The organism is Mycobacterium sp. E2479, from assembly GCF_001667925.1.
GTDB lineage: Bacteria > Actinomycetota > Actinomycetes > Mycobacteriales > Mycobacteriaceae > Mycobacterium.
The window spans coordinates 1-57399 of sequence record NZ_LZJR01000050.1 but is presented as its reverse complement, the minus strand read 5'-3'; the positions used below and the strand labels follow the sequence as shown (position 1 = coordinate 57399).

Below are 57399 nucleotides of genomic sequence, written 5' to 3'. Positions count from 1 at the left end.
CGATAGCCCGCTGTTCGAGCTGCCGCAGGTGGTGGTCACTCCGCATCTGGGGGCATCGACCGAAGAGGCGCAAGACCGGGCCGGCACCGACGTCGCCGCAAGCGTGAAACTCGCGCTGGCCGGGGAATTCGTTCCCGACGCGGTCAATGTCGGCGGCGGGGTGGTCAACGAGGAGGTGGCGCCCTGGCTGGACCTGGTGCGCAAGCTCGGGGTGTTGGCCGCCACGCTGTCCGACGGTCCGCCGGTGTCGTTGTCGGTGCAGGTGCGCGGTGAGCTGGCCTCCGAAGATGTTGAGGTGCTTAAGCTTTCGGCGCTGCGCGGGTTGTTCTCGGCTGTCGTCGAGGGGCCGGTGACGTTCGTCAACGCCCCGGCGCTGGCCGACGAACGTGGCATCATAGCCGAAATCAGCACCGCGTCGGAAAGCCCGAACCACCGCAGCGTGGTCGACGTACGCGCGGTAGCGCCCGATGGCACCGCCGCCAACGTCGCCGGCACCCTGTCCGGACCACAGCTGGTGGAAAAGATCGTGCAGATCAACGGCCGCAACTTCGATCTGCGCGCCCAAGGTATCAACCTGGTGATCAACTATGTCGACCAGCCCGGCGCGCTGGGCAAGATCGGCACTCTGCTGGGTTCGGCCGGGGTGAACATCGAAGCGGCGCAGCTTTCCGAGGACACGGAAGGTCCGAGTGCGACGATCCTGCTGCGGCTGGATCAAGACGTACCGGGCGACGTGCGGGCCGAAATCGGCGCAGCCGTCGGCGCCAACAAGCTTGAGGTGGTTGATCTGTCGTGACCGTTGATGCGCGCCGACGCGATGTAAAGCGGCGCCGATGAAGCTGGCGGTGATAGAGGGCGACGGTATTGGCCCCGAAGTCATTTCCGAGGCCATCAAAGTCCTGGACACGGTCCTGCCCGGGGTGGACAAGACCAGCTACGACCTGGGGGCGCGGCGGTACCACGCCACCGGAGAGCTACTGCCGGACTCGGTCGTCGACGAGCTGCGCGCGCATGACGCCATACTGCTCGGTGCTATCGGGGACCCGTCGGTGCCCAGCGGGGTGCTGGAGCGAGGGTTGTTGCTGCGCCTGCGTTTCGAGCTGGACCACCACATCAACTTGCGGCCGGGCCGGCTTTATCCAGGAGTGAACAGCCCGCTGGCCGGCAACCCCGAGATCGACTTCGTGGTGGTGCGCGAGGGGACCGAAGGTCCTTACACCGGCACCGGCGGCGCCATCCGCGTCGGAACTCCCAACGAAGTGGCGACGGAGGTAAGCCAGAACACGGCTTTCGGTGTGCGTCGCGTGGTGGTCGACGCGTTCGAGCGGGCCCGGCGACGGCGCAAGCACTTGACATTGGTGCACAAAACCAACGTGTTGACCTTCGCCGGCAGGCTGTGGTCGCGCATCGTGACCGAGGTCGGCCGGGACTACCCCGACGTCGAGGTGGCGTATCAACATATCGACGCCGCGACCATCTTCATGGTCACCGACCCCGGTCGCTTCGACGTGATCGTCACCGACAACCTATTCGGCGACATCATCACCGACCTGTCCGCAGCGGTGTGCGGCGGAATTGGCTTGGCGGCCAGTGGAAATATCGATGGCACGCGGACCAACCCCTCGATGTTCGAGCCGGTACACGGCAGCGCTCCGGACATCGCCGGGCAGGGCATCGCCGATCCGACCGCAGCCGTCATGTCGGTGGCGCTGCTGCTCGCCCATCTCGGCGAGGAAGCCGCCGCTACGCGGGTGGACCGGGCCGTCGAGCAGTATTTGGCGACGCGTGGAAGCGAACGGCGCGCCACCACCGAAATCGGCGAACGGATTGCTGCCGGGCTCTAGTCTCCAGGCCGGGCGGCAGCAACCGCGCCGGCACCAGCGGCACCGCCGCCAAGGGGAACAACGCGCACAACAGCCATGCCGGTGGGTATTTCGCGGCCGAGATCAAGGCTCCGAACAGTGGGGGACCGGCCGCAGCAACCATCCGCTGGGTGGTGTTCTGGATGCCCAGGGCTCGCCCACTCCAGTACGGCCCGGCGAATTCGGTGATTGCGGTGGCTTCCAGCCCGTTGTCGAGGACCGCGATCACCGTGATGGCTACCATCAGCACCGCTTGCCAGCGACTGTTCAGGTAATCGGCCCACGCCAGCAACACAAGGATCAGCACGGCTGCGGCCGCGATGTAGCGCACCGGTCGCATGCGTGAGCCGAGCCGATCGGACCAACGGCCCACGGCCACGCGACCGAGCGCGCCGAGCAGCTGCGAGAGAGTCACCAACCCGCCGGCGGCTGCGACAGACCAGTGCAAGTTCTTGATCAGCCATACCAGCATGAACGTGATGGTCACCGTTTGCGGCATCATCAACAGACCTGCCACTGCGTGAATTCGCCACAGTGTCAACGACCCTCGGTAAGGGCTGGCGAGTTCCTGATTGCTTGCGCTGGCACGGGGTTTGCGTGGCGGGTCGACGACTCCGACGACGCTCGCTATCGCTCCGACCGCGCACGCGAACGCGGCGAATCGAAGGCCGGCCTGTGGCCCGTGTTCGGCAAGCTCGGGAATTACCAATGCGCCCAACGCGATTCCTAATGGTTGCGCAGTTTGGCGGATGCCCATCGCCAGTCCGCGCTGGTGTGGCGGAAACCAGGCGGACACCAGCCGCCCACCGGCCGTGTTGCAACTGGCGGCGGCCATACCACCGAGAAACAGGTATACGGCGATCATCACGATCGAATGCGCCGAGGCCGCGGCGTAGGCGGCTATCGCGGTGAGCGCCGAGCCGGTGGTCATGACCACCCGCTCGCCGACCCGGTCCAACACGTACCCCCAGAGCACCAGCGTGACCACCATGCCCCAGCTGGGCATCGAGGCCAGCAGACCGGCTTCGTCCAGCCGTATTCCACGCGCGGCTTGCAGCGACGGGATGAGGAACGCGACGCCATTGATGAAGAGGAAGGAACTCGCCGTTGCCAGCAGCGAAACGATCATGATTGACCAGCGCGCGCCCGCACCCAGTTCGGGCGTCGCGGCCGGGTCGGTCTGCATTCCCCATGCTTGCATACCTGCGCGAAATTCAGGGGTAGGACTGGTGCCGGTGCTCGCCAGTGCCATGCCGGCCCGAGGCCCCGCCGACTAGGCGAGATGGGCCGATGGTGACGGCCCGCCACGCCCGGCTACGCCGCGCTCGCGACCGTCACTAGCTCCGATGGTGACGGCCCGCCACGCCCGGCTACGCCGCGCTCGCGACCGTCACTAGGCTCAACCAAATGCGCCTTGGTCGAATCGCCAGCCCGGAAGGTGTCGCCTTCGTCAGTATCGAAGGTGAACTCAACGCCCCAGCCGAGATGATCGCGCGCGAGATCGCCGAACATCCATTCGGCACGCCCAACTTCACCGGGCGATCATGGCCGCTGGCCGACGTGCGGCTGCTCGCCCCGATACTGGCCAGCAAGGTGGTGTGTGTAGGCAAGAACTACACCGATCACATCGCCGAAATGAAGGATATGACCGGCCCGGCGCCGGTGGATCCGGTGATCTTCCTCAAACCCAACACCGCGATCATCGGGCCGAACGTGCCTATTCGATTGCCGGCCAACGCATCACCGGTGCACTTCGAGGGTGAGCTCGGGGTCGTCATCGGCCGGCCCTGCAAGGACGTCTCGGCCGCTCAGGCGGCGGAGAACATCCTCGGCTACACCGTCGGCAATGACGTGACGGCGCGCGATCAACAAAAATCCGATGGCCAGTGGACCAGGGCCAAGGGGCATGACACTTTCTGCCCGGTGGGGCCGTGGATCGTCACCGACCTCAAACCCCTGGACCCGGGCGATCTGGACCTGCGCACCGAGGTCAACGGCGATGTCAAGCAGCACAGCCGTACCTCGCTGCTGATTCACGACATCGGTTCGATCGTCGAGTTCATTTCGGCGGTGATGACCTTGCTGCCGGGCGACATAATCCTCACCGGAACGCCGGCAGGTGTCGGCCCCATCGAGGACGGCGACACCGTCTCCATCACCATCGAGGGCATCGGCACCCTGACCAATCCCGTGGTCCGCAAAGGAAAATCGTGACTGCACCAGCCCGAGTCCGCGTCCGATTCTGTCCCTCGCCCACCGGCACACCGCACGTCGGAATGGTCCGCACGGCGCTGTTCAATTGGGCCTACGCCCGACACACCGGGGGCACCTTCGTGTTTCGCATCGAGGACACCGATGCGCAGCGCGACAGCGAGGAGAGCTATCTGGCGCTGCTGGACGCGCTGCGCTGGCTGGGCCTGGATTGGGACGAGGGACCAGAGGTGGGCGGACCCTACGCCCCCTACCGCCAGTCGCTACGCGGTGAGATCTATCACGACGTGGTGGCCAGGCTGCTCGAAGCCGGAGAGGCGTACTACGCGTTTTCGACGCCGGAGGAAGTCGAGGCGCGCCACGTCGCCGCGGGCCGTAATCCGAAGCTGGGCTACGACAATTTCGACCGGCAGCTGACCGATTCGCAGCGCGCCGCGTTCCTGACGGAGGGCCGTAAACCCGTGGTGCGGTTGCGGATGCCCGACGAAGACCTCGTGTGGGAGGATCTGGTTCGCGGCACCACCAGCTTCGCGGCCGGGTCCGTGCCCGACTTCGCGTTGACCCGCGCTAACGGAGATCCGTTGTACACCTTGGTCAACCCGTGCGATGACGCGCTGATGAAGATCACCCATGTGCTGCGGGGAGAGGACCTGCTGCCGTCGACGCCGCGCCAGCTTGCGCTGTATCAGGCGCTGATCCGGATCGGTGTCGCCGAGCGCACTCCGCAGTTTGCGCACCTCCCAACGGTATTGGGCGAGGGAACCAAAAAGCTCTCCAAGCGCGACCCGCAGTCGAACCTGTTTGCTCACCGCGACCGGGGCTTCATCCCCGAAGGGTTGCTCAACTATCTCGCGTTGCTCGGCTGGGCCATCGCCGACGACCACGATGTGTTCACCCTTGAGGAGATGGTGGCCGCGTTCGACGTGGTCAACGTCAACTCCAATCCCGCCCGCTTCGACCAGAAGAAGGCCGACGCGCTCAACGCCGAGCACATCCGGATGCTGACGGCCGACGACTTCGCCGCAAGGTTGCGCGACTATCTCGACGTTCACGGTCATCGCCTCGAACTGGATGACGCAAGCTTCGCCACCGCGGCCGGCCTGGTCCAGACCCGCATCGTGGTCCTCGGTGACGCGTGGGACCTGCTGAAGTTCCTCAACGACGACGACTACGCGCTCGACCCCAAGGCCGTCGCCAAGGAACTGGGAGCTGACGGCGCCGCGGTTCTGGACGCGGCGCTGCCTGCACTGGACGCCGTGGCGAATTGGACCGCTCCGCAGATCGAAGCCGCGCTCAAGGCCGCGCTCATCGAGAAGCTGGGCCTCAAACCGCGCAAGGCGTTCGGTCCGATCAGGGTGGGGGCGACCGGAACGACCGTCAGCCCACCGTTGTTCGAGTCGTTGGAGCTGCTGGGCCGCGACCGCAGCATGCGGCGACTGCGGGCGGCGCGGGAGACGGCGGGGCGGGACCCCGCTTGAGCGCCCGGGACCGCGTGTGCGGAGTGTCCGTCGAGACTTTGGTAGTCTGCACTGCGGTTTACCGAAAGGCCGACAACGGCTGGCGGCGGCGGACTCCAAAGCGCTTATGAAAGCCCGCAATCGACGCTGACCAGCGGTTTTAGGCAGCCAATGGGGTATGGTGTAATTGGCAACACAGCTGATTCTGGTTCAGCCATTCTAGGTTCGAGTCCTGGTACCCCAGCAAAACTCTGGCCGTTCCCAGCGATTAGGTGGGCTTAACAGGGTGAGCTATGCTGACTGCTCGGATCGTTTCTGGCCCCGTCGTCTAGCGGCCTAGGACGCCGCCCTCTCACGGCGGTAGCGTGGGTTCGAATCCCATCGGGGCTACAAATATCGCGGCTACTGGTCGGTCCCCAGCACCGCTGGTGCTGTCGATCCGCCCACCGGCATGGCCGGCAATCCGAGTTTGCGATGATCCCACGAACGAGCCCGGCGGGTCACGATGCGAACGCAGACCCGCTTGTTCATCATCTGCTCGACGAACGGTTTCATGTCGTCGTCATAGGGACCGGTGTAGCGCTCCCAGACGCTGACGCCCACGCGGTGCGAGACGTCGGGATCGTCGACGATTTCGGCGACGCCCTCGAAGGACACCCCGCGCAATGTGTCGTAAGTGTGGCCGTCCTCGATCAGAAAGCTGACTCGCGGATCACGCTTGAGGTTGATGGCTTTCTGCGATTTGGCCTTGGTCTCCAGCCAGATCTCGCCGTCGACGACGGCGTACCACATTGCGGTCAAGTGAGGCTGCCCGTCGGCGCCGATGGTGGCCAGCGTGCCGGTGCGGCTTTTCACGACGAATTCAGCGATCTCGTCTTCGGACATGACGATGCTCGCGCGCTGATTGGTTCCCATGCCGGTCAGTCTGTCAGGCGGACCGCGGTCACTGTGCATTGGTGGCGTTGAGCGTGCATCCACGGCGACAAATTCCCCTTGAGCCCAAGCCGATCACGCCGCCCTGGACGCACACTCGCGGCCGGAACGGGTCAGAGGCGGCGGGTGATTGCTTCGGCGGCGGACAGCAGATCGGCCGCCCAGCGCGCCCCAGGGCGCCGGCCGATCCGGTCGATGGGACCCGAGACAGAGATGGCCGCGACGACGGTCCCGCGGCCATCGCGCACCGGCGCCGACACACTCGCCACCCCCGGCTCGCGCTCGGCCACGCTTTGAGCCCAGCCGCGGCGCCGCACTTCGGCCAATGTTCGTTCGGTGAATTTCGCGGTCGCGAGCACCGATTTCTGGATGGCCGCGTCGCTATGGGCCAGTAGCACTTTGGCGCCCGATCCGGCCGTCATCGGCAATCGCGCCCCGACCGGAACCGTATCGCGAAGGCCCGCAGCGGGTTCCAGTGCGGCCACGCAAACGCGGTCGGTGCCCTCGCGACGGTAGAGCTGCACGCTCTCCCCGGTCGTTTCGCGCAGCTGCGGCAGCACCGCGGTGCTGGCGGTCAAAAGCGGATCGTTGACGTGGGCGGCGAGTTCGGTGACGGCGGGACCGAGCAGCCAGCGTCCTTCGTCGTCACGTGCCAGCAGACGGTGGACTTCGAGGGCGGCGGCCAGCCGGTATGCCGTGGCGCGGGGTAAAGAGGTCCGCTCACACAGTTCGGCTAATCCACAGGGTGATTGGGAGATCGTGTGCAGGATACCCACAGCTTTGTCCAGGACGCCGATGCCGCTATGCTGTCTCACAAGGAGATACTAGCGTCTCGTATGATGAGATCACAGCCGAATGATCGGCGAGCCGCTAACGAGGCGAAGTGAGGCGAGTTCGAGATGGGAATCGACCAAGGGGCGGCGGAGGTCGCCACCAAACCGCGCACCCTGGCCGAAAAAGTTTGGGATGACCACGTCGTGGTATCCGGTGGTGCCAGCGAGCCCGACTTGATCTACATCGACCTGCATCTGGTGCACGAGGTAACCAGCCCGCAGGCCTTCGACGGCCTGCGCCTGGCCGGCCGGCAGGTGCGTCGGCCCGACTTGACGCTGGCTACCGAGGACCACAACGTTCCGACTACCGATATCGACAAGCCGATCGCCGACCCGGTGTCGCGGACCCAGGTCGAGACTTTGCGGCGAAATTGTGCCGAATTCGGTGTGCGGCTATATCCGATGGGCGACCTCGAGCAGGGCATCGTGCATGTGGTCGGGCCGCAGCTGGGCCTCACTCAGCCCGGAATGACGGTCGTCTGTGGTGACAGCCACACCTCGACGCACGGCGCATTCGGCGCGCTGGCCATGGGAATTGGCACCTCGGAGGTCGAGCACGTGCTCGCCACCCAGACCTTGCCGCTGCGGCCGTTCAAGACGATGGCGGTCAATGTAGATGGGGAGCTGCCAGCCGGTGTGACGGCCAAGGACATCATTCTCGCCCTGATCGCCAAGATCGGTACCGGCGGTGGGCAGGGCCACGTCATCGAATATCGAGGCAGCGCCATCGAATCGCTGTCGATGGAAGGCCGGATGACCGTCTGCAATATGAGCATCGAAGCCGGGGCTCGGGCGGGAATGGTGGCTCCAGACGAAACCACGTTCGAGTTCCTGCGTGACCGCCCGCACGCCCCGCGAGGTGCGCAATGGGATGCGGCGATGAGTTATTGGCAGCAGCTGCACACCGACCCCGGTGCCGAATTCGACACCGAGGTCTACCTCGACGCCGCGTCCCTGAGCCCGTTCGTGACGTGGGGCACCAACCCCGGGCAGGGTGTGCCGTTGGGCGACGCCGTGCCGGATCCCGAGCTGATGGCCGACGACGCCCAGCGCCAGGCGGCTGAGAAAGCCTTGGCATATATGGACCTTCGGCCGGGCACGCCGATGCGTGATGTCGCCGTTGACACGGTGTTCGTGGGCTCTTGCACCAACGGTCGTATCGAAGATCTGCGGGCCGTCGCCGACGTGCTGCGGGGCCGCACGGTCGCGCCGGGAGTGCGGATGCTCGTCGTGCCGGGTTCGATGCGGGTGCGCGCGCAGGCCGAAGCCGAAGGGCTGGGCGAGGTTTTCACCGCCGCGGGGGCCGAATGGCGCCAAGCCGGGTGCTCAATGTGCCTGGGGATGAATCCCGACCAGCTTGCGCCGGGCGAGCGATGCGCCGCGACGTCCAACCGCAACTTCGAAGGACGCCAGGGTAAAGGCGGCCGCACGCATTTGGTGTCTCCGGCGGTTGCCGCAGCGACGGCGGTTCGCGGCAGATTGTCAGCTCCAGCCGATTTGAGCTGACGTATTCGACTTTGAAGGGATGACCATGGAAGCATTTCACACCCACACCGGTATCGGTGTGCCGCTGCGACGATCCAATGTCGACACCGATCAGATCATTCCGGCGGAGTATTTGAAGCGCGTCACCCGAACCGGTTTCGAGGACGGATTGTTCGCGAGTTGGCGCTCGGATCCGTCATTCGTGCTAAATCTCAGCCCCTTTGACCGTGGGTCAGTGCTAGTGGCAGGACCCGATTTCGGGACGGGATCGTCGCGTGAGCATGCGGTGTGGGCACTGATGGACTACGGGTTCCGGGTGGTCATCTCGTCTCGATTCGGTGACATTTTCCGGGGCAACGCCGGCAAGGCGGGGCTGCTGGCGGCCGAAGTTTCTCAGGACGGCGTGGAACTGCTCTGGAAGCTCATCGAGCAGAGTCCGGGCTTGGAAATCACTGTCAATCTTCAAGATCGAAATATCACCGCGGGAACGACGGTGCTGCCGTTCAAGATTGACGACCATACCGCTTGGCGACTGCTCGAAGGTCTTGACGATATAGCCCTTACGCTGCGGAAACTCGACGCAATCGAGGCATTCGAGGCGGCGTATCCGGACTGGAAACCGCGCACTCTATCGGCCTCTTGAACGGCTGCGTGAAGCCGACTTTCTGCTTGATCGGCTAACTAAACCGAGCCGATTTTTAATGCCCTCCACCGGTCAAGCGCGGCAACCGGATTGCGAAAACGTCGCACTCCTTGCCCTGAAATTGCGCGTGGCTCTTGGAAATTTGCTGGGTGAGGGTTTACCGTGTCCACTAGTCGGTTCAAATCGAGGACCACTAGTGTCGGAGGGATTGATGAACAAGGCAGAGCTCATTGATGTGCTCACAACTAAATTGAACACGGACCGTCGACAGGCGACCGCAGCGGTCGAGAACGTTGTCGACACCATTGTGCGTGCGGTACACAAGGGCGACAGCGTCACCATCACCGGGTTCGGTGTGTTCGAACAGCGGCGCCGCGCAGCGCGGGTGGCCCGCAACCCGCGGACCGGTGAGACGGTGAAGGTGAAGCCGACGTCCGTCCCGGCGTTCCGCCCCGGTGCACAGTTCAAAGCGGTTGTGTCTGGCGCACAGCGTCTCCCGTCGGAGGGCCCCGCCGTGAAGCGCGGTGTCGTAGCAGGTGGCGCGGCCAAGAAGACCGCCGCGAAGAAGGCTCCGGCCAAGAAGGCCGCGGCCAAGAAGGCGCCGGCCAAGAAGGCCGCGGCTAAGAAGGCTCCGGCCCGCAAGGCCGCGGCTAAGAAGGCTCCCGCCAAGAAGACTGCGGCCAAGAAGGCTCCAGTTCGCAAGGCAGCGACCAAGGCTCCGGCCAAGAAGACTGCCGCCAAGAAGGCTCCGGCCAAGAAGGCTGCGAGCAAGGCTCCGGCCCGCAAGGCCGCGAGCAAGGCTCCGGCCCGCAAGGCCGCGGCAAAGAAGACGACCGCTCGTCGCGGTCGCAAGTAGCGCAGTCAAGTTCTAGACACGAGTACCCTTCGGGCGGCATTGAAGCCCCCGAAGGGTATTCGTGCGCTTGCGGCGGGCCGCCGCCATACGCTTGCGGCGGTCACACGCTTGGCGGAGCCGGGCCCAGTGGGCCGGCGCCATCACGTTAAGCCCGAACATTGGCGGCCAGCGCGCCGCCGATGTGGTCGGCAGCCACCAACCGTCCGTCCGACAGTGACAGCACCCAGGTGCTGCCCTTGTGGTTGCGCGCTTTGTCCGGCCGCACGCCATCGCGCTCGCACCACCACGCGATCAAGTCTGGAATCACCTTGCCTTGGGTGCAGACAACCGGTGTGCCTTTCTCCTCGGCGATATCCAGCATTCGGTGGCGTCCCCGTTTCGGGTTCTTGGCGTAGGCCTCTTCGGTGAGCGTGGGCTCGTTGTGAACGGGCACGGCCAATTCTTCGGCAAGCGGTTCCACGGTCTGGTGGCAACGGACGCGATCGGCCGCATGCACCTGCGACGCACCGAAGGCGAGTAGCTGCGGCACAAGCGCCTCAGCCTGCGCGCGTCCACGTTTGTCCAGCGGCCGCTTTGCGTCGTCGCCGGAGAAACGCGATTTCCGGCCGGCCGTGCCGTGCCGGACCACCAACAGGGTGTGCGTGTCCACGGGCTTTTTGTTGAAGTGGCGCAACACTTTTCGGTCTTGCGTGTAGTCCAGCTTCTCTATCGCCTCGCGGAGGGGCAGCCACACCAACCCGTCCACTTCGTTGCCCGGCACGAATTCTCCCCCCGTGCAGCGCGCCGCCCAGTAGCACACCTTTTTGACGCCCTGGTCGATCGGATAGCTCACCAAGTTGAGCCGCCTGCCGAGGATGGCGTGCTGACCCGTCTCCTCGTGCACCTCGCGCACGGCTGCCACCGGAGCCGTCTCGCCGGGGTCCACCTTGCCCTTGGGCAGTGACCAGTCGTCATACCGGGGACGGTGGATGACAGCAATCTCGACGTCGTGGTCGCCCGCATCACCCGTGCCGGGTCGCCACAGCACCGCGCCGGCAGCAAAAACGACTCGGCTTCCGGAGCGCCGTGCGGCGGACGAATTCTGGGTCGGCACCTCAACTCCTGCAGATCAATTTTCCTCAGAACCGCACGCTTAATCGGGATGCGGCCCGGAGAAATAACCGGAATATCACCGCACAGAGCTAGGGACTGCGATGGCGCTCCATCAACGATACTTGGTGGTCGCGCACGGTATGGCCCTCTTGTGGCGAAGGGGTCCACTGCCCGTCGGGACCCAATTCCCAGCACCGAGTGGACGGATCCAGTGCAGATTCGAACAATTCGTCCAGCTGCGCCGTGAGCTTGGGGTCCTTGACCTGAGCCAGCACCTCCACGCGCCGATCGAGGTTGCGGTGCATCATGTCGGCGCTGCCGATCCAGAACTCGTTGATGTTGCGGAAGTGGATGATCCGCGAGTGCTCCAGGAAACGACCGAGAATCGAGCGGACGAAGATGTTTTCGGAAAATCCCTCGGCGCCGGGGCGCAGCGCGCAGATGCCGCGTACCACGACCTCAACCCGCACCCCGGCCTGCGACGCCCGGTAGAGCGAATCGATCACCTGCTCGTCGACAAGCGCATTCATCTTCAACCGAATGCGTCCGTTTCCGCGTTCGCGGTGCGCTTCGATTTCGCGTTCGACACGCTCGATGATGCCGGCCCGAATTCCATGCGGTGCCACCAGCAGATTGCGATAGGAGACCTTTCGCGAATAGCCGGTAAGCGAATTGAACAAGTCGGTGAGGTCCGCGCCGATATCGGGGTTCGCCGTAAGCAGGCCGACATCCTCGTACAGTCGGGCGGTTTTGCTGTTGTAGTTGCCGGTTCCGATGTGGCAGTACCGCCGGATGGTAGAACCTTCGCGGCGCACCACCAAACATGTCTTGCAATGCGTCTTGAGGCCGACGAGCCCGTAGACCACATGCACGCCCGCCTGCTCGAGTGCGCGTGCCCAACGAATGTTGGCCTGTTCGTCGAAACGCGCCTTGATCTCCACGAGCGCCACGGCCTGCTTTCCGGCCTCGGCCGCTTCGATCAGCGCCCGCACGATCGGCGAATCCCCGGAGGTGCGGTACAGCGTTTGTTTGATCGCCAACACGTTCGGGTCCGCGGCGGCCTGCTGGATGAAGCGCTGCACGCTGGTAGAGAAGGAGTCGTAGGGGTGGTGCACCAGGACGTCGCCTTCGCGCAGCGTCGCGAAAATGCTCTTGGGAGATTCGCGGTCGGCGAAGGCGGGGTGGGTGTCCGGGACGAACGCCGGGTCCTTGAGTGCCGGCCGGTCCAGATCGTAGATCTGCCACAGCGACGAAAGGTCGAGCAGTCCGGGGACTTCGATGACGTCACCGGGATGCACGTCGAGTTCGCGCAACAGCAATTCGAGCATGCCTTCGGTCATGTCGTCGGCGATTTCGAGTCGCACCGGCGGGCCGAACCGGCGGCGCGCCAATTCCCGTTCCAGCGCCTGCAGCAGATCCTCGTCGCGGTCTTCTTCGACTTCCATGTCGGCGTTGCGGGTGATGCGGAAAGCGTGGTGCTCCACGATTTCCATGCCCGGGAAGAGAAGAGGAAGGAAGGCCGCGATCAGCTCTTCCGTCGGTAGGTAGCGGACGATGGTCCGCCCGCCGTCGTCCGAGCTGTTGATGGGGGCGAGCTCGACGAAGCGATCGACGTTGTTGGGCACCTTGACTCGGGCGAAGTGCTGACCGCCGTCCTCGGGCTGACGCACCATGACCGCCAGGTTCAGGCTGAGGCCGCTGACGAATGGGAAGGGGTGCGCGGGGTCGACGGCCAGCGGCGTCAAGACGGGGAAGACCTGTTGGGTGAAATAATTCGACAATTCGTCACGCTCATGCTGCTCGAGATCGGCCCACGTGACGATGTGAATGCCTTCCTCGGCGAGCGCGGGCCGCACCGAATCGAGGAACACCCGCGCGTGCCGGGTCGCGATCCGCTGAGTTTGTTCCCCGATGAGGGCAAGTTGCTTGCGCGGCGTCAAACCGTCGGCGGAGCGAACCGACAGCCCCATCTCGTCACGGCGTTTGAGGCCCGCGACGCGCACCATGTAGAACTCGTCGAGGTTCGAGGCGAAGATCGCCAGGAATTTGGCACGTTCCAGCAGCGGCAGCGAGTTGTCGTCGGCGAGCGCCAGCACGCGGGCGTTGAAGTCGAGCCAGCTCAGTTCGCGGTTGAGGTAGCGGTCCTCGGGGAGATCGGTCAGCGTGGCCTGGGTCGCCGCCGGTGGTGCCGCCACGGCCGAGTCGCCCGAATGCCACAAATTTTCGTCGGGTCGCGCCTCAGCTTCGATTTCAGTCACCCTGCGATCATTGCTCATCATGCGCGGGTGCTGCTAGCGCTCGAGGGACATCCATTCGCCGTTGGGATGCCGTTTACCCCACCGACAGATTGACCGATCGAAATCAGTGCGTCGCGATGGCCCGGGCGGTCGCCACCCCAACGCCGAGGCGACGGGCGGCGGCGAGGTCGGTGGGAGTATCGACGTCACACCGCAGGCCCGGCCACGCGCCGGTCAGCTCGATCGCACCCGAACTGCGGTGCCGTGCCGAGGAATCGGAGCCGAATTGTGGGTCGAGCGGGCTGCCGAAAGCAAACAGCGCGGCGGTGCCCGTCGCCAGCCGGTCGGCGACGAAGCTGCGCCGGTGCTGGCGTGCCGCAGCTATGGCCTCGTTCAGCTCCTGGCTCTGTAGCGCAGGTAAATCCCCTTGCAGCACAACGATATTGGCGAAAGAACTCGCCACCGCGCGTTCCGCGGTGGTGATGGCGTTGTTCAGTGGATCGGGATGACCTTCGGGTGTCGGGTCGACCAGCACTTCGGCTCCCAGATTGCTGGCAGCCGCGGCCGCGGCGTCGTCGGGTGTGACTACGGTGATCGAACCGAGCGATCGGACCCGATTGACGGCGGTCAGGGTGTCCACCAACATGGCGAGTACCACGCTTTCCCGGGTGCGTGCCGAGAAGACGGGGGCCAACCTGGTCTTGGCCGCGGCCAACCTCTTGACGGCAATGATCAACGCCACATCGCCTGTGCCGTTGACCGCACCGTCGGCTCGTATGCCGCTCATGAGAAATCATCCTGCCAGCGATGCGCCGCGGATCGCTCGCCGATCGGGGGCGATCCGCCGGGCGCACGGAACACGCTTGCCTCCGTGACGCCCGGTCCGTCGCTGATCTAGGGTGTAGCGGCTGCACGTGCCGCGCGAGCGACACCGACCACGGACAGGGAGTGACACATGACCAGCGCATCATCGGGCGCCGTCGCGGTGATGGGCGCCGGGGCGTGGGGCACGGCGCTGGCCAAAGTGCTGGTCGACGCTGGCGGGCCCGAGACGCGGGTCACGCTGTGGGCCCGCAGGCCCGAGCTCGCCGAGCAGATCAATTCCACCCGATACAACCCCGATTACCTGCCCGGGACGTTGTTGCCGCCGGGCATCCGTGCCACCGCCGACGCCGCCGAAGCCCTGCACGACGCGTCGACGGTACTGCTGGGCGTGCCGGCGCAGACGATGCGCGGCAACCTCGAGCGCTGGGCGCCGCTGATCCGCGAGGGCGCGACCCTGGCCAGCCTGGCCAAGGGCATCGAGCTGGGCACACTGATGCGGATGAGCCAGGTCATCGTCGCAGTCACCGGTGTCGACCCGTCCCAGGTGGCGGTGATCTCGGGCCCCAACCTGGCCAGCGAAATCGCCGCAGGCCAGCCCGCCGCCACCGTCATCGCATGCAGCGACTCGGGCCGGGCGGTCGCCCTGCAGCGCATGCTGAACAGCGGCTACTTTCGCCCATACACCAATAGCGACGTGGTCGGCACCGAGATCGGCGGGGCCTGCAAGAACGTCATCGCCCTGGCGTGCGGCATGGCGGTCGGTGTCGGGCTCGGCGAGAACACCACGGCGGCGATCATCACCCGCGGCCTGGCCGAGATCATGCGGCTGGGGATAGCACTCGGCGCCAAGGGCGCGACGCTGGCCGGGCTGGCCGGAGTCGGTGACCTGGTGGCGACCTGCAGCTCACCGCGTTCGCGCAATCGTTCGCTGGGCGAACGCCTCGGCCGGGGGGAGACCATCCAGACGGTGCTGGCCGGCACGCCCGATGGCGGCGACGGGCACGTCGTCGAGGGTGTGACGTCCTGCGAGGCGGTGTTGGCGCTGGCCGCCAGTTACGACGTCGAAATGCCCCTCACGGACGCCGTTCACCGCGTCTGTCACAAAGGGTTGTCGGTGGACGAGGCGATGGCCCTGCTCCTAGGCCGCCGAACCAAGCCCGAATAAGCGACGCCGAACATGGGAGAAAGGGCCACGCCAAGGCCCGCCACCCGACCGGGCCGGGAACCACCCGGTAGCCTCTTGAGATTGTGAATGCCAGCCAGCGGTCGCCGCGCCCCAGCTCAAGCGAGCGGGTGCGCGTCGCCGTCGTTTTCGGCGGGCGCAGCAATGAGCACGCCATCTCGTGCGTCTCAGCGGGCAGCATTTTGCGCAATCTGGACCCGGAGCGGTTCGAGGTGCTCGCGATCGGCATTACTCCGGAAGGGTCATGGGTGCTCACCGACGGCGACCCGGCCGCGCTGGCGATCACCGACCGGCAACTGCCCGAGGTAACCGCCGGGTCGGGCACAGAATTGGCGCTGCCCGCCGATCCTCAGCGCAGCGGCCAGCTGGTGTCCCTTGCACCCGGCGCCAGTGAGGTGTTGGCGTCGGTGGACGTGGTGTTTCCGGTGCTGCACGGCCCCTACGGCGAGGACGGCACCATCCAGGGTCTGCTGGAACTCGCCGGTGTGCCCTACGTGGGGGCCGGCGTGCTCGCCAGCGCGGCCGGCATGGACAAGGAGTTCACCAAAAAGCTGTTCGCCGCCGAAGGATTGCCGATCGGTGACTACGCAGTGCTGCGCCCGACGCGCTCGAGGCCACGCCCTGACGAGTGCGAGCGGCTGGGCCTGCCGGTGTTCGTCAAACCTGCCCGGGGCGGGTCCTCGATCGGCGTGAGCCGGGTGTCGAGCTGGGATCAGCTGGACGGCGCCATCGCGATGGCGCGTCGGCATGACCCCAAAGTCATCATCGAGGCCGCCGTCGTCGGTCGTGAGCTGGAATGCGGCGTACTCGAAATGCCCGACGGCACAGTGGAAGCCAGCACGCTGGGCGAGATACGGGTCGCGGGGGTGCGCGGGCGCGAGGATTCCTTCTACGATTTCTCGACCAAATACCTCGACGACGCGGCCGAATTGGACGTGCCCGCCAAGGTGGATGACGAAATCGCCGACGCGGTGCGCCAATTGGCGGTCCGGGCGTTCAAGGCGATCGACTGCCAGGGCCTGGCCAGGGTGGACTTCTTCCTCACCGAAGACGGGCCGGTGCTCAACGAGATCAACACGATGCCGGGATTCACCACGATCTCGATGTACCCGAGGATGTGGGCGGCCAGCGGCGTGGATTACGCGACCTTGCTTGCGACGATGGTTCAGACCGCCCTGGCCCGCGGCGTGGGCCTGCGTTAGTGGCGATCCCTGTGGCGATCGCAAGCGCGGCGTGGCCGGGCGCGGCGGGTCGCCACCATTTGATCATGTGGCGATCGCAAGCGCGGCGTGGCCGGGCGCGGCGGGTCGCCACCATTTGATCCTGTGGCGATCGCCAGCGCGGCGTGGCCGGGCGCGTCGGGTCGCCACCATTCGATCTAGCGGGGCTGGCCGGGGTCGATGGGCACCGCCGGGATGCTGCGGTCGAGCACCTCGGATAGCTGCTGAATCGGCGCCGGTCCCGATTCGTTCGGCAGCGTGAGCGCAACGTAGACTCCGCGATCCACCGCGTACCAGGTGGACCGGCCCGCATCACCGGCGGATTGCTGCTCGGAACGCACCTGGAACCATTGCACCCGATCGACAACCTGGATCGGGGATCCCAAAACGAACTCGGCCGGGCGGTCCAGCCCGCAACGCAGCACCACCGGGTCACCGGCCGGCCCGCTCCGCCAGGCGGCGACGCCGTGCGGGGCCGGCTGCTCAAGGGGCGCGCGCTGATAATCGCCGAGCCGCTGCGGCAGCGCACCCATCAACGCCCCGCATGCGGTGCCGCTGGCCTGCGGCGCCGGAACCGCGGGAACCGCAACTGAACGCGGAGGCGCCTCGCGGGTTGCCGCGATGGCCAGGATCACGCCGATTGTCGCGACCGCTAGCGCGATCGCGACAATGATCAGCGCGCGCGGCGGCCCGACATCGGCGTCCGACTGGGTTGGCACCGCCCACGCACCTCCTTCTCTCTTGACCACTATCGCCCGCCTTGACCCGGGTGCCAATTTATTCTCGTGCCGAAAAAAGGCCCGCACACGCGCGAAGTTCTACACTGGCGCGGTCCGTTCCGCGGGCGGGGCCTATGGTGCGCCCGGCCCGCACCGGACCGACGCGCCGAAGGAGGTGGCGTGCAAGACGAATCGGGCGAAAACCCGTCATTGCAGCAACTCGGCGAGTTCGCCGTGATCGATCGACTGGTGCGGGGCCGCGAGCAGCCCGCCGCGGTCGTGCTCGGGCCGGGGGACGATGCGGCGCTGGTGACCTCGGGTGATGGCCGCGCCCTGGTGTCGACCGACATGCTCGTCCAGGATCGGCATTTCCGGCTGGACTGGTCAACGCCGCACGACATCGGCCGCAAGGCGATTGCCCAGAACGCCGCGGATATCGAGGCGATGGGCGGTCGGCCGACGGCATTTGTGGTGGCCTTCGGCGCACCCGGTGATACGCCGGCGGCGAAGCTGGACGAGCTGGTCGACGGGATGTGGGACGAAGCGCGACGGATCGGTGCGGGCATTGCCGGCGGTGACCTGGTCCACTGCCCGCAGTGGGTCATCGGGGTGACGGTGCTGGGCGACCCGAACGGACACCCACCGGTGCTCCGATCGGGCGCGAAGCCCGGTGCGCTGATCGCGGTCGCCGGGGAGCTGGGCCGCTCGGCGGCAGGATTTGACTTGTGGCGCAACGATATTGATGGCCACGATGAGCTGCGGCGCCGGCATGTGGTGCCGCGGCCGCCCTACGGTCAGGGAGCGGTGGCAGCCGCCGCGGGTGCGCAGGCGATGATCGACATCTCCGACGGCCTGGTCGCCGACCTCCGTCATGTCGCCGAGGCCTCAGGGGTGGGCATGGATGTGTCCACGGCGGCGCTGGCCGCGGACCGCGATGCGCTGGGCGCCGCCGCGGCCGCGGTGGGCGCCGATCCCTGGCACTGGGTGCTGGGCGGCGGTGAGGACCACGCGCTGGCGGCGTGTTTCGCTGGTCCCGCGCCGGCCGGATGGCGCATCATCGGGCGGGTTCTCGACGGGCCGGCGCGGGTGCTCGTCGACGATCAGGAGTGGATGGGCTACGCCGGCTGGCAGTCGTATTAGGGTGACGCGGTGACCGTTTACGCGATCGCGAAGAGCCGATGATGACCGCGCGCCCGCTGAGTGAACTGGTGGAGCCCGGCTGGGCGAGTGCGCTGCGACCGGTGACCGATCAGGTGGCCGAGATGGGGCAATTCCTGCGGGCCGAGATCGCGGCCGGGCGCAGGTATCTACCCGCAGGACCGAATGTGTTGCGAGCCTTCACCTATCCCTTCGATGACGTCCGGGTGCTGATCGTCGGGCAAGATCCGTACCCGACGCCCGGACACGCTGTGGGCCTGAGCTTTTCGGTGTCGCCCGACGTGCGACCGTTGCCACGCAGTCTGGCCAACATTTTTCAGGAGTACGCCACGGATCTGGGCCATCCGCTACCCTCGTGCGGTGACCTGACGCCCTGGGCCCAGCGCGGCGTGCTGCTGCTGAACAGGGTGCTCACGGTGCGCCCCAGCAATCCCGCCTCACACCGCGGCAAAGGCTGGGAGGCGGTGACCGAGTGTGCCATCCGGGCGCTGACGGAGCGGTCGCGGCCTCTGGTGGCGATCCTGTGGGGGCGTGATGCTTCGACACTGAAACCGATTCTTGCCCAGGGAAATTGCGTTGCGATCGAGTCGCCGCATCCGTCGCCGCTGTCGGCCTCGCGAGGGTTCTTCGGTTCGCGCCCGTTCAGCCGCGCCAACGAGCTGCTGACCGGGATGGGCGCAGAGGCGATCGATTGGCGCCTGCCATGACCGAGATGACCGCGCTGCGGGCGCACCGGCGGGGCGGCCCGGAAGAGCTGGTGTTTGAACGTGCGCCGCGGCCGGTGCCGGCCGCCGGCGAAGTGTTGGTGGCCGTACACGCGGCAGGGATCACCTTCGACGAGCTCACGTGGGAGGAGACCTGGACCCGCGACGGGGCCAGCCGACTCCCGGTGATCCCATCACACGAGGTATCGGGCGTCGTCGAAGCGGTCGCCGCCGACGTCACGGATTTCGCACCCGGCGCCGAGGTGTACGGGTTGATCGGGTTCGACCGCGACGGTGCGGCGGCCGAATTCGTGGCCGTGCCCGCGGCCGACCTGGCCACCAAGCCGTCAACGGTGTCGCACGTCGTCGCCGCCGCGCTGCCGCTGGCCGGCCTGACCGCTCTGCAGGCTTTGGTGGACCACGCCGCCGTGCAACCGGGCGAGGCCGTGCTGGTGCACGGGGGCGCCGGGGGAGTGGGCCTGCTGGCAGTGCAGCTGGCCGCGCTGCTGGGTGCTCACGTGACCGCGACAGTGCGCAGCGGCACCGCCAACCTCCTGCGCGGCTGCGGGGCCCATCGAGTGATCGACGTGCGCACGGAGGCATTCGACGAAGCCGGCGCCGGCTACGACGTCGTCATCGACACGGTCGGCGGACAGACCCTGGAGCGATCGTTCGGCGTCCTGCGCCGAGGGGGCCGCCTGGTCACCTTGTCGGCACCGCCTCCGGACGGCAGGGCCGACGAGTTCGGCGTCACCGCAACCTTCTTCATCGTCACGCCGAATCGCAGCCAGCTTGACGAACTCGCCGCGCTGGTGGACGGCGACCGGTTGCATGTCGCGATCGCCCGGACGTTCAGCCTTGACGAGGGCCGGGAGGCGTATGAAAGCCGCGACGCCGACAGGCGCGCCGGCAAGACGGTCCTCATCGTGCGGTATTGACGGGCTGGCGCACCGCTTTTCGAGACATAAACCAGGCACATTCCACCCGGCGTGTCGTGTGCGTGGTAATTTGTCGCGGCCAGTAGCTGTCACGAGTCCGCGAAATTGACGTCCTTTGTGACGGCCTTCCACTGCTCGATCGACGCCGACATCGCAGTGATCTTGTCCCGCATGGCCTTCAGCACGTCACGGCCCAGCAACAGCCGTAGTGGCGGCTCGTCGAGCGTGGTCACCATCAGCACCGCCGCGGCGACCTTTTTGGGATCACCGGGTAGGTGATCGGCGAACTGCTTGATCAGGTTCTTGCGCGCGGCCACGTCGGCGTAGTCGGCGATGGGGTTGCCCGATTCCGTCATCGACCGCGTCGCCCAATCGGTGCGGAACGCGCCCGGCTCGATGGCGGTCACCTTGATGCCCAGCGGGCGCACCTCTGCGGCCAGCGCCTCGGTCACCGCCTCCAGCGCGAACTTCGTCGAGGAGTAATAGGCGTTGGGCGGGTTGGCCACCAGACCCGTCATCGAGGACATGTTGATGATGTGACCGGACCCGCGGGCGCGCATGCCCGGCAGCACCGCCTTGATCAAGTCGACGGCACCGAAGTAGTTCACGTCGAATAGCTTTCGCACCACCGCGTCCTCACCCTCTTCCACCGCGGACAGATACCCGTGACCCGCATTGTTGACCAGGACGTCGATTCCGCCGAACGCCGCTTCGGCCGCCGACACCGCCGCCGCGATCTGGGCGGCATCGGTCACGTCGAGGGCGACGGGAAGGGCTCGGTCGCCGAATTCGTCGGCGATATCGGCGACGGCCTCGGCCCGCCGTGCGGTTACCGCCACGCTGTGGCCGGCTTGCAGTGCGGCGCATGCGATCTCGCGGCCAAAGCCGGTGGAGCACCCCGTGATCAGCCAGCGCGACATCGTCAGATCGTCCCTTCCGGCAGGCGACGCAGATAGGCCTTGCGCCGCACCGCCAGCTCGATCGCCCGCTGGCCCTCGTTCACCCGCGGCAAGTGGGGCGCCTCGGCGTCGAGCCGGTCCAGCTTGACCACCCGCCCCCGCGCGCCGAGGTCCTGCCGCGGACCGCCCTCGCCGAACTCCGCCATGCGCAGGGTCAAGATGGCTTCCCGCAAGCCGTCGGAGTCGATCCAGTTCGCGACGCCGGGGTCGACGGGCGAGACCACGTAGGTGTACGAACCATCCTCGTTTGCCACCGACTGCGCCTTATTGAGGCTGCCGGTGCGGTCGACGAGATCCAAAGTGGTGCCCCAGATGTTGCTCAGCGGGACGGTAAAGTATTCGGCGCCACCGTCATTCAGGTCGACGACGAACGCCTCGTCGGGGGCGAGGTCGAACCGGCCCATGACGTAGACCTGCTTGCGCATCGCGCCGACCTTGTCGGCTGACCAGGCCAGGTTGAAATGGTTGGCCGGCATCTTGTAGATACCGTGGCTGAGCTTGCCGGTGAAGTTGGCGAAACGATCCATCATCGCCGCCGTGGCCTCGGCCTGTTCGTCGAGCGTGCGCGCCGGCGTGGTCGGTGGGCCGCCAAGTCGTTGCACCGCAATGTGATTGGGATCGTCGCGGCCCCAGTCCAGTAACACGTCGCGGATGTAGAACTCGTGGGCTTCCGGCGACGTCTGCACGTGGTTTGGCCGCCCGCTGGCGGGTTCGGCGTCGACGGTGATGGTGTAGCCGCCGGACTCGACCTGCATGGTGCGGCCGTTGAGCACGGCGACGGTGCCCATGTGCGCGTCCCACAGCGTGAAATAGTTCTCGGTCATGCGGTGCTCTCCGACCCGGCCGTGGATCTCGTAACGTTCCTCCCCGGAGATCGGGATTACCCGGTAGACGCTGTCGGGATTGTCGATGCCCCAACGCGATCCGGGAATGCTCCGGCCATTTACCGGGTGGGCGAGGCGGGTGATGCAGCTGACCTTAGGCCGCAGCTTGTCCTGATTGGACGACCACACCGCCGCCGAGAACATCACCTCGGCGAACGCGTCGTTGAACCGTTCGCGCATCGCGTCCGACGCCTTGGCGCGCCCGAGCCAGGTCTCGGCGATCGTGCGGTAGGCGGCCTTGACGGTAGCGTGCTCGATCAGGTCGAGGGCCGCCAGCTCCTGTTCGTGCTGGGACGCCGTCGCGATCGGGTGATCAGGCATGTGCTGCTCCTCCGATGTGCTGTCCAAAAAGCTTGTCGCAGAGCACCACGTCGGGTCGATCGGTCCGTCGCACGCGCTCACGGATGCCACGGGTCAGAACTTCAGATGCTGGCTGACGTCGCCGACCTGGTCGACGAACATGGTGCGGCTGTCGAAGCACCATGCCCCGTCCACCCGGTGAAAGGTGTCTTTGTAGTGCCCGGTCACGATCACCTGCAGCGGCAGGTCGGCGGTGGCCTGCGTGACGCAGTAGTAGGACGTGCTCCGCGCGGTCCCGGCCGCCTCGTCGATGTAGAGCTGCACGTTGGTCGTGTTGTGTTTCGTTTTCGGCGTGCCGTCGTCATAGATCCGCGTGGCCATCTCATACATCTCTCGAACCCGCGCGGAACCGTCGAACACCGTCTCCGGTGGGCCGTCCTCCACCCCGCAGATGCGGCCGCGCTCGAAGAGCCGGGCCACCCCGTCCAGGTCGCCGCCGTCGAGAAGCTGCGCGTAGGTGTAGATGAGGTTGGTGATCTCGGTGGCGCTGTCACTCATGTCGAACCGCCTCGGGAGTCTTCGGCTCTTATGTTGGCAGTGCCGGTTCAACTTACATAGAACCGACCATTACCCTTGATCGCCGTGACCTTACCGTGGACACCGAGCAGGCTCGGCGACCTCACCGGCAAACGTGTGATCGTCACCGGAGCGACCAACGGTGTCGGGCTCGGCACCACGCGTGCGCTCGCCAAAGCCGGCGCACACGTGATCCTCGCGGTGCGCAATACCGAACTCGGCGAGCAACGCGCCACGGAGATTTCGGCGATGGGCGGCTCGACATCTGTGGTCAAGCTAGACCTCGCCGACCAGTCGTCAGTGCGGAGTTTTGCGGGCCTGATCGACGAGCCGGTGGACATCCTGATCAACAACGCCGGCGCCCTGACCGACCGGCGCACCGAGACGGTCGACGGCTTCGAGATGACGCTCGGCACCAACCTGCTCGGGCCGTTCGCGCTGACCAATCTGCTGCTGGCAAAGGTGCGTTCGCAGATCATCAACGTCGGGTCCGACGCGCACCGGTCGGCGACGCTGCACCTCGATGACCTGCACTTGCGCCGGCACAAGTGGACGCGGTTGGGCGCGTACGCGCAGTCGAAGCTCGCGGTCATGCTGTGGGGCCTGGAGCTGGATCGCAGGCTGCGCGCCGCCGGATCGCCGATCGTCACGCAGCTCACCCATCCGGGCTGGGTGGCCTCGAACCTGTCGAACCTGGGCGACTCGCCGCTGATGTCGCTGGCCCACAAGGGCGTCAAGGCGGTGGCCGACCGGTTGGCCAACGACATCGACGAGGGTGCGGCGCCCACGCTCTACTGCATTAGCGAGCCGATTCCGCCGGGCAGCTACGTTGGGGTCACTGGCAGGTTCGGGCTGCGCGGCGGCCCGGTGCTGATCGGCCGCGCGCCGCTGGCATGCGATTACGACACGGCCGCGCGGCTGGTGGCCTTCGCCGAGCACGAAACCGGCACGACACTGGAGGTATAGCCATGGGTGAATTCGAGAACACGGTCGCCGTCATCACCGGCGCCGCGCGCGGACAGGGCCGCAGCCATGCCGTCGCGCTGGCTGAACAGGGCGCCGACATCATCGCCGTCGACATCTGCGCCGATCTCGACGCGATCCCCTATTCCTTGGGGACCGAATCCGAGCTCGCCGAGACCGTGCAGCTGGTCCAGGCGGCCGGGCGCAAAGCAGTGTCCGTCGCGGTGGACGTCCGTGACCTCAAGGCCCTGCAGGCTGGGGTCCAGGCCGGTGTCGACGAACTCGGCGACATCGACGTCGTTATCGCCAATGCCGGGGTGGTGGCCATCGGGGTCACCGACCCCGAGTCCGAACCGGTGTTCAACACGATCGTCGACACCAATCTGAAGGGCGCGTGGCACACGCTGTTGGCGACGGTTCCCTCGATCGTGCGCAAGGGCCGGGGCGGTTCGGTGGTGCTGGTCAGCTCATCGCAGGGCCTGACCGGCCGCGGCGGCGACGGTAGCGCGGCAATGTTCGCCTACGCCGCATCCAAGCACGGAGTGGTGGGGCTGATGCGTTCGGCGGCGAATGCCTATGCGGCACACAAGATTCGGGTCAATTCCATTCACCCGGGCGGTGTCGCGACGCCGATGATCCTCAACGATTTCGTGGTGAACCGGATGCTGGAGAACCCCAACCCGGCGCTGTCCCAGACGCTGCTGCCCGACGCGGCGTTGGTCGAGGTCCAAGACGTCACCGAAGCGGTGCTCTGGCTCGCCGGACCGCGCTCGCGCTACATCACCGGCGTGGCGTTACCCGTGGACGCCGGCCACGTCGTCATGTGAACGACGGCTGCGCTTGCCCGATGGTGGTGACCCGGCGCGCGCGGCTTGGACTGTGCGGCGACCCGCCGCGCCCGGCTTACAGCGCCGCGGCCCGCGCCGGCGATCGCTTACTAACCGCGGACGACCTTGCCGGCCTTGATGCAGGAGGTGCAGACGTTCAGACGCTGCTTGTTGCCGCCCGGACGGGTGACGACGTGCACGGTCTGGACGTTGGGGTTCCACCGGCGGCTGGTGCGGCGGTGGGAGTGCGACACCGACTTACCGAAGCCGGGGCCTTTCCCGCAGATGTCGCACACAGCGGCCATTGTTCAAGCTCCTCAAATCTCGGGGGTCCGGCAATCTGGCCGGGACAACCCGGGTGCACCCGGGCCCACCTGAGGATACCGACTGTCTTGGCATCCGCCAAAACGGTCACCGCCGCTGTCGCACCCTCTGGCTAGGCTCGATGGCTGATTCGGCCCGCGTGGTTACCGGCAGCCGCAGCGGGCGTTGCCGGGCTACGCTGGCGCCCACCGGGTGCTGGGCGACGACAGGTGCGGAGGAGGTGGGTCACCCTGGGCACTGCTGACACGTCGGAGGATCGTCTGCTCGACGCGATCACCCTGCGCGACTGGGCGCACACCGCCGTCAGCGACCTGATCACGCACATCGACGAGATCAACCGGCTCAACGTCTTCCCCGTCGCCGACTCCGACACCGGCGCCAACATGCTGTTCACCATGCGTTCGGCCCTGGCCGAAGCCAAAGTGGGCGCCGGCACCGAGGGTGGCTCGACCTGCGTCGCGCGGGCCGCGGCCGCGCTGTCGACCGGTGCCCTGAACGGCGCGCGCGGCAATTCCGGGGTGATCCTGTCGCAGATCCTGCGGGGCATCGCCGACGTTACCGCGACCGCCGCGGCCGACGCCGGGGGTGAGCTGTCCCACATCGACGTGGTGGTCCTGGGTGCCGCGCTGCAGCGCGGCGTGGAGCTGGTGATCAGCTCGATGGGCGGTGAGGAAGTCCCCGGGACCGTCGTCTCGGTGCTGCGGGCGGCCGCAACCGCCGTAACGCAGTGCGCCGCAGCCGGGGACGGCCTGGTGGCGGCGGTCATCGCCGCCGGTGACGCTGCGGTGGTCGCGCTGGAGAAGACGCCCGAACAACTCCACGTGCTCGCCGACGCCGGCGCCGTGGATGCCGGCGGGCGAGGCCTGCTCGTCCTGCTGGACGCGCTGCGGTCCACCATCACCGGGCAAGCACCGGCCCGCACGGTGTACGAGCTGTCGCCGCGCGCGCCACAGCCGGAGGTGCCCGCACAGCGCCCGCCGCCCCAGTTCGAGGTGATGTACCGGCTGGACGGCTGCGACCGCACGGCGGCGGACACGCTGCGCGACAGGCTGGGAGAACTGGGTGATTCGGTCGGCATCGCGTCTGCGCCGTCAGCGGCGAAAAGCACGTACTCGGTCCATGTGCACACCGACGATGCCGGCGCCGTCGTGGAGGCGGGGCTGGCGGCCGGGCGGCTCAGCCGCATCGTCATCTCGGCGTTGAGCTCCGCCAGCCCCGGGCTGCCCGTCGGCGGCTGGACGCGCGAGCGCGCGGTGCTCGCGGTGGTCGACGGCGACGGTGCCGCGGACCTGTTCGCCGGTGAGGGGGCCTGCGTGCTGCAACGCGATCCGGCCGCGCGCGATCCCGTCACCAACATCAGTGCGCACCAGCTGATGCGGGCCATCGTCGACACCGGTGCCGCACAGGTGATGGTGCTGCCCAACGGCTACGTGCCGGCCGAGGAACTGGTGGCCGGCTGCACCGCGGCCATCGGTTGGGGGATCGACGTGGTGCCGATCCCGACCGGGTCGATGGTGCAGGGGCTGGCCGCGCTGGCCGTGCACGAAACCGACCGCCAGGCGGTTGACGACGGCTACACGATGGCCCGCGCCGCCGGCGCGGCACGGCACGGGTCGGTGCGCATCGCCACCGAGAGCGCGTTGACCTGGGCGGGCCGCTGCCACACCGGCGACGGCCTGGGCATCGCGGGCGACGAGGTGCTGATCGTGGCCGCCGATGTGATCGGGGCGGCGATAGGTCTGCTCGATCTCCTGCTGGCCTCCGGCGGCGACCTGGTGACGGTGCTGCTGGGCGCCGCCGTCGAAGGCGACGCCGACGCGGGCGCGCTCAGCGACATCCTGGAAGGGCACATGCACGATCACCACCCCGGGACCGAACTGGTCACCTACCGCACCGGCCACCACGGTGACGCGCTGCTGATCGGGGTCGAGTAGCGATGGTCTCGCTAAGCGACCGGCTGGACTTCGTCGTGGGCGCCAAGGCCGCCGAATCGCTCGACGAGGTGTTCGGCATCCGCACCGTCGACGACCTGTTGCGCCACTATCCGCGCAGCTACACCGAGGGCGCGACGCGATGGGACGCCGACGGCGAGCGGCCCGAAACGGGCGAGCACATCACCATCATCGACACGATCGCCGAAGCCAAGACGTTCCCGATGAAGAAGACGCCGAAGAAACTGTGCCACCGCATCACCCTCGGCGCCGGGCGCAGCAAGGTGACCGCGACGTTCTTCAACGCGAATTACCTGAAAAAGGATTTGACGAAGGGCACCAAGGTGATGCTCTCCGGCGAGGTCGGATTCTTCAACAACGTCATGCAGCTGACGCACCCGGCGTTCCTCATCCTCGACTCCCCGGACGGACGCAACCGCGGGACCCGATCTCTGAAGAACATCGCCAACGCCTCGAAAGCGACCAGCGGTGAGGAACTGTTGGACGCTTACGAACGCCACTTCTTCCCGATCTATCCGGCCAGCACGAAAATGCAGAGCTGGGACATCTTTTCGTGCGTGCGCCAAGTGCTCGACGTGCTCGATCCGGTGCCGGATCCGGTGCCCGAGGCCCTGCGCGAGAAACTCGGCTTGGTCTCTGAAGACGAGGCGCTGCGCGACATCCACCTGGCCGAGAGCGAGTCGCGGCGCCAGCGGGCCCGTGTGCGCCTGACCTTCGACGAAGCCGTCGGCCTGCAGTGGGCGCTGGTGGCCCGTCGTCACGGCGAGTTGTCGGAGTCCGGGCCGTCGGCGCAGCCGCGTGCGGATGGTTTGGCCGCAGAGTTGTTGGGGCGCTTACCCTTCGAGTTGACCGCGGGGCAGCGGGAGGTGCTCGGGGTGTTGACCGACGAGCTCGCGGCGACCCGCCCGCTGAATCGATTGCTGCAGGGCGAGGTCGGCTCCGGCAAGACGATCGTCTCGGTGCTGGCCATGCTGCAGATGGTCGACGCCGGTTATCAGTGCGCACTGCTGGCGCCCACGGAAGTACTTGCGGCACAACATCTCCGGTCGATCCGCGACGTGCTTGGCCCGTTGGCGATGGCGGGTCAGCTGGGCGGTGCCGATAACGGCACCCGGCTGGCGCTGCTGACCGGTTCGATGACTGCCGCCCAGAAGAAACAGATCCGCGCCGAGATCGCCGGCGGCGAGGTCGGCATCGTCGTCGGCACCCATGCACTGCTGCAGGACGCGGTGGAATTCGACAACCTGGGCATGGTGGTGGTCGACGAACAGCACCGCTTCGGTGTGGAGCAGCGAGATCAGTTGCGGGCCAAGGCCCGTCCCGGGGTAACGCCACACCTGCTGGTGATGACGGCGACGCCGATTCCGCGCACCGTCGCGCTCACCGTGTATGGCGACCTGGAAACCTCGACGCTGCGCGAACTCCCGCGCGGCCGCCAGCCGATCACCAGCAACGTCATCTTCGTCAGGGAAAAGCCGGCGTGGCTGGGCCGGGCCTGGCAGCGCATCACCGAGGAGGTGGCCGCCGGCCGCCAGGCCTACGTCGTGGCGCCGCGCATCGACGAGAGCGACGACCCGGGGGATCAGGAGCAGAACGGCAAGGCGCCGGAGACCGCCGAGGGTCTGTACGCCCGGCTGCGCTCCGGCGAGCTGGCGAATCTGCGCCTGGGCCTGATGCATGGGCGGCTGCCGGCCGAGGAGAAGGACGCCGCGATGGCGGCCTTTCGGTCCGGCGAGGTCGACGTGCTGGTGTGCACCACCGTCATCGAGGTAGGCGTCGACGTCCCCAATGCCACCGTCATGTTGGTGATGGACGCCGACCGGTTCGGGATCAGTCAGTTGCATCAGCTGCGCGGCCGCATCGGTCGCGGCCGGCATCCGAGCCTATGCCTGTTCGCCAGCTGGTCGGCGCCGAATTCGGCGGCCGGCCGGCGGTTGCGTGCGGTGGCCGAGACGCTGGACGGCTTCGCCCTGGCCGATCTCGACCTCAAGGAGCGCCGTGAGGGAGATGTGTTAGGCCGCAACCAGTCCGGAAAGGCGATCACATTGCGACTGCTGTCCCTGGCCGATCATCAGGAGTTCATCGAGGCCGCCCGAGACTTCTGCGTGCAGGCCTACACCGACGACCGCTCGAACCCCGGCTTGACGGTGCTGGCCGCGCGATTCACCGACACCGACCGCATCGAATATCTGGACAAGTCGTGAACCGCAAGCTACTGCTGTGGCTTGCCGCGGCGGCGGCGCTCGCGTTGCTGGTGGCCTACCAGACGGTGGGATCCTCGACCGCACGACGCTCCGCCGAATACGCTGCGCGCGCTGACGTTCCGACCGTCCAGCCAGGCACCGATGTGCTGGGAGGCGTCGCCGTCGTGCCGCTGCGCCAGCACCGCTACGACTACCTGCGGTCGGCATTCGGCGCCGCCTGGGACGACGAAAACGACGCCCCGATGGGGCATAACGGATGCGACACCCGCGACGACATCCTCAACCGCGATCTCGTCGACAAGACTTACGTGTCGATCAAGCGGTGTCCGGACGCCGTGGCCACCGGCACGCTGCACGATCCGTACACCAACAAGACCATTGCGTTCCAGCGCGGCCCCAAGATCGGCGAGTCCGTTCAGATCGACCACATCGTCCCGCTCGCCTACGCCTGGGACATGGGCGCCTATGGCTGGCCGGCCCCCGAGCGGCTGCGCTTCGCCAACGATCCCGCCAACCTGTTGGCCGTCGACGGGCAGGCCAATCAGGACAAGGGCGATTCGCCGCCGGCGCAGTGGATGCCGCCGAATGCGGCATTCGCGTGTCAGTACGCCATGCAGTTCATCGCGGTGCTGCGCGGTTACTCGTTGCCGGTGGACCTGGCGTCGACCGGCGTCCTGCGTCAGGCCGCGACCACCTGCCCGACCGGGTAACGGGTTACGCGCCTTCGTAGGTTTCCGGGTCGGGGCGCAGCCGAGTGCCGTCGTTGAGCGCGCTGATCGCATCCATGTGCTCGTCGGCCAGCTCGAAGTCGAACACGTCCAAGTTGGACGCGATGTGTTCGGCATTGGCCGACCGGAAGACGACCGCATTGCCCAGCTGCAGGTTCCATCGCAGCAATACCTGCGAGGCGGTCTTGCCGTATTCGCCGGCGACCGAGTTCACCGTCGGGTTGTCGTTCAGCTTGCCCAGCACCAGCGGTGTGTAGGACTGCGTGAGCACGTTGTGTTCGGCGTTGGTCTTGCGCAGCGCTTCCTGGTTGAGCAGCGGGTGCAGCTCGACCTGGTTGACCGCCGGGGTGACGAAGGTGAGGTCGATGACCGTGGTCAGGTGCTCCTCGGTGAAGTTGGAGACACCGATCGAGCGGGCCTGACCCTGCGCGCGGGACTGGATCATGCCGCCGAAGGAGTTCACATAGGTCCCCAAAGCCGGGGCGGGCCAGTGGATCAGGTACAGGTCGACGTAATCGAGGCCGAGCCGCTCCAGGCTCGCGTTGCAGGCGTCCATCGCTCCCTTGAAACCCTGGTCGGCGGTGGCCAGCTTGGTGGTGACGAACAGCTCGGCGCGGGGAATCCCGGAGGCGGCGATCGCACGCCCGACGGCGGCTTCGTTCCCGTAAGCAGCGGCGGTGTCGATCAGCCGGCAGCCGAGCTCCAGCGCAGCCGACACCGCACGTTCGGTCTGGTCATCGGACAATTCCGCGACGCCCAGGCCGAGGGCCGGGATCGTGTTTTCGTCGTTGAGAGCAATTGAGGGTAAGGCGGAGCCCGACTCGCCGGCCAATTCATTCACCTGCCTGTGAAATTGAAGGTTCGAGATGTGCACCGAGCCGGGTTCCGTCATCGAGCGACGAGATCGACGCTGTCCGGCGCCGAGTTCGAGGCGCTCGATATCGAACACGTCGAAGTTGCTCGCAATTCGATGAAAGCTCACCGACCTGGGATCACGATAGTACCGAGTGTGTAAAGGCAACCTAACCAACACCTGGACGGGCGTCTATCCGCGCCGTCGGCACCCGTTAGGCGACCCCGTACAGTTAGTCGCGCGGCGGTCCGCCATCGGCGGGCTTCCGCGATGCGGCGAGCCGGTGATGTCGATGGGCCGGATGATCGACGGCGGTGTTGACCGCTCCGTTTGGTGGCCACCCGGGCCGGTAAGCCTTGAGAGGCGATGTGCGGTGAGAACTGATGGCCGTTCGTCGTCGAGCGTTAGCACGTGTTGTCGTAAGGGGGTTGTTCATGACCAGGCTCCTGTCAGGGGCGCCGGGAGTTCAGTCTGGGGCCGAACATTCGGTGCCGCTGGCCAGTCGGATCCAGGGCGCCATCACCAATCTCGGGACCAAGGTCATCCCGTGGATCCCGACCGCGCTGCGGCGAGGGCTGGTCCGCAGTCGTTCGGTCATCATCGACGGCAACACACTGGATCCGACCCTGCAGCTGATGCTGTCGGGCCTACGCGCCGTCGGGATCGACGGGCTGGTGGTCGACGACGACGTGCAGGCGTCGCGCACCCAGCTGCGCGAGCAGATCGTGGGGCTGCCCGGTCCGCAGATCCACGTTGACGTCGACGAACTGTCGCTCCCCGGCCCGGCCGGCGCGATCCGGGCCCGCCACTACCGTCCGGCCGATGGCGCGGCCGCGCCGCTGCTGGTCTTCTACCACGGTGGCGGTTGGTCGATCGGTGATCTGGACACCTATGACGCGCTGTGCCGGCTGATCTGTCGTGACGCCGGCATTCACGTTTTGTCGATCGACTACCGTCTGGCACCCGAACATCCGGCCCCGGCCGCCATCGACGACGCTTACGCGGCCTTCATCTGGGCGTTTGAGCACGCCGGCGAGCTCGGCGCGATTCCGGGACGGGTCGCGGTCGGCGGGGACAGCGCGGGCGGCAACCTGGCCGCCGTGGTCAGCCAGATAGCGCGCGACGAGGATGGTCCCGCGCCGGCGCTGCAATGGCTGATCTATCCCAAGACCGACTGCACCGCTCAGAACCGGTCGCTGACCCTCTTCTCGCGCGGCTTCGTGCTGACCAAGCGGGACATCGACTGGTTTGAATCCCAATATCTGCGGCGTTCGAATCTGGACCGGACCGACCCGCGAGTGTCGCCGGCGCTGGCCGAATCGCTGACGGGACTGGCGCCCGCACTGATCGCGGTCGCCGGCTTCGATCCGTTGCGCGACGAAGGCGAGAGCTACGCCGAGGCGCTGCGGGCCGCCGGCGTCTCGGTAGACCTGCGCTACCTGGGTTCGCTGACCCATGGCTTCGTCAATTTGTTCCCGCTGGGCGGCGACAGCATGGTGGCGACCAGCGAACTGATTTCCGCCTTGCGGGCACACCTGAGCCGGGTCTGACTCGGTGAGCCGCGGGCGCCGGTAACCTAGAGACGCTTTGTCCGATCGCTTTGTCCGCAACCTGACAGACCGATAACTCGTACCGAAAGATCAGGGAACCTGTGGCCGACAAACCCAAACGTCCCCCCCGATTTGACATGAAGTCGGCCTCGGCCGGTAAGTCGAGCAGGCTCGTCCAGATCGGCGGCACCGCGTTCGTGGTGATCTTCGCGGTCGCCCTCGTCTTCTACATCGTCACGTCGCATCACAAGAAGGCCGCACCCAGCGGCGCCGGCGATGCCGTGCGGGTGACGTCGAGCAAGCTGGTCACCCAGCCGGGCAGCAGTAATCCCAAGGCCGTGGTGACGTTTTACGAGGACTTCCTGTGCCCGGCCTGTGGCAACTTCGAGCGCACCTTCGGTCCGACGGTCTCCAGGCTCATCGACATCGGCGCGATCGCGGCGGACTACTCCATGGTGTCCATCCTTGACAGCTCACGAAACCAGAACTATTCCTCGCGGGCGGGTGCTGCGGCGCTGTGCGTCGCCGATGAGAACCAGGACGCATTCCGGCGCTTCCACTCCGCGCTGTTCAGCACCGACATTCAGCCGAGCGAAACCGGCAAGACCTTTCCCGACAATGCGCGGCTGATCGAACTCGCCCGCGAGGCGGGCGTGGTGGGCAGGGTGCCGGACTGCATCAACAGCGGCAAATACCTTTCCAAGGTCACCGGTGCGGCGGCGGCCGCGCATATCAACGCCACGCCGACCATCAAAATCAACGGCGATGACTACGATCCCTCGACACCTGAGGCGATGGTCAACAAGATCAAAGAAATCGTGGGCAACATTCCGGGCATCGACGGCGCGGTCGCCCCAGCCTCCACATGACCGGTGCGGTGTCGACAGAAGCGGCCGACCCCCCCGGGGACCTGACACCGGAACCAGCTGAGGCGGCGCGCGTTCCGGCGCTCAGTGCCTGGTGGGTGCTGATCTCGGGTCTGGTCGGCCTGGCGGCATCGATGACGCTGACGGTCGAGAAGATCGACATCCTGCTCGACCCGTCATACGTGCCGTCCTGCAACATCAACCCGATCCTGGCCTGTGGCTCGGTGATGGTCACCCCCCAGGCGTCCGTGCTGGGCTTCCCCAACCCGCTGTTGGGGTTGGTGGCCTTCACCGTGGTCGTCGTCACCGGCCTACTGGCGTTGACCAAAGTGGCTTTGCCGCAATGGTATTGGCTGGGGATGACGATCGGCGTGGCGGTCGGCGCGGTGTTCGTGCACTGGCTGATCTTCCAGAGCCTGTATCGGATCAATGCGCTGTGCCCGTACTGCATGGTGGTGTGGGTGGTCACCATTTCGCTTTTGGTAGTGGTCGCCTCGATCGCTTATCGCCCGGTATTGCAACGTCGGCAGTCCGGTCCTGGATGGGTGCTTTTCCAGTGGCGGTGGTCCATCGCCGCACTCTGGTTCACCGCAGTGTTCTCAATGATCATGGCGCGGTTCTGGGACTACTGGTCCACGCTGTTGTAGGTATGGGCAGGTGACCCGGATCATTGGCGGCGTGGCCGGCGGCCGGCGCATTGCGGTCCCGCAGCGCGGCACCAGGCCCACCACCGACCGCGTGCGCGAGTCGCTCTTCAACATCTTGACCGCCCGCCGCGAGCTGACCGGCCTCAACGTGCTGGACCTCTATTCCGGTTCCGGTGCACTGGGATTGGAGGCGTTGTCCCGCGGCGCGGCCGCCGCGCTCTTCGTGGAGTCGGACCCGCGCACGGGATCCGTCATCGCGCGCAACATCGAAACCCTGGGTCTGCGCGGCGCGACGTTGCGCCGGGGAGCGGTCGCAACCGTGCTGGCGGCCGGGACCGCGGCCGCGTTCGATCTGGTGCTGGCCGACCCGCCCTACGACGTAGACGCCGCCGAGGTCGAGGCCGTGCTTTCCGGGTTGCCCGCCCATGGTTGGGTGCACGAGGGCAGCGTCGCTGTGGTGGAGCGGGCGGCCGGGAGTGCGCCGCTGAATTGGCCGTCCGGCTGGTCGGTATGGCCACCACGGGTTTACGGCGACACCCGTTTGGAGCTGGCCGAGCGTCGTTGAGGTGGGCGTGTACCGTCATGCGTCATGGCGCCGCTTCTCAGCATCGCTTCGCTCTGCATCGTCGCGGCGCGCGTCATGGCGCCGCTTCTCAGCATCGCTTCGCTCTGCATCGTCGCGGCGCGCGTCATGGCGCCGCTTCTCAGCATCGCTTCGCTCTGCATCGTCGTGGCGCGCGTCATGGCGCCCGGTGTGCGTAGACCACCCCGTTGCGCTGGGGCGCCCGCATGAGCGGCGCAGTGTGCCCGGGATCGTTCGACCCGGTGACGTTGGGCCACATCGACGTCTTCGAGCGCGCGTCGGCTCAGTTCGACGAGGTGGTGGTGGCGATCCTGACCAACCCCGCCAAGAAGGGCATGTTCGACCTCGACGAGCGGATCGCAATGATCAACGAATCGACGACGCACCTGCCCAACCTGCGGGCGGAAGCCGGCCAAGGTCTAGTCGTCGACTTCGTCCGGTCGCGCGGCATGACGGCCATCGTGAAGGGGCTGCGCACCGGCACCGACTTCGAATACGAGCTGCAGATGGCGCAGATGAACAAACACGTCGCAGGCGTGGACACCTTCTTCGTCGCGACCGCCCCGCGCTATTCGTTCGTGTCGTCATCGCTGGCCAAAGAGGTGGCGATGCTCGGCGGTGACGTGTCGGAACTGCTGCCCGAAGCGGTCAATCGTCGCTTGCGGGAGAGGCTTTCGGACCAGTCCTGATGCGCCGGGGGCGACCGAGGGCGCCGCGCGGTGCTCGACGTGCAGTTACCGCAACCCCGCGGCCGGTCAGTGCCGATGCCCGGACTGGCCGGCCTCGGGGGAACCGCCCATCATGCGCACCATGGGCAGACCATCGGAGGCGATGAACCGGACGACCAGGATGACCGCGAGCACCAGGAACGCGATGTTGAGCCAGGTCGTGTAGTTCCATGAGATCGACGCTTCGAGCACCATCGCGTTGCGCTGTGTCGGAATGAGATGAGTTGTGCCGAAGATCAATTCGACCAAATACCCGGCGGCGACCATCGCGACATAGAAGGTGCCCAACAACGTCAGCATCATCCGGGTGCCGTAGTACTTGCGGTAGATATTCAGGATCGGAAGGATCAACAGGTCGGCATAGATGAACGCGATTACGCCGCCAAAGCTGATGCCCCCGTTCCACAACACCGCCGCCAGCGGGACGTTGCCGATCGAGCACACGAAGGACACGATCGCCACGATGGGCCCCACGATCGGTCCCCATATCGGCGAGAGGCCCGGGTGATCGACCAAAAAGAAGTTCTGCCAGAGTCTTTCGGGAACCCAGGCCGCGACGGCACCCGCGATCAGCAGGCCCAGGACGAGGTCGCGCAAGATCGCGAGCCACTCCATGACGAACACGTGCGAAACCGAGGTGAGGCCGGCCGGGGAGAACAGCCGTCGCCAAAACGAGCCGTCCCCTTGGACGGACATGTCCATGGCGGCATGGCCTTCCATCGAGCCGGCGATTCCCCGCTCGGCCTGCTCACGGGCGGCGTCGATGAGTCGCGATCGCACGAACAGCCGGAACAAAACGGCCAGCACCATGATCATCATGGGGCCGCCGACGAATTCGGCGGCGGTGAATTGCCAGCCCATCAGCAGCGCCAGGAGGATGCCCAGCTCCACCACCAGGTTGGTGGAGCCGATTTCAAACGTCATCGCCGCGGTGAAGTTGGCGCCCTTGCGAAACAGCGACCGCGCCAGCGCCACCGCGGCATACGAGCAGGAAGACGATGCCGCGCCCAGCCCGGCGGCGACCGCGAGGGTGCGCGGCCTATCGTCACCCATGAGCGCCACGATCGTCGAGCGCCGCACGACGGCCTGCACCACCGCCGAGAGGGCGAAGCCCAAGATCAGCGCCCACAGGATTTCCCACGTCATCGACCCCGCGACCGTCAAAGCATGCCCGACCGCTGATAGCACCGTCACTTGTGTCCTCCTGCGGTAACCCACTCGCTCGAAGCGGGTGCGTGTTAATTGGCAAGCATACCCCACGGGGGTATAAACCACCGCGAATGCAGCGCGCACCGAAGGGACTGTGCCGACCCGGCCGGCGTCCGACTGACGGTCCGATGGTGCGTTCGGCCGCCCGCGACCTAGAATCGCTGGCAAATAGCCGGTCCCCGGCGCGTCGACGCAAACGCCGGGCCTGCGCCCTTCCTGCATCGACGGGGATCCGGCAACGAATATGGATGAACCACCTCGCGCGGCCGTGGCGGCCGCGGAACTGCGTGAACGGGCGCTTCCTGATGACACTGACTGTCAACCGCCCAGCTCAAAACGCCTCACCGGCGCGTTTGAGGGGGCCCGAACGGGCAAATACCCGACACACCGGTGTCGCCACCGCTGTCACAGAGACAACACCAGGCACACTGGTAACAACAAGAGCTTTGCAGACGCCAGGAGGGTGTGGCCGTGTATCGAGTCTTTGAGGCGCTGGACGAACTCAGCGCCATTGTGGAAGAAGCCCGTGGCGTTCCGATGACGGCCGGCTGCGTGGTGCCCCGCGGCGACGTGCTGGAGCTGATCGACGACATCAAGGACGCAATCCCGGGCGAACTGGACGACGCCCAGGATGTCCTCGACGCGCGCGACTCCATGCTGCAGGACGCCAAGGCGCACTCCGAGTCCATGGTGTCCTCGGCGACCACCGAGTCGGAGTCGATGCTCAACCACGCCCGCTCAGAGGCCGACCGGCTGCTGTCCGACGCCAAGGCGCAAGCCGACCGCATGGTGAGCGAAGCGCGCCAGCACAGCGAGCGGATGGTCGGCGAGGCCCGCGAAGAAGCGATGCGCATCGCCACGGCGGCCAAGCGCGAGTACGAGGCCAGCGTCGGCCGCGCGCAGGCCGAAGCCGACCGGTTGCTGGAAAACGGCAACATCTCCTACGAGAAGGCCGTGCAAGAGGGCATCAAGGAGCAGCAGCGACTGGTCTCGCAGAACAGCGTGGTGGAGGCGGCTAACGCCGAGGCCACCCGGCTCATCGACTCGGCGCACGCCGAGGCCGACCGGCTGCGCGGCGAGTGCGACATCTACGTCGACAACAAGCTTGCCGAGTTCGAGGAATTCCTCAACGGCACCCTGCGGTCGGTGGGGCGCGGTCGTCACCAACTGCGGACGGCGGCCGGAACCCACGACTACGCCGTGCGGTAGTCGCTGCGCGGGCCGTTTGCCGGGCACGCGCGCCCTGGAATTATGCGGTCAGCGCCGTAGGATTTCCGATATGGCGCGGCAGCACAGCACAGGATCGGGCCGCGGCGCGGGGTCACGGCTGGCCGCGCCGATGGCGTTCGACATCACGCGGCTCGGGCGTCGCCCCGGGGCGATGGTGACGTGGCAGAAAACCGTGCCCAGTCCGTCGCGCATCGGACTGGACATGATCGCCATAGAGGCGGAAGCCCCGCTCGAGCTGGACTTACAGATTCAATCGGTGTCCGAGGGCGTGCTGGTGACCGGGACGGTCACCGCGCCCACGGTCGGCGAATGCTCCCGTTGTCTGACCAAGCTCGACGGACGGGTCCAAGTGCGGCTCACCGAGCTGTTCGCCTACCCCGACAGCACCACCGAGGCCACCACCGAGGAAGACGAGGTGGGTCACATCCTCGACAACACCATCGACCTTCAGCAGTCGATCGTCGACGCCGTGGGGCTGGAACTCCCGTTCTCCCCCGTATGCACCCCGGACTGCCCGGGCCTGTGTCCTGAGTGCGGTGTTTCGCTGGCCGCCGAGCCGGGCCATCAGCACGATCGCATCGATCCACGGTGGGCCAAGCTGGCCGGCATGTTCAGCGCGGAGTCGGACGAGTCGCGGGGTAAACGGTGAGTTCACGGCAACAGCTGCTCGATGCCCTCGGGGTTGAGCTGTCCGACGAACTGCTATCCCTGGCGTTGACGCATCGCAGCTATGCCTACGAACACGGGGGCCTGCCGACCAACGAACGGCTGGAATTCCTGGGCGACGCCGTGTTGGGCCTCTCCATCACCGATGAGTTGTATCACCGTCATCCCGACCGCACCGAGGGTGACCTGGCCAAACTGCGCGCCAGCGTGGTCAACACCCAGGCGCTGGCCGACGTCGCGCGCAAGCTGTGCGAGGGCGGCCTCGGCGTCCATCTGCTGCTGGGGCGCGGCGAAGCCAACACCGGCGGTGCCGACAAATCGAGCATCCTTGCCGACGGCATGGAGTCGCTGTTGGGCGCGATCTACCTCCATCACGGGATTGACGTTGCGCGCGAGGTGATCCTGCGGTTGTTCGGCCCGCTACTGGATGCCGCGCCGACGCTGGGGGCCGGGCTGGACTGGAAGACCAGCCTGCAGGAACTGACCGCGGCCCGCGGCATGGGCGCGCCGTCCTACGTCGTCACCTCGACCGGGCCGGATCACGATAAGGAATTCACCGCGGTGGTCGTAGTGGCGGAAACCGAATACGGCACGGGTGTCGGCCGCTCCAAGAAGGAAGCCGAGCAGAAGGCCGCTGCGGCCACCTGGAAGACGCTCGACGTGCTGGACCCCGCGGGAAAAACGTCCGTCTAGATGCCCGAACTGCCCGAAGTCGAGGTGGTGCGCCGCGGCTTGCACGCCCATGTCGTCGGCAAGACGATCACCGCCGCCCGGGTGCATCACCCGCGCGCGGTGCGTCGGCACGAAGCCGGGCCCGCGGACCTCACCGCCCGGTTGCTGAATGCGCGGATCACCGGCACCGATCGGCGCGGCAAGTACCTGTGGCTGCTGCTCGACACGGAACCCCCTGGGCAGGAATCGGATACGGCGTTGGTAATCCATCTCGGCATGAGCGGGCAGATGCTGCTGGGTGAGGTGCCGCGCGCGGACCACGTCCGGATCTCCGCGCTGCTCGACGACGGCACCGTGCTGAGTTTCGCCGACCAGCGCACCTTCGGCGGGTGGATGCTCGCCGACCTGGTGAAGGTGGACGGCAGCGTGGTACCGGAGCCGGTCGCGCATCTGGCGCGTGACCCGCTGGACCCCCGATTCGATGCCGGGGCGGTGGTAAAAGTGTTGCAGCGCAAGCATTCCGAAATCAAGCGGCAGCTTCTGGATCAGCAGGTTGTGTCCGGCATCGGCAACATCTACGCCGACGAGGCGCTGTGGCGGGCCAAGGTGAACGGGGCGCGGATCGCCGACACGCTGAGCCGCAAGCAGTTGACCGCCGTGCTGGACGCGGCCGCCGAGGTGATGCGCGATGCGTTGGCCAAAGGCGGGACCTCGTTCGATTCGCTCTACGTCAACGTGAACGGCGAATCGGGTTACTTCGACCGGTCGCTCGACGCGTACGGGCGTGAAGGTGAAGCCTGCCACCGCTGTGGAGCGGTGATGCGCCGGGAGAAGTTCATGAACCGCTCCTCGTTCTACTGCCCGAAATGTCAACCGCGGCCACGGGCTTGAGCTTTTCGAGTGCGGCTGGCTCAATCGAAGATGTCGCGGCGCAGCGTCCCGGTGGGCAACGCCGGGTCCACGAACCATTCGTGGCGAAAAAGCACACCGAACACCTGCGGCGGCAACCGGAGTAGTAGCCCGAACAGCCGCGCGCCCAGACCGGACGCGCCGATCTGAGAGCGGTGCGCGGCCAGAGCATCTCGCTTCTGGCGCGCAAAGCGAAAGACGTTGACCCGATGGGTGATTGTCGCGCGCGGAGCGTATGCGTCCCGGACGACGTCGCGCTCGTATGGGCCGGGAAGCCGCAGTAGGTGCGCGATATCGCTGACGCGGCACAGCATTTCGCGCGGTATGGTCACCTCGAGCACCCGCGGGGTGGCGGCGAGTTCGGCGGCACGCTTGCCGACGTGGTGTACCTGGACGTGGTCACGATGGCCGTAGCCACCGTTCGGTTGGTAGTTGAGCAGCAGGTCGGCGTGTTCGTCGCGCAGGATGCTCGCCAGCCGCGTAGCCGCCTCGTCGGAATCCGCACGCCCGAATCGGATGCGCCCTGCGGGATCCGGGTAGAACAGCGGACCGTAGCCACTGTCGGCATACCCGAGGCACTCCACGCGGTGTACACCGAGAATCCCTGCGCTCGTGTGCAATTCATCGATTCGGTGGTTTCCGTCTTCATTGTGGACGCGCCCGTCTGTTGCCGTGACCACGACCACCCGGTGCCCGGCCGCGGCTGCCCGTGCCAGGGTGCCGCCGGTGAGCAGGACCTCGTCGTCGGGATGGGCGTGGAATGCGACCACGGTTGCCATGTAAAGCAGTATGCCCGTGCGTCAATGTCCGGGCGCCCGGTAGAAATAAGCCATGGTCGAACTATGGGTGGAACGCACCGGAACTCGCCGCTACGCGGGGTACAGCTCACGCGGAGCGCAGGTGCTGATCGGTTCCGAGGACGTCGACGGGGTGTTCACGCCCGGCGAGCTGCTCAAGATCGCGCTCGCGGCTTGCAGCGGGATGTCCAGCGACCTACCGCTGGCCCGCCGGCTGGGCGACGACTACAAGGCGGTCATCAAGGTCTCCGGAGCTGCCGACCGCGAGCAGGAACGCTATCCGCTGCTGGAAGAGACCCTGGACCTGGACCTGTCGGGACTGGCCGACGACGAGAAGGAGCGCCTGCTGGTGGTGGTCAATCGGGCCATCGACCAGGTCTGCACCGTCGGGCGCACGCTCAAGTCGGGTACCGCCGTCGACTTCGAGGTTAACGATGTCGGAGCCTGACACCCGTCTGACCGCCTGGGTACACGGTCAGGTTCAGGGCGTCGGTTTCCGTTGGTGGACGCGCTGCCGGGCACTGGAGCTGGGCCTTACCGGTTATGCGGCCAATCAGGCCGACGGCCGCGTCCTGGTGGTCGCCCAAGGGGCGCGGCCGGCCGCCGAAAAGCTGCTACACCAGCTCGAAGGTGGCACGGCGTGGCCGTCGCGACCCGGGCATGTCGACAAGGTCGTGGCCGATTGGTCGCCGCCGCAGGAGCGGTTCGAGGGTTTCGAAGAGCGCTGAGGCACGTCGCGGGCTGCGGGGCACAGCAGTCAAGTTCCGGCTCAGGCTTTGATGGTCGTTTTCGGAACGCGCTAGCGGGTCTCGAAATGCCTTGATTGCCAGGTTTCCGTGGCTGGTGTGACCCATGTGACCAGTGCGCCGACCACGCAAAGCACCGCTATTGTTTCGGGCGAGCCGACACCCCTCGGTGCAGCTGTCCTCGGCGGTTTGAGCGGTAGTCTGGCTCGCCGTGTACCTCAAGAGTCTGACGCTGAAGGGCTTCAAGTCCTTCGCCTCGCCGACGACTCTGCGTTTCGAACCGGGCATCACCGCCGTCGTCGGGCCCAACGGGTCCGGCAAATCCAACGTCGTCGACGCGCTGGCCTGGGTCATGGGGGAGCAGGGGGCAAAGACGCTGCGCGGCGGGAAGATGGAAGACGTCATCTTCGCCGGGACCTCGTCGCGGGCTCCGCTGGGCCGCGCCGAGGTCACCGTCACCATCGACAACTCCGACAACGCGCTGCCCATCGAATACTCCGAGGTGTCCATCACACGGCGGATGTTCCGCGACGGCGCCAGTGAATACGAAATCAACGGCACCAGTTGCCGTTTGATGGATGTTCAAGAACTACTGAGCGACTCCGGGATCGGCCGGGAAATGCACGTCATCGTCGGGCAGGGCAAGCTCGACGAGATCCTGCAATCGCGACCCGAGGACCGTCGCGCGTTCATCGAAGAAGCCGCCGGGGTGCTCAAGCACCGCAAGCGCAAGGAAAAAGCCCTCCGCAAACTTGACGCGATGTCGGCGAACCTGGCCCGGCTCACCGACCTGACCACCGAGTTGCGCCGCCAGCTCAAACCGCTCGGCCGCCAGGCCGAGGTGGCCCGTCGCGCCCAGACGATCCAGGCCGACCTGCGCGACGCCCGGCTGCGGCTGGCCGCCGACGACCTGGTCAACCGCCAGGGCGAGCGCGAGGCCATCTTCGAGGCCGAGGCAGCCATACGCCGGGACCACGACCAGGCCTCCTCGCGGCTGGCCGAGGCGTCCGCGGAGCTGACCACGCATGAAACGGCGGTTAGCGAACTCTCCGGCCGGGCCGACTCGGTTCAGCACACCTGGTTCGCGCTGTCCGCGTTGGCCGAACGGGTCGCCGCGACCGTGCGGATCGCCAGCGAGCGGGCCCAGCATCTCGATCTGGAGCCGGTTGCCACCAGCGACACCGACCCCGACGCGCTGGAAGCCGAGGCCGAACAGGTCGAGGTCGCCGAGCGGCAGCTGCTCGCCGAACTGGCCGGCGCGCGCACCCGCCTCGACGCTGCGCGCGCCGAACTGGCCGAGCGGGAGCGTGAGGCCGCCGACGCCGATCGGGCGCACATGGCGGCGGTGCGCGCGGAGGCGGATCGTCGAGAAGGTTTGGCGCGCTTGGCAGGTCAGGTGGAGACGATGCGCGCGCGGGTGGAATCGATCGATGACAGCGTGGCGCGCCTGTCCGAACGCATTGAACAGGCCGCCGCCCGCGCGCAGCAGGCCAAGGTGGAATTCGAGACCGTCCAGGGCCGCGTCGGTGAACTCGACCAGGGCGAGGTGGGCCTCGACGAACACCACGAGCGCACCGTCGCCGCGTTGCGGCTCGCCGACGAACGGGTGGCCGAGCTGCAGTCGGCCGAGCGAGACGCCGAACGCCAGGTGGCCTCGTTGCGAGCCCGCATCGACGCCCTCGCGATCGGGCTCGAGCGTAAGGACGGCGCGGCGTGGCTCAGCGAAAACCACGGCGACACAGGGCTTTTAGGGCCCATTGCCAAATTGGTCAAGGTTCGGCCCGGCTACGAGGCGGCGTTGGCTGCGGTGCTGGGATCGGCGGCCGACGCATTGGCTGCCGAGAGCCTCGGCGCGGCGCGTTCGGCCGTCGCCGCGCTCAAGGAGGCGGATGGCGGTCGGGCTGCGCTGGTGCTCGGGGACTGGCCCGCCGAACCGCCGGCGCCGCAGGCCGCCCCGGCAGCCGCACTGTGGGCACTCGACCTGATCGAGGCGCCCGCCCGGCTGCGCGGCGCGATCACCGCCATGCTCTCCGGCGTCGCGGTCGTCGACGGCCTGGACCAGGCCCTGGCCCTGGTGGCGGCGCACTCGCACCTGCGCGCGGTGACGCTCGATGGTGACCTGGTGGGCGCCGGCTGGGTGAGCGGCGGGTCGGACCGCAAGCCGTCCACGCTCGAGGTGACCTCGGAAATCGACAAGGCCGGTGCCCAGCTCACCGCCGCGGAGGCCCGGGTGGCCGAGCTGAGCGCGGCGCTGTCCGGCGCGCTGACCGAGCAGATGGCGCGTCAGGACTCGGCCGAGCAGGCACTGGCCGCGCTGAACGAGTCCGACAGCGAGATCTCGGGGATGTACGAGCAGCTGGGCCGGCTCGGTCAGGACGCCAGGACGTCCGAAGACGAGTGGAGCAGGCTGCTGCGGCAACGCGAGGAGCTCGAAGCGGGCCGGACCCAGACCGTCGCCGAAGTCACCGAGCTGGAGACCCGGCTGCGCAACGCGCGGGAGACCCAGCACGCACCGGCGGAAGAACCCGTGGACCGTCAGCAGATCGCCGCGGCCACCGAGGCCGCTCGCAGCGTCGAAATCGAGGCGCGGCTGGCCGTGCGGACCGCCGAAGAGCGTGCGAATGCGGTCCGCGGGCGGGCGGATTCGTTGCGCCGTTCGGCCGCGGCCGAACGCGAAGCCCGGCTGCGGGCGCAGCAGGCGCGGGAGGCACGACTGCGCGCCGCCGCGGTGGCGGCGGCGGTAGCCGACTCAGGCCGGCATTTGGCGCAGCGGCTGAACGAAGTCGTCAACGCCGCCTCGAAGATCCGCGACGCCCTGGCCGCCGAACGCCAGCAGCGTGCGACCGCGATGGCAGCCGTGCGCGACGAGGTTAACGCGTTGAGCGCCCGGGTGGCCGCCCTGACCGACTCGCTGCATCGCGACGAAGTGGCCAACGCCCAGGCGGCGATGCGAATCGAGCAGCTCGAGCAGATGGTGCTCGAGCAGTTCGGCATGGCGCCCGCCGACCTGATCGCCGAGTATGGCCCGGAGAACCAACTGCCGCCCTCCGAGCTGGAGATGGCCGAATACGAGCAGGCCAAGGAGCGCGGCGAACAGGTTTTCGCGCCCGCCCCGATTCCCTACGACCGGCCCACCCAGGAGCGCCGGGCCAAGCGGGCCGAGCGTGAGCTGGCCGAACTGGGCAGGGTCAACCCGCTGGCGCTGGAGGAGTTCGCCGCGCTCGAAGAGCGCTACAACTTCCTGTCCACCCAACTCGAGGACGTCAAGGCCGCCCGCAAGGACCTGCTCGGTGTGGTCGACGAAGTCGACGCCCGCATCCTGCAGGTGTTCAGCGAGGCCTACACCGACGTCGAACGCGAGTTCTCCGACGTCTTCACCGTGCTGTTCCCCGGCGGTGAGGGCCGGCTGCGGCTGACCAATCCCGACGACATGCTCACCACCGGCATCGAGGTCGAGGCCCGCCCGCCGGGCAAGAAGATCACCCGCCTCTCGCTGCTGTCCGGTGGCGAGAAGGCGCTGACGGCGGTCGCGATGCTGGTGGCGATCTTCCGGGCTCGCCCGTCGCCGTTCTACATCATGGACGAGGTGGAGGCCGCCCTCGACGACACCAACCTGCGGCGGCTGATCTCGCTGTTCGAGCTGCTGCGTGCGCGCTCTCAGCTCATCATCATCACGCACCAGAAGCCGACGATGGAGGTCGCGGACGCTTTGTACGGCGTCACCATGCAGGGCGACGGCATCACCGCCGTTATCTCCCAGCGGATGCGTGGCCAGCAGGTGGAGCAGCTGGTCACCACTTGATCAGCGGGTCGGCGCCATTGACCCGCGGCGATCGCGAGCGCGGCGGTGCCGGGTGAAGCGGGTCGGCGCCATCGACCGAGGCGATCGCGAGCGCGGCGGTGCCGGGTGAAGCGGGTCGGCGCCATCGACCCGCGGCGATCGCGAGCGCGGCGGTGCCGGGTGAAGCGGGTCGGCGCCATTGGCCCGCGGCGATCGCGAGCGCGGCGGTGCCGGGTGAAGCGGGTCGGCGCCATCGACCGAGGCCCGGTGACCACCCGGCACCGTAGAGCTTGAAACAATGTCAGCGTGTCCCAAGGTCTTTGGATCGCGATCGCGGTCATCGCTGCCCTGGTCGTCATCACCGCGCTGGTCCTGGGGCTGCTGCGGTATCGGCGGCGCCGCATCAGCTTCTCAACCCGGCCCGAACCCGGGGCGATAGACCGTTCCGGTGGCTACACCGCGTCCTCGGGCATCACTTTCAGCCAGACCCAGACGGCCGACCGGCTCGACACCACCGGGCTGCCCGCAGTAGGTGACGACGCGGCCATTCCCCGCGACGCGCCGCGGCGCACCATTTCCGAGGTCGAGCTTCCCGAACCGGTGCCCGAGGCACCGGCGCCGGAGGCCCCAGTCGCGGCGCCGGCAACCTCAGCCCCGGCCGCTGCCGAAACGATCGCACCCGAGCTCGAGGAGATCGCGCCGACCGAGGGCCGACTGGAGCGGCTGCGCGGCAGGCTGGCCAGGTCGCAGAACGCGCTCGGGCGCAGCGTGCTGGGCCTGATCGGCGGCGGCGACCTGGACGAGGACGCTTGGCAGAATGTCGAGGACACACTGCTGGTCGCCGACCTGGGCCCGGTGGTCGCCGAATCGGTGATCTCCCAGTTGCGCAGCCGGCTGGCCAGCAGCGATGTGCGCACCGAGGCCGACGCCAAGGCCGTGCTGCGCGACGTGCTGATCAAGGAGTTGCAGCCCGACATGGACCGGTCGATCCGGGCCCTGCCGCATGACGACCACCCCTCGGTGCTGCTGATCGTTGGCGTGAACGGCACCGGAAAAACCACCACCGTCGGCAAACTGGCCCGGGTCCTGGTCGCCGACGGGCGCCGCGTCGTCCTGGGCGCCGCCGACACGTTTCGTGCCGCGGCGGCCGATCAGCTGCAGACGTGGGCGTCGCGGGTGGGCGCGGAGGTGGTGCGCGGAGCCGAAGGGGCCGACCCGGCGTCGGTGGCGTTCGACTCCGTCGACAAAGGCATCGCCGCGGGCGCCGACGTCGTGCTCATCGACACCGCCGGGCGGCTGCACACCAAGGTCGGGCTGATGGACGAGCTCGACAAAGTAAAGCGTGTTGTAACACGGCGCGCGGCGGTCGACGAGGTCTTGCTGGTGCTCGACGCCACCATCGGACAGAACGGGCTGGCCCAGGCCCGGGTGTTCGCCGAGGTGGTCGAGATCACGGGTGCGGTGCTGACCAAGCTGGACGGAACGGCCAAGGGCGGCATCGTTTTTCGGGTCCAGCAGGAACTCGGCGTGCCGGTCAAACTGGTCGGGCTCGGGGAAGGACCCGACGACCTCGCGCCGTTCGAACCGGCCGCTTTCGTCGACGCACTGCTCGGCTGAAACCTCTTACACGGTGAGCGGGACGTTAATCCCGCTGAAACATGGCGGCCCCATCGCCGAAACAACCATCTCGCAATGTTCTGGAACAGGTCATCAGATGCGCGTCTGACGGCCAATTGTGGGCCGACCGGAGGAGATTGCGAGTGACATACCCAATACTGGGCCAGCCCAATACCGGCGATACCGCCTGGATGTTGGCCAGTTCCGCGCTGGTGCTGTTGATGACGCCGGGTCTGGCGTTTTTCTACGGAGGTATGGTGCGCGCCCGAAGCGTGCTGAACATGCTCATGATGAGCATCAGCGCTATGGGCGTGGTCACCGTGTTGTGGGTGCTCTACGGCTATTCGCTGGCCTTCGGCGACGACGCTGGCAACGGCGTCGTGGGAAAGCCGACCTCGTTCTGGGGCCTGAAGGGCCTCATCGGCGTCAACGCGGTAGCCGCTGATCCGAGCAAAGGCGTTGCGGCAACCGATATCCCGTTGGCGGGCACCCTGCCGGCCACGGTGTTCGTGGCGTTCCAGCTGATGTTTGCGATCATCACCGTCGCCCTGATCTCGGGCGCGGTGTCCGACCGGCTGAAGTTCGGCGCCTGGCTGGTGTTCGCCGGCCTGTGGGCGACGTTCGTCTATTTCCCGGTCGCCCACTGGGTTTTCGCGTTCGACGGCTTCGCTTCCGAGAAGGGCGGCTGGATCGCAAACAAGCTGCACGCGATCGACTTCGCCGGGGGGACCGCGGTCCACATCAATTCCGGTGTGGCGGGCCTGATGTTGGCGATCGTGCTGGGTAAGCGGCGCGGTTGGCCTACCACGTTGTTCCGGCCGCACAACCTGCCGTTCGTAATGCTCGGCGCCGGGTTGCTGTGGTTCGGTTGGTACGGGTTCAACGCGGGATCGGCCACCACCTCCAACGGTGTCGCCGGGTCGACATTCATGACCACCACTGTCGCGACGGCCACCGCGATGCTGGGCTGGATGCTCACCGAGCGCATCCGCGACGGCAAGGCGACCACGCTGGGCGCGGCGTCCGGCATCGTCGCGGGCCTGGTCGCCATCACGCCGTCCTGCTCGTCGGTCAACGTGCTTGGCGCGTTGGTGGTGGGCCTGGTGGCCGGCGTGGTGTGCGCGCTGGCGGTCGGCCTGAAATTCAAGCTGGGCTTCGACGACTCGCTCGACGTGGTCGGGGTGCACCTGGTCGGCGGCTTGGCCGGCACCCTGCTGGTGGGGCTGCTCGCCGCACCGGAGACCCCGGCCATCAACGGCGTAGCGGGGGTGTCCAAGGGATTGTTCTACGGCGGCGGCTGGGCACAGCTCGAGCGGCAGGCAGTCGGCGCGTTCAGTGTCCTGATCTACTCTGGGGTGGTTACGCTGATCCTGGCGCTGATCCTGAAGTACACCATCGGGCTTCGTCTCAACCCAGAGGCGGAAGCCTCGGGTATCGACGAGGCCGAGCATGCCGAGAGTGGTTACGATTTCGCCGTGGCGACCGGTTCGGTTCTGCCGCCCCGGGTCGCTGTGGCGGATACCCGCAACGGTCTGGAGGAGGAGCGAGTGGGCGACAAAGTGGAGGCAGAGCAGTCATGAAGCTGATCACCGCGATCGTAAAGCCGTTCACGCTCGATGACGTGAAGACCAGTCTGGAGGACGCGGGTGTCCTGGGGATGACGGTCAGCGAAATCCAGGGCTACGGACGGCAGAAGGGTCACACCGAGGTCTACCGAGGCGCCGAATACTCGGTCGACTTCGTGCCCAAGGTGCGCATCGAAGTCGTGGTCGACGACTCCATCGTCGACAAGGTCGTGGACAGCATCGTCCGGGCGGCGCGCACCGGCAAGATCGGTGACGGCAAGGTGTGGGTGAGCCCCGTGGAAACCATTGTGCGGGTGCGCACCGGTGAGCGCGGAACTGATGCGCTATGACATCCGCTGTCAATTGCTGATTCGACCCGGGCGGGCCGGGAGGGGATGACCCCGAACGACCCCGACTCGTCCGGGCATCTAGCGGGGGCAGAAAGCGCCTGCGGGGCAGTCGATCTGGCTGCCTCGCGGCGCCAACTGCTGTCTGAGGGCAGCAAGCTGCACGCCGCCGAACTTCGGCACGCCTGGCTGGATCTGCACGAATCATGGTTGATGGCCAAGGCGGCCGAGATCGGGATCGCCGACGACGGTGGTTTTGCGGTCGTCGGGATCGGCGGATTGGGCCGACACGAGCTGTTGCCGTATTCCGATCTCGATCTGATGCTGTTGCACGACAACAAGTCTGACGACGTGATCGGCGAAGTGGCCGACAAGTTGTGGTATCCGCTGTGGGACGCCAACGTTCGGCTCGACCACAGCGTGCGGACCGTCTCCGGAGCCCTCGGTGTGGCCAATGCCGACATGATCGCGGCGCTGGGCATGCTCGACGCCCGCCATATCGCCGGCGATGCGCGACTGTCCGACGAATTGATCGCCGGCGCACGACAGCAGTGGCGCAGCGCAATCCGCTCCCGGATGAACGAGCTCGTCGAAATTACGCAGGCCCGCTGGGAACGTTGTGGCCGCATCGCGCAGCGGGCGGAGCCGGATTTGAAGTCGGGTCGCGGCGGACTTCGCGATGTGCAACTGCTAGACGCGCTGGGCGTGGCCCAGCTGATCGACCGCCACGGCATGGCCCGTCCCGAGTCACCCGGGGGTTCCCTCGACGATGCTCACCTGACGCTGCTCGACGTGCGCACCGAGCTGCACCGTGTGTCGGGACGCGGACGCGATCAGCTGCAGGCTCAATACGCCGACGAGATCAGTGCCGCCCTGCACATCGGAGATCGATTTGACTTGGCGCGCAAGCTTTCCGGTGCCGGGCGCACCATCGCCTACCATGCCGAGACCGGCATTCGGACCGCCGAGAACGCGCTGCCGCGGCGCGGGGTGACGGCCCTGGTGCGGCGGCCCAAGCGCCGCCCGCTGGACGAGGGTGTCGTCGAATATGCCGGAGAGATCGTGCTCGCTCGCGACGCACGCCCTGATACCGACGTCGGCTTGGTGTTGCGGGTGGCCGCCGCGTCGGCCGATACGGGGTTGCCGATCGGCGCCGCCACGCTGAGCCGGCTGGCTGCCAGCGCGCCGGAGATGCCGGTGCCGTGGCCGCGAGAGTCGTTGGACGACTTGCTCGTTGTGCTGTCCGCTGGGCCGACGACAGTGGCGACGATCGAGGCGCTCGACCGCACCGGGCTGTGGGGCCGACTGCTACCCGAATGGGACGCCATCCGCGACCTGCCGCCCCGCGACGTCGCGCACAAATGGACGGTGGACCGCCACGTGATCGAGACGACCGTCAACGCCGCGCCGCTGTCCACCCGGGTGGCGCGGCCCGACCTGCTCGCGCTCGGCGCTCTGCTGCACGACATCGGCAAAGGCCGCGGCGTCGACCACAGCGTGCTCGGTGCGGGCCTGGCGCTCGAGATCGGGCCGAGGCTGGGCATGCCGCCGGCCGAGGCCGAGTTGCTCGCCCAACTGGTCCGCCACCATCTGCTGTTGCCGATGGTGGCCACCCGCAGCGACCTCAACGATCCCAATACCATTGAGCGCGTGGTGAAATCGCTGAGCGGGGACGCGCTACTGCTGGAAGTCCTGCACGCGCTGACCGAGGCGGACTCGAAGGCCACCGGCCCCGGAGTGTGGAGCGAGTGGAAGGCGTCGTTGATCGACGACCTGGTCCGCAGATGCCGGCTGGTGATGGCCGGCGAGCCCCTGCCCGAGGCCGAACCCGCTGCGCCGCAATATCTCTCGCTCGCCACCGATCGCGGCGTGCATGTGGACATCAAGCCCGGCGGTGGCGAACGCGTGGATGTGGTGATGGCCGCACCGGATCAGCGGGGGCTGGTGTCCAAAGCCGCCGCGGTGCTGGCGCTGAACTCGCTGCGCATCCATTCGGCCTCGGCCAGCACTCACGAGGGATTCGCGATCGTCGAGTTCGTGGTGTCGCCGTTATTCGGTTCACCGCCGGAGGCCGGCCTGCTGCGCCAGCAGTTCAACGGCGCGCTCGCCGGCGACGTCGACGTGCTGGGCACCTTGGAGAAGCGCGACGGCGACGCCGTCAGCGTCCCAACCAGCCGCGCCGGCGAGGTACAGGTCGGGGTGCCCGTCACGCGGTCGAGCGCACCGCCGCGCATCCTGTGGGTCGACTCGGCCTCACCCGACCAGTTGATCGTCGAAGTCCGCGCCACGGACCGCCTGGGGCTGCTCGCGCTGCTGACCCGCGCGCTGGAGCGCGCGGGCACCGACATCGTCTGGGCGAAGGTCAACACCTTCGGGTCGACGGCGGCGGATGTCTTCTGTGTGACGGTGCCGGCCGACGCCGACGCCGGGCACCGGGCGCGCGACGGGGTCGAGCAGAGCCTGCTGGCCGTGTTGGGCGGGCCGGCGGTCGAGGTGCTCGAGGAACCGGTCGGCGACTAGGGCTCAGCGCGCCGACCCGGCGCGCCGCGCTGGCTCAAGAATGCTCGGCATTGAGCCGGCGCACGGCGTCGATGCGCGCGCGCAGCTGCTCGCGGCTCGCCGCGGCGATCGGGGGGCCGCCGCAGCGGCGGCGCAGTTCGCTGTGGATCCAGCCGTGCGGCTTTCCGGTGCGGTGATGGGCGATCGAGACGAGGGTGTTCAGCTCGCGGCGCAACTCCCGGAGCTGGCCCTGCACGGTCGCCGGAGGTGTGCCGACGCCCGACAACAAGCCGCCTGCCTTTTGCAACTGGGCCCGCTTCTGCAGCTGTTCGTCCTGGCGCTGGTGCAGCAGGGTGCGCATCTGATCGGCATCGAGCAGCCCCGGGATCTCGAGGTAGTCCGCTTCCTCGTCGCTGCCGGCCGGAGCGGCGGTGCCAAACGATGATCCGTCGAAGATGAGCTGATCGAGTTCCGCGTCGGCACCCAACGAGGTGAACCCCTTGTCGAGGTCGCTCTTCTCGTCCTGCGCCTTGGTGGCGGGATCGCTCTCGAGCGGGTCACCCTCTAAGACGCGGTGCGGCTCGCCGAGCACGTGGTTGCGCTGGGCCTCCAGCTCACTGGCCAGCTGCAGCAGGTTGGGCACCGACGGCACGAAGATGCTTGCGATTTCCCCCGGACGACGCGACCGCACGAACCGGCCGACGGCCTGCGCGAAGAACAGCGGCGTCGAGGCGCTGGTGGCGTAGATCCCGACCGACAGCCGCGGCACGTCGACGCCTTCGGAGACCATGCGCACCGCGACCAGCCAGCGGCTGGTGCTCGCGGCGAATTCGCTGATCCGCGCCGACGATCCGGGATCGTCGGAGAGCACCAGCGTCGGCGTCTCGCCGGTCAGCTTCGTCAGGAGGGCGGCATAGGCGCGCGCCGCCGTCTGATCCGAAGCGATGATCATTGCGCCGGCATCGGGTATGTGCGTGCGCAGTTGGCGCAGCCGCAGATCCGCGGCCCTGATCACCGCGGGCATCCATTCGCCGGCCGGATCCAGCGCCGTGCGCCACGCGCGCGCCGTCTGCTCGGCCGACAGCGGCTCGCCGAGGCGCGCCGAGTGCTCCTCCCCGGCGCTGTCGCGCCACCGCGCCTCCCCGGAATAGGCGAGGAACACCACGGGACGGACCACGCCGTCGGCGAGCGCGTCGGTGTAGCCGTAGGTGTGGTCGGCTCGCGAACGCCGTATCCCGTCGGGACCGGCCTCGTAGGTCACGAACGGGATGGGGCTGTCGTCGCTACGAAAGGGCGTTCCCGTCAGGGCGAGTCGGCGGGTGGCGTCCGCGAAGGCTTCGCGGATGGCATCGCCCCACGTTTTGGCGTCACCGCCGTGGTGTATCTCGTCGAAGATGACCAGCGTTTTGCGTTGCTCGGTGCGCACCCGGTGCAACGTCGGGTGCGCTGCGATCTGCGCGTAGGTGACCATCACCCCGTGATACTCCGGCGCGATCCGCGGGTTGCCATTGGAGAACCTCGGGTCCAGGGCCAGGCCGTAACGCTGCGCGGCCTGCGCCCACTGCACCTTCAGGTGTTCGGTGGGCACGACGACGGTGACGTGCTCGACGGCCCGTTGGCCCAGCAGTTCGACCGCCACCCGCAAGGCGAAGGTCGTTTTCCCCGAGCCCGGCGTGGCCACCGCCAGGAAATCGCGCGGCTGACCGGCGAGGTAGCGCACCAGCGCCCTGCGCTGCCAGCCGCGCAGCACGCCGGTGTCGCTGGGATCGCTGTCGGCCCGCGCCTGGATGTCGCTGAGCGGCATCGACACAGGCCCCCCGTTCGTTGCTCGTCGACGCGGCTGACTCGATTGAGTCGCGGCTGTGAAATCTAGCACGCCAACGCTTTTCGGCGCACCAACGACTCGACTGGCTATCGTTTCGGGCTCACCGTTTCGCGGGTCTGGAGCCATTCGTGGATGCGCCCGGCAACGTCGGCCCAGCCCGGTTCGAGCATCATGTTGTGGCCCATGGAGAAGAATTCCGGCTCGGTGCGGTAGGCGCGCGCGGTGTTGCACACCTCACGGACACTGACGAAGCCGTCGTACTCGGCGCCCAGGACCAAGATCGGTGTGGTCACCCGCTTGGTTCTGACGCGGCGGACGATCGGGTCGGTCATGGCCGCGCGAACGCTCTCGGCCCCGGCGCGTTGCCGACAGGATTCGACGACGGCCTCGGGAGTGTCGGCGCAGAACAGGTACTCGCGGGCCAGCGCCGGGGTGGCGAGAAACTTCAGCAGCGTGGGATCGCTCCACGATTCCATCGTCATCGACGGTCGCCGCCGCCAGACCCGCAACGCCAGGGTGAGCACGCCCTGCGGCGGCACGGAGCCCACCAGCACCGCCGCCGGAGCGCTTCGATCCTCGAGGTAGCGCTGGATCACGAAACCGCCCAGGGAATGGCCGATCAGCACCGGCCCACCGCCCAGGTCGTCCGCCACGGAACGGACGTCGTCGATGTAGTCGGCGATGGACACCTTCGGCAGCGGTTTGGACGTGGGGCTCGCGCCGTGTCCGCGCAGGCTCATCGCGACCGCGCGGTAGCCGGCATCGGCGAAGAAGTCCAGAAAGTGTTCCCAGCACCATGCGCCGTGCCAGCCGCCGTGCACGAAGAGCAGAGGCACCGGATGCGCTTCGGTGCACGACCCCCTGTCGATCACCTCGAGCATGAGCCTGACCTTCCGCCGTCGACTTGCCGAAACATAAGCCACGAGGACGTCCTCCGGCGTGTCTTCTGCGTCATTTATGCGTCGCCGAACCTGCGCCGGGCGAGCAGCCTGAGCCCACCACTAGGCTGGCGGGGTGTTTGAATCGCTGTCCGACCGGTTGACCGGTGCCCTCGCAGGGCTACGCGGCAAGGGTCGTTTGACCGACGCTGATATCGAGGCCACCACCCGCGAAATCCGGTTGGCCCTGCTGGAAGCCGACGTGTCGCTACCGGTGGTGCGCGCTTTCGTCACCCGGATCAAGGACCGCGCCAAGGGCGCCGAGGTGTCCAGCGCTCTCAACCCGGCCCAACAGGTCGTCAAGATCGTCAACGAGGAACTGATCGGCATCCTGGGCGGCGAAACCCGCCAGCTGGCGTTCGCGAAGACGCCGCCGACCGTGGTGATGCTCGCCGGACTGCAGGGTTCCGGTAAGACGTCGCTGGCCGGGAAGCTGGCCGCCTGGCTGCGCGGACAGGGACACACCCCGCTGCTGGTGGCGTGCGACCTGCAACGCCCCGCCGCGGTGAACCAGCTGCAGGTCGTCGGGCAGCGCGCCGGGGTACCGGTCTTCGCGCCGCATCCCGGCACCCCCCCTTCCGGCCCGGATGCCGGTTCCGTCGGGGACCCGGTCGCCGTCGCGGCGGCCGGCCTCGCCGAGGCGCAGGCCAAGCATTTCGACGTCGTCATCGTCGACACCGCGGGCCGGCTGGGTATCGACGACGAGTTGATGGCGCAGGCCGCGGCCATCCGCGAGGCGATAAATCCCGACGAAGTCCTGTTCGTGCTCGACGCGATGATCGGTCAGGACGCCGTCACCACCGCGGAGGCGTTTCGCGAGGGCGTCGGCTTCACCGGGGCGGTGCTGACCAAGCTCGACGGTGACGCCCGCGGTGGCGCGGCGCTCTCGGTCCGCGAGGTGACCGGTGTCCCAATCCTTTTCGCGTCCACCGGCGAGAAGCTGGAGGACTTCGACGTCTTCCACCCGGACCGGATGTCCAGCCGCATCCTGGGCATGGGCGACGTGCTGAGCCTAATCGAGCAGGCCGAACAGGTCTTCGACGCCGAACAGGCCGAGGCCGCCGCCGTGAAGATCGGCACCGGCGAGCTCACGCTCGAGGACTTCCTGGAACAGATGCTGGCCATCCGCAAGATGGGCCCGATCGGCAACCTGCTGGGCATGTTGCCGGGCGCCGGGCAGATGAAGGACGCGCTGGCCCAGGTCGACGACCGCCAGCTCGACCGCCTGCAGGCCATCATTCGCGGCATGACGCCTGCAGAGCGTGCCGATCCGAAGATCATCAACGCGTCGCGGCGGCTGCGCATCGCCAACGGGTCGGGCGTCACCGTGTCCGAGGTCAACCAGCTGGTGGACCGCTTCTTCGAGGCCCGCAAGATGATGTCGTCGATGCTCGGTGGCATGGGCATCCCGGGCATCGGTCGCAAGTCCGCGACGCGAAAGTCCAAGGGGGCGAAGGGCAAGGCCGGCAAAAAGGGCAAGAAGGGCGGACGCGGGCCGACACCGCCGAAGGCGCGCAACCCCCTGGGAGCCGGGGTGCCGGGCATGCCGGTCGGGTTCCCCGACCTGTCGCAGATGCCCGAAGGGCTCAACGAGCTGCCGCCGGGGCTGGCCGACTTCGATCTGTCCAAGCTGAAGTTCCCGGGCAAGTCGTGACGATCGCGAGCGCAGCGGAGCCGGGCGAAGCGGGTCGTCACCATTGGGGCGCGATCGCGAGCGCGGCGGAGCCGGGCGAAGCGGGTCGTCACCATTGGGCCGGAAGCAGGTAGCCGCCCGGTGCGCATGCACGTGCGGGGCGTGGGGCTGCCCGACGAAACCAAGATCGAACTGTGGATAGTCGACGGCCGCATCAGCGCCGAACCCGTCGCGGGCGCCGAGACGGTCTTCGACGGCGGCTGGATCGTGCCCGGGCTGGTCGATGCCCACTGCCACGTCGGCCTGGGTGATCACGGCGAGATCCCGCTGGACGACGCAATCGCCCAGGCCGAGATCGAACGCGATGTCGGCGCGCTGCTGTTGCGGGACTGCGGGTCCCCGACCGACACCCGCAGCCTCGACGACCGCGACGATCTGCCCCGAATCATTCGGGCCGGAAAGCATCTGGCCAGACCCAAGCGGTATGCCGCGGGCTTCTCGCGTGAGCTCGAAGACGAATGGCAACTGCCGCAGGCGGTGGCCGAGGAGGCCAAGCGGGGCGACGGCTGGATCAAGCTGGTCGGCGACTGGATCGACCGCAGCGTCGGCGATCTGGCCCCACTGTGGTCCGACGACGTGCTCAAGGCCGCGATCGAAACCGCGCATGTCCACGGCGCCCGGGTCACCGCGCACGTCTTCAGTGAGGACGCGTTGCCCGGGCTGATCAGCGCCGGCATCGACTGCATCGAGCACGGGACCGGCGTGGACGACGACACCATTGAGCTGATGGTCGAGCATGGGACCGTCCTGGTCCCGACGCTGGTCAACATCGTGGAGAACTTTCCCGGGATCGCCGACGCCGCCTCGAAGTATCCCGCGTATGCCGCGCACATGCGTGATCTGCATGCGCGTGGGCTGTCCCGGATCGCGGCGGCCCGCGAGGCGGGCGTGCCGATCTACGCCGGCAGCGATGCCGGCACCATGGTCGCGCCCGGGCGCATCGCCGACGAGGTCGAAGCGCTCAAGAGCATCGGGATGAGCCCGACCGAAGCGCTGGGCGCGGCGTGCTGGGACGCGCGCCGCTGGCTCGGCCGGCCAGGGCTGGATCACGGCGCCTCGGCGGACTTGCTGTGCTACTCGACCGACCCGCGTTCGGGCGCCGCCATATTGAACAGTCCCGACCTGATCATGCTGCGCGGCAACATCTTCCGGTCACCGGCCTAGCCGCGCACTTGCGGGACGTCGCAGTGCTGCCCCGCCGCGCCGAGGTCAGCGCGATTGCGGCCGCGGCGCGGCGCAATGCCGCACACTAACCACCAACGCCGAATATTTCTCAACGTTCCGCGCCAAAAAGATTGCGAGTGCTTGCTATCTATGTTAGCGTTCCGCCATCAACGACATGGAGGAAACCATGGCCTACGACGTGATCATCCGCGACGGATTGTGGTTCGACGGGACGGGCTGCCCGCCCCTGACGCGCACGCTCGGCATTCGCGACGGCGTCGTGGCCACCGTGTCCACCCAGTCGCTGGATGAGACCGGGTGCCCCGAGGTGATCGACGCGGCCGGCAAGTGGGTGGTGCCCGGCTTCCTCGACGTACACACCCACTACGACGCCGAGGTGCTGCTGGATCCCGGGCTACGCGAGTCGGTGCGCCACGGCGT

At 67.3% G+C, this 57399-nt stretch carries 52 protein-coding genes, 2 tRNA genes and 2 pseudogenes (1 of these 56 only partly in view); 40 read left to right on the top strand and 16 right to left on the bottom strand.

What is annotated here, in order from left to right; genetic code table 11:
• Together serA and A5686_RS05800 are read left to right on the top strand one after the other, a co-directional pair.
• Window positions 1–796 carry the 3' portion of a phosphoglycerate dehydrogenase gene (gene serA, locus A5686_RS05805; RefSeq protein WP_067932006.1) on the top strand. The gene continues 791 nt to the left of window position 1, outside the view, so the window shows 796 of its 1587 coding nt (coding positions 792–1587); its start codon lies beyond the left edge, outside the window; the stop codon is at window positions 794–796.
• 37 nt (window positions 797–833) lie between these two features.
• Window positions 834–1844, top strand: coding sequence for a 3-isopropylmalate dehydrogenase (locus A5686_RS05800; RefSeq protein ID WP_067932004.1), 1011 nt, complete (start codon window positions 834–836; stop codon window positions 1842–1844).
• Here the strand turns inward: A5686_RS05800 and A5686_RS05795 are convergent.
• On the bottom strand, window positions 1744–3048 hold the full coding sequence (locus A5686_RS05795) for an MFS transporter (RefSeq protein WP_067932002.1): 1305 nt from the start codon (window positions 3046–3048) through the stop codon (window positions 1744–1746). The genes A5686_RS05800 and A5686_RS05795 overlap by 101 nt on opposite strands.
• Window positions 3049–3269: 221 nt before the next feature.
• Here A5686_RS05795 and A5686_RS05790 point away from each other — a divergent pair, with 221 nt between their 5' ends.
• The 4 genes from A5686_RS05790 (at window position 3270) to A5686_RS05775 (ending at window position 5920) form a co-directional block, all read left to right on the top strand.
• Window positions 3270–4076 carry a fumarylacetoacetate hydrolase family protein gene (locus A5686_RS05790; protein ID WP_067932000.1) on the top strand — a complete coding sequence of 269 codons (807 nt, stop codon included), beginning with the start codon at window positions 3270–3272 and terminating at the stop codon, window positions 4074–4076.
• Window positions 4073–5551, top strand: a complete 1479-nt coding sequence (gene gltX, locus A5686_RS05785; RefSeq protein ID WP_082947504.1) for a glutamate--tRNA ligase — start codon at window positions 4073–4075, stop codon at window positions 5549–5551. Before A5686_RS05790 ends, gltX begins: the two co-directional genes overlap by 4 nt.
• Before the next feature lie 151 nt (window positions 5552–5702).
• Window positions 5703–5774 (top strand) — tRNA-Gln (locus A5686_RS05780).
• A gap of 73 nt (window positions 5775–5847) precedes the next feature.
• Window positions 5848–5920, top strand: a tRNA-Glu gene (locus tag A5686_RS05775).
• 12 nt (window positions 5921–5932) lie between these two features.
• Here A5686_RS05775 and A5686_RS05770 read toward each other — a convergent pair.
• Together A5686_RS05770 and A5686_RS05765 are read right to left on the bottom strand one after the other, a co-directional pair.
• The gene (locus A5686_RS05770) at window positions 5933–6445 is read right to left on the bottom strand and encodes a pyridoxamine 5'-phosphate oxidase family protein (protein WP_067932035.1); all 513 of its coding nucleotides are present in this window, start codon (window positions 6443–6445) and stop codon (window positions 5933–5935) included.
• Between the two features lie 131 nt (window positions 6446–6576).
• Window positions 6577–7278, bottom strand: coding sequence for an IclR family transcriptional regulator (locus A5686_RS05765; RefSeq protein ID WP_067931996.1), 702 nt, complete (start codon window positions 7276–7278; stop codon window positions 6577–6579).
• An 84-nt stretch (window positions 7279–7362) separates the two neighbouring features.
• On the opposite strand from A5686_RS05765, the gene leuC reads away from it, so the two are divergent.
• The 3 genes from leuC to A5686_RS05750 all read left to right on the top strand — a co-directional run bounded on the left by leuC (window position 7363) and on the right by A5686_RS05750 (window position 10280).
• The gene (gene leuC, locus A5686_RS05760; protein WP_067931995.1) at window positions 7363–8802 is read left to right on the top strand and encodes a 3-isopropylmalate dehydratase large subunit; all 1440 of its coding nucleotides are present in this window, start codon (window positions 7363–7365) and stop codon (window positions 8800–8802) included.
• Between the two features lie 25 nt (window positions 8803–8827).
• A complete protein-coding gene (leuD, locus tag A5686_RS05755; RefSeq protein WP_067932033.1) occupies window positions 8828–9424 on the top strand; it encodes a 3-isopropylmalate dehydratase small subunit in 597 nt (198 codons plus the stop codon).
• A gap of 211 nt (window positions 9425–9635) precedes the next feature.
• Window positions 9636–10280 (top strand): HU family DNA-binding protein, encoded by a 645-nt coding sequence (locus A5686_RS05750; RefSeq protein WP_067931994.1) that lies wholly within the window; start codon window positions 9636–9638, stop codon window positions 10278–10280.
• 145 nt (window positions 10281–10425) lie between these two features.
• On the opposite strand, the gene A5686_RS05745 is transcribed toward A5686_RS05750, so the two are convergent.
• The 3 genes from A5686_RS05745 to cofC form a co-directional block, all read right to left on the bottom strand.
• Window positions 10426–11373, bottom strand: a complete 948-nt coding sequence (locus tag A5686_RS05745) for an NUDIX hydrolase (RefSeq protein WP_067931990.1) — start codon at window positions 11371–11373, stop codon at window positions 10426–10428.
• A gap of 88 nt (window positions 11374–11461) precedes the next feature.
• Window positions 11462–13651, bottom strand: coding sequence for an RNA degradosome polyphosphate kinase (locus tag A5686_RS05740; protein ID WP_067931988.1), 2190 nt, complete (start codon window positions 13649–13651; stop codon window positions 11462–11464).
• Between the two features lie 82 nt (window positions 13652–13733).
• On the bottom strand, window positions 13734–14396 hold the full coding sequence (gene cofC, locus A5686_RS05735) for a 2-phospho-L-lactate guanylyltransferase (RefSeq protein ID WP_067931987.1): 663 nt from the start codon (window positions 14394–14396) through the stop codon (window positions 13734–13736).
• Between the two features lie 168 nt (window positions 14397–14564).
• On the opposite strand from cofC, the gene A5686_RS05730 reads away from it, so the two are divergent.
• Both A5686_RS05730 and A5686_RS05725 read left to right on the top strand, forming a co-directional pair.
• Window positions 14565–15599 carry an NAD(P)H-dependent glycerol-3-phosphate dehydrogenase gene (locus A5686_RS05730; protein WP_067931986.1) on the top strand — a complete coding sequence of 345 codons (1035 nt, stop codon included), beginning with the start codon at window positions 14565–14567 and terminating at the stop codon, window positions 15597–15599.
• 83 nt (window positions 15600–15682) lie between these two features.
• Window positions 15683–16819 carry a D-alanine--D-alanine ligase family protein gene (locus tag A5686_RS05725; protein WP_067931985.1) on the top strand — a complete coding sequence of 379 codons (1137 nt, stop codon included), beginning with the start codon at window positions 15683–15685 and terminating at the stop codon, window positions 16817–16819.
• A 176-nt stretch (window positions 16820–16995) separates the two neighbouring features.
• On the opposite strand, the gene A5686_RS05720 is transcribed toward A5686_RS05725, so the two are convergent.
• Window positions 16996–17556, bottom strand: a complete 561-nt coding sequence (locus A5686_RS05720) for a DUF3515 domain-containing protein (RefSeq protein ID WP_082947502.1) — start codon at window positions 17554–17556, stop codon at window positions 16996–16998.
• A 180-nt stretch (window positions 17557–17736) separates the two neighbouring features.
• On the opposite strand from A5686_RS05720, the gene A5686_RS05715 reads away from it, so the two are divergent.
• Genes A5686_RS05715 through A5686_RS05705 form a run of 3 tightly spaced genes read left to right on the top strand, consistent with a single transcriptional unit; the run spans window position 17737 to window position 20356 of the window.
• Window positions 17737–18696, top strand: a complete 960-nt coding sequence (locus A5686_RS05715) for a thiamine-phosphate kinase (protein WP_067931983.1) — start codon at window positions 17737–17739, stop codon at window positions 18694–18696.
• Window positions 18697–18737: 41 nt separating this feature from the next.
• The gene (locus A5686_RS05710; protein WP_067932030.1) at window positions 18738–19421 is read left to right on the top strand and encodes a uracil-DNA glycosylase; all 684 of its coding nucleotides are present in this window, start codon (window positions 18738–18740) and stop codon (window positions 19419–19421) included.
• A 5-nt stretch (window positions 19422–19426) separates the two neighbouring features.
• Window positions 19427–20356 (top strand): NADP-dependent oxidoreductase, encoded by a 930-nt coding sequence (locus A5686_RS05705; RefSeq protein WP_067932031.1) that lies wholly within the window; start codon window positions 19427–19429, stop codon window positions 20354–20356.
• An 89-nt stretch (window positions 20357–20445) separates the two neighbouring features.
• On the opposite strand, the gene A5686_RS05700 is transcribed toward A5686_RS05705, so the two are convergent.
• From A5686_RS05700 to A5686_RS05690, 3 genes are all read right to left on the bottom strand, one after another.
• The gene (locus A5686_RS05700; protein WP_067931982.1) at window positions 20446–21276 is read right to left on the bottom strand and encodes an oxidoreductase; all 831 of its coding nucleotides are present in this window, start codon (window positions 21274–21276) and stop codon (window positions 20446–20448) included.
• A 2-nt stretch (window positions 21277–21278) separates the two neighbouring features.
• Window positions 21279–22520: a hypothetical protein gene (locus A5686_RS05695; RefSeq protein ID WP_067932029.1), complete on the bottom strand. Its 1242-nt coding sequence runs from the start codon at window positions 22518–22520 to the stop codon at window positions 21279–21281.
• Between the two features lie 93 nt (window positions 22521–22613).
• A complete protein-coding gene (locus tag A5686_RS05690) occupies window positions 22614–23057 on the bottom strand; it encodes a nuclear transport factor 2 family protein (RefSeq protein ID WP_067931980.1) in 444 nt (147 codons plus the stop codon).
• A gap of 84 nt (window positions 23058–23141) precedes the next feature.
• Between A5686_RS05690 and A5686_RS05685 the strand changes: the two genes are divergently transcribed.
• Window positions 23142–24041, top strand: coding sequence for an SDR family NAD(P)-dependent oxidoreductase (locus tag A5686_RS05685; RefSeq protein WP_067932026.1), 900 nt, complete (start codon window positions 23142–23144; stop codon window positions 24039–24041).
• Between the two features lie 2 nt (window positions 24042–24043).
• The gene (locus A5686_RS05680) at window positions 24044–24865 is read left to right on the top strand and encodes a mycofactocin-coupled SDR family oxidoreductase (protein WP_067931977.1); all 822 of its coding nucleotides are present in this window, start codon (window positions 24044–24046) and stop codon (window positions 24863–24865) included.
• A 110-nt stretch (window positions 24866–24975) separates the two neighbouring features.
• Here A5686_RS05680 and rpmB read toward each other — a convergent pair whose 3' ends face one another.
• Complete coding sequence (rpmB, locus tag A5686_RS05675; protein WP_067931976.1) at window positions 24976–25170, bottom strand: 50S ribosomal protein L28; 195 nt, start codon at window positions 25168–25170, stop codon at window positions 24976–24978.
• Between the two features lie 249 nt (window positions 25171–25419).
• Between rpmB and A5686_RS05670 the strand changes: the two genes are divergently transcribed.
• From A5686_RS05670 to A5686_RS05660, 3 genes are read left to right on the top strand one after another with little or no spacing between them, the layout of a single operon-like run.
• The gene (locus tag A5686_RS05670; RefSeq protein ID WP_156749956.1) at window positions 25420–27123 is read left to right on the top strand and encodes a DAK2 domain-containing protein; all 1704 of its coding nucleotides are present in this window, start codon (window positions 25420–25422) and stop codon (window positions 27121–27123) included.
• Between the two features lie 2 nt (window positions 27124–27125).
• Window positions 27126–29345: an ATP-dependent DNA helicase RecG gene (recG, locus tag A5686_RS05665; RefSeq protein ID WP_067931975.1), complete on the top strand. Its 2220-nt coding sequence runs from the start codon at window positions 27126–27128 to the stop codon at window positions 29343–29345.
• Complete coding sequence (locus tag A5686_RS05660) at window positions 29342–30055, top strand: HNH endonuclease family protein (RefSeq protein WP_067931974.1); 714 nt, start codon at window positions 29342–29344, stop codon at window positions 30053–30055. The genes recG and A5686_RS05660 overlap by 4 nt, the downstream gene beginning before the upstream one ends.
• Before the next feature lie 4 nt (window positions 30056–30059).
• Here A5686_RS05660 and A5686_RS05655 read toward each other — a convergent pair whose 3' ends face one another.
• A complete protein-coding gene (locus tag A5686_RS05655) occupies window positions 30060–30905 on the bottom strand; it encodes an aldo/keto reductase (protein WP_197520486.1) in 846 nt (281 codons plus the stop codon).
• 455 nt (window positions 30906–31360) lie between these two features.
• Between A5686_RS05655 and A5686_RS05650 the strand changes: the two genes are divergently transcribed.
• From A5686_RS05650 to coaD, 6 genes are all read left to right on the top strand, one after another.
• Window positions 31361–32476 (top strand): alpha/beta hydrolase, encoded by a 1116-nt coding sequence (locus A5686_RS05650; RefSeq protein WP_067931973.1) that lies wholly within the window; start codon window positions 31361–31363, stop codon window positions 32474–32476.
• Window positions 32477–32577: 101 nt separating this feature from the next.
• Window positions 32578–33345, top strand: coding sequence for a DsbA family protein (locus A5686_RS05645; protein WP_067931972.1), 768 nt, complete (start codon window positions 32578–32580; stop codon window positions 33343–33345).
• A complete protein-coding gene (locus tag A5686_RS05640; RefSeq protein WP_067931971.1) occupies window positions 33342–33989 on the top strand; it encodes a vitamin K epoxide reductase family protein in 648 nt (215 codons plus the stop codon). The genes A5686_RS05645 and A5686_RS05640 overlap by 4 nt, the downstream gene beginning before the upstream one ends.
• A 10-nt stretch (window positions 33990–33999) precedes the next feature.
• Complete coding sequence (gene rsmD, locus A5686_RS05635; protein ID WP_067931969.1) at window positions 34000–34554, top strand: 16S rRNA (guanine(966)-N(2))-methyltransferase RsmD; 555 nt, start codon at window positions 34000–34002, stop codon at window positions 34552–34554.
• Window positions 34555–34578: 24 nt separating this feature from the next.
• A complete protein-coding gene (locus A5686_RS05630; protein WP_067931967.1) occupies window positions 34579–34782 on the top strand; it encodes a hypothetical protein in 204 nt (67 codons plus the stop codon).
• Window positions 34779–35261: a pantetheine-phosphate adenylyltransferase gene (gene coaD, locus A5686_RS05625; RefSeq protein WP_067931965.1), complete on the top strand. Its 483-nt coding sequence runs from the start codon at window positions 34779–34781 to the stop codon at window positions 35259–35261. Before A5686_RS05630 ends, coaD begins: the two co-directional genes overlap by 4 nt.
• Window positions 35262–35327: 66 nt before the next feature.
• Here the strand turns inward: coaD and A5686_RS05620 are convergent, their stop codons facing one another.
• Entirely contained in the window at window positions 35328–36518 is a 1191-nt protein-coding gene (locus A5686_RS05620) for a permease (RefSeq protein ID WP_197520485.1), read from the bottom strand.
• A gap of 462 nt (window positions 36519–36980) precedes the next feature.
• Between A5686_RS05620 and sepIVA the strand changes: the two genes are divergently transcribed.
• The 4 genes from sepIVA (at window position 36981) to mutM (ending at window position 39968) form a co-directional block, all read left to right on the top strand.
• Window positions 36981–37718: a cell division protein SepIVA gene (sepIVA, locus tag A5686_RS05615; RefSeq protein ID WP_067932020.1), complete on the top strand. Its 738-nt coding sequence runs from the start codon at window positions 36981–36983 to the stop codon at window positions 37716–37718.
• A 70-nt stretch (window positions 37719–37788) separates the two neighbouring features.
• Entirely contained in the window at window positions 37789–38388 is a 600-nt protein-coding gene (locus A5686_RS05610; RefSeq protein ID WP_197520484.1) for a DUF177 domain-containing protein, read from the top strand.
• Window positions 38385–39098 (top strand): ribonuclease III, encoded by a 714-nt coding sequence (gene rnc / locus A5686_RS05605; protein ID WP_067931961.1) that lies wholly within the window; start codon window positions 38385–38387, stop codon window positions 39096–39098. Before A5686_RS05610 ends, rnc begins: the two co-directional genes overlap by 4 nt.
• Window positions 39099–39968 (top strand): DNA-formamidopyrimidine glycosylase, encoded by an 870-nt coding sequence (gene mutM, locus A5686_RS05600; RefSeq protein ID WP_067931960.1) that lies wholly within the window; start codon window positions 39099–39101, stop codon window positions 39966–39968. It abuts the gene before it with no gap.
• 20 nt (window positions 39969–39988) lie between these two features.
• On the opposite strand, the gene A5686_RS05595 is transcribed toward mutM, so the two are convergent.
• Window positions 39989–40765, bottom strand: coding sequence for a PIG-L deacetylase family protein (locus A5686_RS05595; RefSeq protein WP_067931959.1), 777 nt, complete (start codon window positions 40763–40765; stop codon window positions 39989–39991).
• Window positions 40766–40817: 52 nt separating this feature from the next.
• On the opposite strand from A5686_RS05595, the gene A5686_RS05590 reads away from it, so the two are divergent.
• The 7 genes from A5686_RS05590 (at window position 40818) to A5686_RS05555 (ending at window position 51359) form a co-directional block, all read left to right on the top strand.
• On the top strand, window positions 40818–41231 hold the full coding sequence (locus A5686_RS05590; RefSeq protein WP_067931958.1) for an OsmC family protein: 414 nt from the start codon (window positions 40818–40820) through the stop codon (window positions 41229–41231).
• Window positions 41218–41511, top strand: coding sequence for an acylphosphatase (locus A5686_RS05585; protein ID WP_067931957.1), 294 nt, complete (start codon window positions 41218–41220; stop codon window positions 41509–41511). Before A5686_RS05590 ends, A5686_RS05585 begins: the two co-directional genes overlap by 14 nt.
• A 229-nt stretch (window positions 41512–41740) precedes the next feature.
• The gene (gene smc, locus A5686_RS05580) at window positions 41741–45331 is read left to right on the top strand and encodes a chromosome segregation protein SMC (RefSeq protein ID WP_067931956.1); all 3591 of its coding nucleotides are present in this window, start codon (window positions 41741–41743) and stop codon (window positions 45329–45331) included.
• A 285-nt stretch (window positions 45332–45616) separates the two neighbouring features.
• Window positions 45617–46927: a signal recognition particle-docking protein FtsY gene (ftsY, locus tag A5686_RS05570; protein ID WP_067931953.1), complete on the top strand. Its 1311-nt coding sequence runs from the start codon at window positions 45617–45619 to the stop codon at window positions 46925–46927.
• A gap of 191 nt (window positions 46928–47118) precedes the next feature.
• The gene (locus A5686_RS05565) at window positions 47119–48507 is read left to right on the top strand and encodes an ammonium transporter (protein WP_067931951.1); all 1389 of its coding nucleotides are present in this window, start codon (window positions 47119–47121) and stop codon (window positions 48505–48507) included.
• On the top strand, window positions 48504–48842 hold the full coding sequence (gene glnB, locus A5686_RS05560) for a nitrogen regulatory protein P-II (protein ID WP_003878721.1): 339 nt from the start codon (window positions 48504–48506) through the stop codon (window positions 48840–48842). Before A5686_RS05565 ends, glnB begins: the two co-directional genes overlap by 4 nt.
• Before the next feature lie 45 nt (window positions 48843–48887).
• Complete coding sequence (locus tag A5686_RS05555) at window positions 48888–51359, top strand: [protein-PII] uridylyltransferase (protein WP_082947499.1); 2472 nt, start codon at window positions 48888–48890, stop codon at window positions 51357–51359.
• Between the two features lie 34 nt (window positions 51360–51393).
• On the opposite strand, the gene A5686_RS05550 is transcribed toward A5686_RS05555, so the two are convergent.
• Both A5686_RS05550 and A5686_RS05545 read right to left on the bottom strand, forming a co-directional pair.
• Window positions 51394–53142: a DEAD/DEAH box helicase gene (locus A5686_RS05550; protein WP_231986297.1), complete on the bottom strand. Its 1749-nt coding sequence runs from the start codon at window positions 53140–53142 to the stop codon at window positions 51394–51396.
• Window positions 53143–53249: 107 nt separating this feature from the next.
• Complete coding sequence (locus tag A5686_RS05545; protein ID WP_067931947.1) at window positions 53250–54044, bottom strand: alpha/beta hydrolase; 795 nt, start codon at window positions 54042–54044, stop codon at window positions 53250–53252.
• 133 nt (window positions 54045–54177) lie between these two features.
• Between A5686_RS05545 and ffh the strand changes: the two genes are divergently transcribed.
• The 4 genes and pseudogenes from ffh to A5686_RS05530 all read left to right on the top strand — a co-directional run.
• Window positions 54178–55755 (top strand): signal recognition particle protein, encoded by a 1578-nt coding sequence (gene ffh, locus A5686_RS05540; RefSeq protein ID WP_067931945.1) that lies wholly within the window; start codon window positions 54178–54180, stop codon window positions 55753–55755.
• Window positions 55752–55847: pseudogene (locus tag A5686_RS27825) on the top strand (2-isopropylmalate synthase); the annotation flags it as partial. The gene ffh and the pseudogene A5686_RS27825, both read left to right, overlap by 4 nt.
• A 34-nt stretch (window positions 55848–55881) precedes the next feature.
• A complete protein-coding gene (locus tag A5686_RS05535; protein ID WP_156749955.1) occupies window positions 55882–56958 on the top strand; it encodes an amidohydrolase family protein in 1077 nt (358 codons plus the stop codon).
• A gap of 150 nt (window positions 56959–57108) precedes the next feature.
• Window positions 57109–57399: pseudogene (locus A5686_RS05530) on the top strand (hypothetical protein); the annotation flags it as partial.

Excerpts from the sequence above, each read along its gene's own strand:
- A5686_RS05800 (WP_067932004.1), top strand. The coding sequence starts at position 834 with ATGAAGCTGGCGGTGATAGAGGGCGACGGTATTGGCCCCGAAGTCATT.
- cofC (WP_067931987.1), bottom strand. The coding sequence starts at position 14,396 with ATGAGCGGCATACGAGCCGACGGTGCGGTCAACGGCACAGGCGATGTG.
- A5686_RS05680 (WP_067931977.1), top strand. The coding sequence starts at position 24,044 with ATGGGTGAATTCGAGAACACGGTCGCCGTCATCACCGGCGCCGCGCGC.
- leuC (WP_067931995.1), top strand. The coding sequence starts at position 7,363 with ATGGGAATCGACCAAGGGGCGGCGGAGGTCGCCACCAAACCGCGCACC.
- A5686_RS05595 (WP_067931959.1), bottom strand. The coding sequence starts at position 40,765 with ATGGCAACCGTGGTCGCATTCCACGCCCATCCCGACGACGAGGTCCTG.
- A5686_RS05770 (WP_067932035.1), bottom strand. The coding sequence starts at position 6,445 with ATGGGAACCAATCAGCGCGCGAGCATCGTCATGTCCGAAGACGAGATC.
- coaD (WP_067931965.1), top strand. The coding sequence starts at position 34,779 with ATGAGCGGCGCAGTGTGCCCGGGATCGTTCGACCCGGTGACGTTGGGC.
- recG (WP_067931975.1), top strand. The coding sequence starts at position 27,126 with ATGGTCTCGCTAAGCGACCGGCTGGACTTCGTCGTGGGCGCCAAGGCC.
- A5686_RS05630 (WP_067931967.1), top strand. The coding sequence starts at position 34,579 with ATGGCGCCGCTTCTCAGCATCGCTTCGCTCTGCATCGTCGCGGCGCGC.
- A5686_RS05565 (WP_067931951.1), top strand. The coding sequence starts at position 47,119 with ATGTTGGCCAGTTCCGCGCTGGTGCTGTTGATGACGCCGGGTCTGGCG.
- mutM (WP_067931960.1), top strand. The coding sequence starts at position 39,099 with ATGCCCGAACTGCCCGAAGTCGAGGTGGTGCGCCGCGGCTTGCACGCC.
- A5686_RS05790 (WP_067932000.1), top strand. The coding sequence starts at position 3,270 with ATGCGCCTTGGTCGAATCGCCAGCCCGGAAGGTGTCGCCTTCGTCAGT.
- A5686_RS05740 (WP_067931988.1), bottom strand. The coding sequence starts at position 13,651 with ATGATGAGCAATGATCGCAGGGTGACTGAAATCGAAGCTGAGGCGCGA.
- A5686_RS05750 (WP_067931994.1), top strand. The coding sequence starts at position 9,636 with ATGAACAAGGCAGAGCTCATTGATGTGCTCACAACTAAATTGAACACG.
- leuD (WP_067932033.1), top strand. The coding sequence starts at position 8,828 with ATGGAAGCATTTCACACCCACACCGGTATCGGTGTGCCGCTGCGACGA.
- A5686_RS05535 (WP_156749955.1), top strand. The coding sequence starts at position 55,882 with ATGCACGTGCGGGGCGTGGGGCTGCCCGACGAAACCAAGATCGAACTG.
- A5686_RS05640 (WP_067931971.1), top strand. The coding sequence starts at position 33,342 with ATGACCGGTGCGGTGTCGACAGAAGCGGCCGACCCCCCCGGGGACCTG.
- A5686_RS05590 (WP_067931958.1), top strand. The coding sequence starts at position 40,818 with ATGGTCGAACTATGGGTGGAACGCACCGGAACTCGCCGCTACGCGGGG.
- A5686_RS05705 (WP_067932031.1), top strand. The coding sequence starts at position 19,427 with ATGACCGCGCTGCGGGCGCACCGGCGGGGCGGCCCGGAAGAGCTGGTG.
- A5686_RS05610 (WP_197520484.1), top strand. The coding sequence starts at position 37,789 with ATGGCGCGGCAGCACAGCACAGGATCGGGCCGCGGCGCGGGGTCACGG.
- A5686_RS05550 (WP_231986297.1), bottom strand. The coding sequence starts at position 53,142 with ATGCCGCTCAGCGACATCCAGGCGCGGGCCGACAGCGATCCCAGCGAC.
- A5686_RS05795 (WP_067932002.1), bottom strand. The coding sequence starts at position 3,048 with ATGCAGACCGACCCGGCCGCGACGCCCGAACTGGGTGCGGGCGCGCGC.
- A5686_RS05690 (WP_067931980.1), bottom strand. The coding sequence starts at position 23,057 with ATGAGTGACAGCGCCACCGAGATCACCAACCTCATCTACACCTACGCG.
- A5686_RS05695 (WP_067932029.1), bottom strand. The coding sequence starts at position 22,520 with ATGCCTGATCACCCGATCGCGACGGCGTCCCAGCACGAACAGGAGCTG.
- rpmB (WP_067931976.1), bottom strand. The coding sequence starts at position 25,170 with ATGGCCGCTGTGTGCGACATCTGCGGGAAAGGCCCCGGCTTCGGTAAG.
- A5686_RS05585 (WP_067931957.1), top strand. The coding sequence starts at position 41,218 with ATGTCGGAGCCTGACACCCGTCTGACCGCCTGGGTACACGGTCAGGTT.
- A5686_RS05555 (WP_082947499.1), top strand. The coding sequence starts at position 48,888 with ATGACCCCGAACGACCCCGACTCGTCCGGGCATCTAGCGGGGGCAGAA.
- A5686_RS05545 (WP_067931947.1), bottom strand. The coding sequence starts at position 54,044 with ATGCTCGAGGTGATCGACAGGGGGTCGTGCACCGAAGCGCATCCGGTG.
- A5686_RS05700 (WP_067931982.1), bottom strand. The coding sequence starts at position 21,276 with ATGTCGCGCTGGCTGATCACGGGGTGCTCCACCGGCTTTGGCCGCGAG.
- A5686_RS05650 (WP_067931973.1), top strand. The coding sequence starts at position 31,361 with ATGACCAGGCTCCTGTCAGGGGCGCCGGGAGTTCAGTCTGGGGCCGAA.
- A5686_RS05710 (WP_067932030.1), top strand. The coding sequence starts at position 18,738 with ATGACCGCGCGCCCGCTGAGTGAACTGGTGGAGCCCGGCTGGGCGAGT.
- glnB (WP_003878721.1), top strand. The coding sequence starts at position 48,504 with ATGAAGCTGATCACCGCGATCGTAAAGCCGTTCACGCTCGATGACGTG.
- A5686_RS05730 (WP_067931986.1), top strand. The coding sequence starts at position 14,565 with ATGACCAGCGCATCATCGGGCGCCGTCGCGGTGATGGGCGCCGGGGCG.